General features: G+C 44.5%; 56 protein-coding genes (2 of these 56 running past the window's edge). 15 read left to right on the plus strand and 41 right to left on the minus strand.

The genetic code is table 11. The features are described from left to right. Positions 1-408 carry the 5' end (the start) of a 2-isopropylmalate synthase gene (leuA, locus tag MAMP_RS13780; RefSeq protein ID WP_007146699.1) on the minus strand. It extends 1,290 nt beyond the left edge of the window, so 408 of the gene's 1,698 nt are visible here — the first part of the coding sequence; its start codon is at positions 406-408; its stop codon lies off the left edge, out of view. Between the two features lie 311 nt (positions 409-719). Here leuA and MAMP_RS13785 point away from each other — a divergent pair, with 311 nt between their 5' ends. Then, on the plus strand, positions 720-1,190 hold the full coding sequence (locus MAMP_RS13785; RefSeq protein ID WP_007146701.1) for an Lrp/AsnC family transcriptional regulator: 471 nt from the start codon (positions 720-722) through the stop codon (positions 1,188-1,190). A 28-nt stretch (positions 1,191-1,218) separates the two neighbouring features. Here the strand turns inward: MAMP_RS13785 and rarD are convergent, their stop codons facing one another. Further along, entirely contained in the window at positions 1,219-2,100 is an 882-nt protein-coding gene (rarD, locus tag MAMP_RS13790; RefSeq protein WP_007146702.1) for an EamA family transporter RarD, read from the minus strand. Between the two features lie 97 nt (positions 2,101-2,197). Next, entirely contained in the window at positions 2,198-2,440 is a 243-nt protein-coding gene (locus MAMP_RS13795) for an MGMT family protein (RefSeq protein ID WP_237701234.1), read from the minus strand. A gap of 209 nt (positions 2,441-2,649) precedes the next feature. Between MAMP_RS13795 and MAMP_RS15790 the strand changes: the two genes are divergently transcribed. Further along, positions 2,650-3,363, plus strand: a complete 714-nt coding sequence (locus MAMP_RS15790) for a M10 family metallopeptidase domain-containing protein (RefSeq protein WP_007146704.1) — start codon at positions 2,650-2,652, stop codon at positions 3,361-3,363. Between the two features lie 79 nt (positions 3,364-3,442). Here MAMP_RS15790 and MAMP_RS15795 read toward each other — a convergent pair whose 3' ends face one another. The 4 genes from MAMP_RS15795 to MAMP_RS13820 all read right to left on the minus strand — a co-directional run bounded on the left by MAMP_RS15795 (position 3,443) and on the right by MAMP_RS13820 (position 8,032). Then, positions 3,443-5,794: a bifunctional diguanylate cyclase/phosphodiesterase gene (locus tag MAMP_RS15795; protein WP_007146705.1), complete on the minus strand. Its 2,352-nt coding sequence runs from the start codon at positions 5,792-5,794 to the stop codon at positions 3,443-3,445. Positions 5,795-6,044: 250 nt separating this feature from the next. Further along, positions 6,045-6,551, minus strand: coding sequence for a hypothetical protein (locus MAMP_RS13810; protein ID WP_007146706.1), 507 nt, complete (start codon positions 6,549-6,551; stop codon positions 6,045-6,047). Positions 6,552-6,652: 101 nt separating this feature from the next. Then, on the minus strand, positions 6,653-7,204 hold the full coding sequence (locus MAMP_RS13815; RefSeq protein WP_007146707.1) for a hypothetical protein: 552 nt from the start codon (positions 7,202-7,204) through the stop codon (positions 6,653-6,655). 396 nt (positions 7,205-7,600) lie between these two features. Next, complete coding sequence (locus MAMP_RS13820; RefSeq protein WP_007146708.1) at positions 7,601-8,032, minus strand: hypothetical protein; 432 nt, start codon at positions 8,030-8,032, stop codon at positions 7,601-7,603. 580 nt (positions 8,033-8,612) lie between these two features. On the opposite strand from MAMP_RS13820, the gene MAMP_RS13825 reads away from it, so the two are divergent. Together MAMP_RS13825 and MAMP_RS13830 are read left to right on the plus strand one after the other, a co-directional pair. After that, positions 8,613-10,022 carry a PhoH family protein gene (locus tag MAMP_RS13825; RefSeq protein ID WP_007146710.1) on the plus strand — a complete coding sequence of 470 codons (1,410 nt, stop codon included), beginning with the start codon at positions 8,613-8,615 and terminating at the stop codon, positions 10,020-10,022. 91 nt (positions 10,023-10,113) lie between these two features. After that, positions 10,114-10,728, plus strand: a complete 615-nt coding sequence (locus MAMP_RS13830; protein WP_040576617.1) for a PilZ domain-containing protein — start codon at positions 10,114-10,116, stop codon at positions 10,726-10,728. Here MAMP_RS13830 and MAMP_RS13835 read toward each other — a convergent pair. Both MAMP_RS13835 and MAMP_RS13840 read right to left on the minus strand, forming a co-directional pair. Next, positions 10,715-13,906 carry an efflux RND transporter permease subunit gene (locus MAMP_RS13835; RefSeq protein WP_007146712.1) on the minus strand — a complete coding sequence of 1,064 codons (3,192 nt, stop codon included), beginning with the start codon at positions 13,904-13,906 and terminating at the stop codon, positions 10,715-10,717. The two genes, MAMP_RS13830 and MAMP_RS13835, sit on opposite strands and share 14 nt — an antisense overlap. Further along, on the minus strand, positions 13,899-14,972 hold the full coding sequence (locus MAMP_RS13840) for an efflux RND transporter periplasmic adaptor subunit (RefSeq protein ID WP_007146713.1): 1,074 nt from the start codon (positions 14,970-14,972) through the stop codon (positions 13,899-13,901). The genes MAMP_RS13835 and MAMP_RS13840 overlap by 8 nt, the downstream gene beginning before the upstream one ends. A gap of 96 nt (positions 14,973-15,068) precedes the next feature. On the opposite strand from MAMP_RS13840, the gene MAMP_RS13845 reads away from it, so the two are divergent. From MAMP_RS13845 to MAMP_RS13860, 4 genes are all read left to right on the plus strand, one after another. Further along, positions 15,069-15,716, plus strand: a complete 648-nt coding sequence (locus MAMP_RS13845; protein ID WP_007146714.1) for a glutathione S-transferase — start codon at positions 15,069-15,071, stop codon at positions 15,714-15,716. 325 nt (positions 15,717-16,041) lie between these two features. Continuing rightward, positions 16,042-16,572, plus strand: coding sequence for a hypothetical protein (locus tag MAMP_RS13850; protein ID WP_007146716.1), 531 nt, complete (start codon positions 16,042-16,044; stop codon positions 16,570-16,572). A 30-nt stretch (positions 16,573-16,602) separates the two neighbouring features. After that, the gene (locus MAMP_RS13855; RefSeq protein ID WP_007146717.1) at positions 16,603-17,397 is read left to right on the plus strand and encodes a hypothetical protein; all 795 of its coding nucleotides are present in this window, start codon (positions 16,603-16,605) and stop codon (positions 17,395-17,397) included. 14 nt (positions 17,398-17,411) lie between these two features. Beyond that, positions 17,412-17,858, plus strand: a complete 447-nt coding sequence (locus tag MAMP_RS13860; protein ID WP_007146718.1) for a hypothetical protein — start codon at positions 17,412-17,414, stop codon at positions 17,856-17,858. An 81-nt stretch (positions 17,859-17,939) separates the two neighbouring features. Here the strand turns inward: MAMP_RS13860 and MAMP_RS13865 are convergent, their stop codons facing one another. Further along, positions 17,940-19,304 (minus strand): ammonium transporter, encoded by a 1,365-nt coding sequence (locus tag MAMP_RS13865; protein ID WP_007146719.1) that lies wholly within the window; start codon positions 19,302-19,304, stop codon positions 17,940-17,942. Between the two features lie 442 nt (positions 19,305-19,746). Between MAMP_RS13865 and MAMP_RS13870 the strand changes: the two genes are divergently transcribed. Further along, complete coding sequence (locus MAMP_RS13870; protein ID WP_007146720.1) at positions 19,747-20,088, plus strand: cupin domain-containing protein; 342 nt, start codon at positions 19,747-19,749, stop codon at positions 20,086-20,088. Positions 20,089-20,143: 55 nt separating this feature from the next. On the opposite strand, the gene narL is transcribed toward MAMP_RS13870, so the two are convergent. Next, positions 20,144-20,782, minus strand: coding sequence for a two-component system response regulator NarL (gene narL / locus MAMP_RS13875; RefSeq protein WP_007146721.1), 639 nt, complete (start codon positions 20,780-20,782; stop codon positions 20,144-20,146). 25 nt (positions 20,783-20,807) lie between these two features. Continuing rightward, positions 20,808-22,631, minus strand: coding sequence for a histidine kinase (locus MAMP_RS13880; RefSeq protein WP_007146722.1), 1,824 nt, complete (start codon positions 22,629-22,631; stop codon positions 20,808-20,810). A 48-nt stretch (positions 22,632-22,679) separates the two neighbouring features. Here MAMP_RS13880 and MAMP_RS13885 point away from each other — a divergent pair, with 48 nt between their 5' ends. After that, complete coding sequence (locus MAMP_RS13885) at positions 22,680-24,062, plus strand: PAS domain-containing protein (protein WP_007146723.1); 1,383 nt, start codon at positions 22,680-22,682, stop codon at positions 24,060-24,062. 42 nt (positions 24,063-24,104) lie between these two features. Here the strand turns inward: MAMP_RS13885 and MAMP_RS13890 are convergent, their stop codons facing one another. The 11 genes from MAMP_RS13890 to MAMP_RS13940 all read right to left on the minus strand — a co-directional run bounded on the left by MAMP_RS13890 (position 24,105) and on the right by MAMP_RS13940 (position 36,984). Next, entirely contained in the window at positions 24,105-24,887 is a 783-nt protein-coding gene (locus MAMP_RS13890) for a TorF family putative porin (protein WP_007146724.1), read from the minus strand. Between the two features lie 40 nt (positions 24,888-24,927). Beyond that, a complete protein-coding gene (locus tag MAMP_RS13895) occupies positions 24,928-25,968 on the minus strand; it encodes a heme-dependent oxidative N-demethylase family protein (protein WP_007146725.1) in 1,041 nt (346 codons plus the stop codon). Positions 25,969-25,978: 10 nt separating this feature from the next. Then, positions 25,979-26,932: a PDR/VanB family oxidoreductase gene (locus MAMP_RS13900; protein WP_007146726.1), complete on the minus strand. Its 954-nt coding sequence runs from the start codon at positions 26,930-26,932 to the stop codon at positions 25,979-25,981. Continuing rightward, positions 26,929-27,534: a dimethylamine monooxygenase subunit DmmA family protein gene (locus MAMP_RS13905; protein WP_007146727.1), complete on the minus strand. Its 606-nt coding sequence runs from the start codon at positions 27,532-27,534 to the stop codon at positions 26,929-26,931. The genes MAMP_RS13900 and MAMP_RS13905 overlap by 4 nt, the downstream gene beginning before the upstream one ends. Positions 27,535-27,549: 15 nt before the next feature. Next, positions 27,550-28,683: an aminomethyltransferase family protein gene (locus MAMP_RS13910; protein WP_007146728.1), complete on the minus strand. Its 1,134-nt coding sequence runs from the start codon at positions 28,681-28,683 to the stop codon at positions 27,550-27,552. 168 nt (positions 28,684-28,851) lie between these two features. Beyond that, positions 28,852-29,325: a 6,7-dimethyl-8-ribityllumazine synthase gene (ribH, locus tag MAMP_RS13915; RefSeq protein WP_007146729.1), complete on the minus strand. Its 474-nt coding sequence runs from the start codon at positions 29,323-29,325 to the stop codon at positions 28,852-28,854. A 70-nt stretch (positions 29,326-29,395) separates the two neighbouring features. Then, positions 29,396-30,355: an electron transfer flavoprotein subunit alpha/FixB family protein gene (locus tag MAMP_RS13920; RefSeq protein ID WP_007146730.1), complete on the minus strand. Its 960-nt coding sequence runs from the start codon at positions 30,353-30,355 to the stop codon at positions 29,396-29,398. Continuing rightward, positions 30,355-31,152 (minus strand): electron transfer flavoprotein subunit beta/FixA family protein, encoded by a 798-nt coding sequence (locus tag MAMP_RS13925; protein WP_007146731.1) that lies wholly within the window; start codon positions 31,150-31,152, stop codon positions 30,355-30,357. Before MAMP_RS13925 ends, MAMP_RS13920 begins: the two co-directional genes overlap by 1 nt. Before the next feature lie 47 nt (positions 31,153-31,199). Then, on the minus strand, positions 31,200-32,588 hold the full coding sequence (locus tag MAMP_RS13930; RefSeq protein ID WP_050797567.1) for a hypothetical protein: 1,389 nt from the start codon (positions 32,586-32,588) through the stop codon (positions 31,200-31,202). Further along, on the minus strand, positions 32,566-34,698 hold the full coding sequence (locus MAMP_RS13935) for a heterodisulfide reductase-related iron-sulfur binding cluster (RefSeq protein ID WP_007146733.1): 2,133 nt from the start codon (positions 34,696-34,698) through the stop codon (positions 32,566-32,568). The genes MAMP_RS13930 and MAMP_RS13935 overlap by 23 nt, the downstream gene beginning before the upstream one ends. 93 nt (positions 34,699-34,791) lie before the next feature. Further along, on the minus strand, positions 34,792-36,984 hold the full coding sequence (locus MAMP_RS13940; RefSeq protein WP_007146734.1) for an oxidoreductase: 2,193 nt from the start codon (positions 36,982-36,984) through the stop codon (positions 34,792-34,794). Between the two features lie 420 nt (positions 36,985-37,404). On the opposite strand from MAMP_RS13940, the gene MAMP_RS13945 reads away from it, so the two are divergent. From MAMP_RS13945 to MAMP_RS13970, 5 genes are all read left to right on the plus strand, one after another. Continuing rightward, positions 37,405-38,424: a hypothetical protein gene (locus tag MAMP_RS13945; protein ID WP_007146735.1), complete on the plus strand. Its 1,020-nt coding sequence runs from the start codon at positions 37,405-37,407 to the stop codon at positions 38,422-38,424. Between the two features lie 33 nt (positions 38,425-38,457). After that, complete coding sequence (locus tag MAMP_RS13950) at positions 38,458-39,099, plus strand: LysE family translocator (RefSeq protein ID WP_007146736.1); 642 nt, start codon at positions 38,458-38,460, stop codon at positions 39,097-39,099. Between the two features lie 170 nt (positions 39,100-39,269). Beyond that, positions 39,270-39,596, plus strand: a complete 327-nt coding sequence (locus MAMP_RS13955) for a hypothetical protein (protein WP_007146737.1) — start codon at positions 39,270-39,272, stop codon at positions 39,594-39,596. 182 nt (positions 39,597-39,778) lie between these two features. Continuing rightward, on the plus strand, positions 39,779-40,384 hold the full coding sequence (locus tag MAMP_RS13960; protein ID WP_040576620.1) for a hypothetical protein: 606 nt from the start codon (positions 39,779-39,781) through the stop codon (positions 40,382-40,384). A gap of 698 nt (positions 40,385-41,082) precedes the next feature. Beyond that, on the plus strand, positions 41,083-41,787 hold the full coding sequence (locus tag MAMP_RS13970) for an NYN domain-containing protein (protein ID WP_007146738.1): 705 nt from the start codon (positions 41,083-41,085) through the stop codon (positions 41,785-41,787). A gap of 59 nt (positions 41,788-41,846) precedes the next feature. Here the strand turns inward: MAMP_RS13970 and MAMP_RS13975 are convergent, their stop codons facing one another. The 18 genes from MAMP_RS13975 to MAMP_RS14060 all read right to left on the minus strand — a co-directional run. Beyond that, on the minus strand, positions 41,847-42,182 hold the full coding sequence (locus MAMP_RS13975) for a helix-turn-helix transcriptional regulator (RefSeq protein ID WP_007146739.1): 336 nt from the start codon (positions 42,180-42,182) through the stop codon (positions 41,847-41,849). Between the two features lie 218 nt (positions 42,183-42,400). Continuing rightward, positions 42,401-44,083, minus strand: a complete 1,683-nt coding sequence (locus MAMP_RS13980; RefSeq protein ID WP_007146740.1) for an APC family permease — start codon at positions 44,081-44,083, stop codon at positions 42,401-42,403. Positions 44,084-44,235: 152 nt separating this feature from the next. Beyond that, on the minus strand, positions 44,236-44,550 hold the full coding sequence (sugE, locus tag MAMP_RS13985; RefSeq protein WP_007146741.1) for a quaternary ammonium compound efflux SMR transporter SugE: 315 nt from the start codon (positions 44,548-44,550) through the stop codon (positions 44,236-44,238). 54 nt (positions 44,551-44,604) lie between these two features. Continuing rightward, entirely contained in the window at positions 44,605-45,756 is a 1,152-nt protein-coding gene (gene ribBA, locus MAMP_RS13990) for a bifunctional 3,4-dihydroxy-2-butanone-4-phosphate synthase/GTP cyclohydrolase II (RefSeq protein ID WP_007146742.1), read from the minus strand. 14 nt (positions 45,757-45,770) lie between these two features. Then, positions 45,771-46,559: a GTP cyclohydrolase FolE2 gene (gene folE2 / locus MAMP_RS13995; RefSeq protein ID WP_007146743.1), complete on the minus strand. Its 789-nt coding sequence runs from the start codon at positions 46,557-46,559 to the stop codon at positions 45,771-45,773. Positions 46,560-46,787: 228 nt separating this feature from the next. Beyond that, positions 46,788-47,075, minus strand: a complete 288-nt coding sequence (locus tag MAMP_RS14000; protein WP_007146744.1) for a hypothetical protein — start codon at positions 47,073-47,075, stop codon at positions 46,788-46,790. After that, positions 47,062-47,745 carry a hypothetical protein gene (locus tag MAMP_RS14005; protein ID WP_007146745.1) on the minus strand — a complete coding sequence of 228 codons (684 nt, stop codon included), beginning with the start codon at positions 47,743-47,745 and terminating at the stop codon, positions 47,062-47,064. The genes MAMP_RS14000 and MAMP_RS14005 overlap by 14 nt, the downstream gene beginning before the upstream one ends. A 65-nt stretch (positions 47,746-47,810) precedes the next feature. Next, positions 47,811-48,239 (minus strand): universal stress protein, encoded by a 429-nt coding sequence (locus tag MAMP_RS14010; protein ID WP_007146746.1) that lies wholly within the window; start codon positions 48,237-48,239, stop codon positions 47,811-47,813. 11 nt (positions 48,240-48,250) lie between these two features. Continuing rightward, on the minus strand, positions 48,251-49,645 hold the full coding sequence (locus MAMP_RS14015; RefSeq protein ID WP_007146747.1) for an APC family permease: 1,395 nt from the start codon (positions 49,643-49,645) through the stop codon (positions 48,251-48,253). Beyond that, positions 49,642-49,821, minus strand: a complete 180-nt coding sequence (locus tag MAMP_RS14020; protein WP_007146748.1) for a hypothetical protein — start codon at positions 49,819-49,821, stop codon at positions 49,642-49,644. The genes MAMP_RS14015 and MAMP_RS14020 overlap by 4 nt, the downstream gene beginning before the upstream one ends. Further along, on the minus strand, positions 49,818-50,228 hold the full coding sequence (locus MAMP_RS14025) for a hypothetical protein (protein WP_007146749.1): 411 nt from the start codon (positions 50,226-50,228) through the stop codon (positions 49,818-49,820). Before MAMP_RS14025 ends, MAMP_RS14020 begins: the two co-directional genes overlap by 4 nt. Before the next feature lie 29 nt (positions 50,229-50,257). Next, positions 50,258-50,548, minus strand: a complete 291-nt coding sequence (locus tag MAMP_RS14030; RefSeq protein ID WP_007146750.1) for a hypothetical protein — start codon at positions 50,546-50,548, stop codon at positions 50,258-50,260. 185 nt (positions 50,549-50,733) lie between these two features. After that, positions 50,734-52,065, minus strand: coding sequence for an FMN-binding glutamate synthase family protein (locus MAMP_RS14035; RefSeq protein WP_007146751.1), 1,332 nt, complete (start codon positions 52,063-52,065; stop codon positions 50,734-50,736). A 25-nt stretch (positions 52,066-52,090) separates the two neighbouring features. Then, positions 52,091-52,819, minus strand: coding sequence for a GltB/FmdC/FwdC-like GXGXG domain-containing protein (locus MAMP_RS14040; protein ID WP_007146752.1), 729 nt, complete (start codon positions 52,817-52,819; stop codon positions 52,091-52,093). Between the two features lie 25 nt (positions 52,820-52,844). Beyond that, positions 52,845-53,747, minus strand: a complete 903-nt coding sequence (locus MAMP_RS14045) for a class II glutamine amidotransferase (RefSeq protein ID WP_007146753.1) — start codon at positions 53,745-53,747, stop codon at positions 52,845-52,847. Positions 53,748-53,786: 39 nt separating this feature from the next. Then, a complete protein-coding gene (gene glnT, locus MAMP_RS14050) occupies positions 53,787-55,154 on the minus strand; it encodes a type III glutamate--ammonia ligase (protein WP_007146754.1) in 1,368 nt (455 codons plus the stop codon). Positions 55,155-55,192: 38 nt separating this feature from the next. Further along, a complete protein-coding gene (locus MAMP_RS14055) occupies positions 55,193-55,861 on the minus strand; it encodes an aminomethyltransferase family protein (protein WP_007146755.1) in 669 nt (222 codons plus the stop codon). Between the two features lie 2 nt (positions 55,862-55,863). Next, positions 55,864-57,671, minus strand: partial view of an FAD-dependent oxidoreductase gene (locus tag MAMP_RS14060; protein WP_007146756.1) — the 3' portion only. Its footprint extends 1,105 nt past the window's final position; the window shows 1,808 of its 2,913 coding nt (coding positions 1,106-2,913); the start codon falls outside the window, past its right edge; the stop codon is at positions 55,864-55,866.

Consider the following 57,671-nt stretch of genomic DNA (forward strand, 5'->3'; position numbering starts at 1 on the left):
ACGAAATGCCGGTGCAATCGGATTGTACATATGCAAAATAGCACGCTTTGCGCCTTTTAAGGATTCCACTGTTCGGGCAATTAAGTCTTCTCTGGCTTGAGTTAACACTTCAATGGTGACATCATCAGGAATACGATTTTCTTCAATCAGCCGGCGTACGAAATTAAAGTCCGTCTCCGAAGCTGATGGAAAGCCAACTTCAATTTCTTTGAAGCCCATATCCACCAAGGCCAGAAAAAACCGCATTTTAGTGTCGACAGACATCGGATCAATCAAAGCCTGATTACCATCACGTAAATCGGTGCTCATCCAGATGGGGGCTTTATCCAGTACCACATTAGGCCACTGCCGATCCGGCAATTGGATAGCATCAAAGCGGCGATACTTCTGAGCGGGCTGACTAATCATGTCTGACTCCTGACAATACACATTAATGACACAAAAGATGCTGAAACAAATTTGCCTGACTCACCATATCAATCGGGTTAATTGATACTTTTCCGATGTACCGTTCATGACTTTTGATCATGTCCGTACATCGTGCCAGCCGCGCTTTTGGCGCATGGCTATCAGTTCCAGCCATGTGAAATAGTATAAAGAAGTGTTAATAGAATTAAATTGCTAAGCTTGCACAAAACCAATAAATAAAAGAATAATATTGCTTATATTTATTAAATATTGAAATATATAACCACAATATAAATTACCAGGAATATTTCATGTCTGAGCAACTTGATAAATACGATGTCATGATCTTGCAAAAATTACAGACTGACGGACGTATCACCAACCAGGAATTAGCCGAAGCCATCAAACTTTCACCCTCGCCCTGTCTGCGCCGGGTTAAACAAATGGAAGAAAAAGGCTTAATTGATGGTTACGTTGCTTTGCTCAACGCCAAAAAATTAGGCCTGACCTTAATGGCGTTTATTGGTATCAGTATGGATAAACATACACCGGAACGATTCGAAGCACTTGAGTCAACCCTCGCCGGTTGCCCTGAAGTCCTTGAGTGTCATCTGATCACCGGCCAATCGGCAGATTATTTATTAAAAGTCATTGTGAAAGATATGGATGCCTATCAACAATTTCTGCTCAATAAATTAACTCGAATTGAGGGTGTCACCGGTGTTCACACTTCCTTTGTGATGAAGTCGCCAATTAAAACCACGGCTTTGCCTGTTAGCTGATGCCACTGATGCATCAGCTAAAGTTAAGTTATACAGCAGGTCGTTTCTGCTTTTGCAGCTGCCACATGCCTGCCATAAACAGCAGCATCGCTAACCAAACAATAATAAACGTCACTAATCTGGCTTGGGGAAAGTGCTCATCCAATACATACACACCAATCAAAAATTGTATGGTTGGATTGATATACATAATAAAACCGACAATCGATAAATTGATACGTCGGGTTGCCATAGCAAATAAAACCAAAGGTAATGCCGTCAAAAAGCCTGAGCTAATCAACAACACAGTTGTCGTTGTATCCTCGCCAAATTGTAATATTGACGGCTCAGCTTTGGCCTGCCAGCCAATCCACAGCATAACAAAAGGCATTAACCACAAAGCTTCTATGGTGAGTCCGTTAATACCATCAATCGGATGAACTTTACGGATAAGTCCGTAGAAGGCAAAAGCAAATGACAAAATTACGCCCACCCATGGCAAGCTGCCAAATGACCACAGTTCCCAAAGCACTGCCAGAAACGCAATCCCCCCTGCGATGGCTTGCAACGGATGCAAAGACTCTTTTAGTAAGAGTCGCCCCATCAGCAAGCTGACCAAAGGCATGATGAAATAGCCTAAACTGGCCTCAAGCACCCGATGTTGACCAACGGCCCAGATATACACCAACCAGTTAATGGCAATAAATACCGCTGATGCGCCCAGCCACAATAAGGTCGTTTTATTATGCAATGCTTCCCATAGGTGCTTACCGCGCTTTAGCAACAAGCCCACTGTTAAAGTCGCCACCAGTGACCAGATAATCCGATGCGCGGTCACTTCGATTGGTGACACGTGGCTCAGGTAACTGAAAAAGAGTGGAAAAGTACCCCAGATGGTATAAGCCAGAATGGCTAAGATTAGACCTTGCATGGTGTTCTCAGAAATTTAAATACATATGGTATCAGTGACACAAACGGCTATAAACTTTTATCAGCTAGCTTCCCTTATCAGAGAGTTACGGTGCATATTAATGGTGCTGGTAAACCGATAATTGTATTTTCCCGTTATGAATGACAATGCCTTCTGCGCGAAGGCACTGTATCTGCATAGCGTATTTATCGCTGCCTTCAGGAAAAGATGAACGCCCCTGGGCATTAATGACTCTATGCCAGGGCAATAACGTATTTGCCGGTAAATTTTTCAGTACCGTCCCGACATAACGAGCATATCCTGGATAGCCACAACGCTTAGCAATTTGTCCGTATGTCATCACTTTTCCGAAAGGTATATCGGCAACGGTTTGCCATATCATGGTATCAAGTTCGTTCATTGTGCTGAGTATAGACGTTGATTCATTTATTTTGTCGATAAACAAGGGACTTTTTTGTGTTATTCAGCCAAGCGATAAGGCTAAAAAATGTGATAAATTTCACATTAGCTAGAACGCTACTTTATCAACTCAAGACAAGGATGACTTTAGTGAAAACATTCACCGCCCTACTCTGTTTATTTTTATTATCAACAGCCAATGCTTACACCCTATCTTATGGCCCAATACAGAAATGGGGAGACCCCACACTCGGAACTGGTGCAACGATCAGTTACAGCTTTATGATGGGTGGAGAACAATGCGATACATCTACTTGCTCTGCGTTAGATAGCTTTATGCCATTGGGGTTTCAGCAAGAAATCAAAAAAGCATTTAATACCTGGAGCAGTGTCGCCAACCTCAATTTTATTGAAGTTGCAGACGATGGCGCTAACTTTAATACATTAACCACCTCAGGCGATATCCGCATCGGTGGTGAAACGATTGATGGCCCAAGTGGCGTATTAGCTCATGCTTTTTATCCCGATACCCATTGGTATTTTTCTGCTGGAGGTGACCTGCATTTTGATACATCAGAAACATGGAGTATTGATAATCTGGTTGATGGCATCAGCATCTTCTGGGTAGCTTTACACGAAATTGGCCACTCCCTGGGCTTGGGTCATTCAAACGAATCTAACGCTATCATGGGGCCTTATTACAACCCTGTTCTGACAGGTCTTCAAGCTGATGATATCGCTGGTATTCAATATCTCTATGGTGCCAATATTTCAGCCGTCCCAGTTCCGTCAGCATTCTGGTTATTAAGTTCAGCCTTGGTAGGCTTGTGTGGATTAAGAAGAAAAACATCTTCTAAAAATTAATATGAATCAGCCTCTCACTCTATGTGGGTGAGAGGCTCAACATCTTTATTTGCCAATACCACAGTATCTCGAACGGCCATCAAGCTAAGCTCTGCTTTGAATTATTCAAGTATTTCTCAAACTCATCTGCTGGCATCGGTTTATTAAAATAAAATCCCTGAAGTTGCGGGCATTGATATTTTCTTAAAAACTCAAGTTGCTCAATGGTTTCAACGCCTTCTGCAATCACATTAAGCCCTAATCTATCAGCCATGTTAATGATCGCCTCCGTGATGGCACTATTGCTCTGATTTTCCGGCAGTCCATGGATAAATGATCGATCAATCTTGACGCTATCGACAGGGAAAATTTCTAAGCTACTGAATGATGAATAGCCCACACCTAGATCATCAATAGCCAATCCGACTCCAAGCTCTTTCAAGGCCCTGAGAACTTTGTTAGCGTTAACCGCATCCTCGACCACGACACGCTCGGTAATTTCAACCACTAAATACTCTGCTGGCATCTGAGTTTCGGACAGTATCTTGAGAATATCATCCAAAAGTCTTTCGTCATTAAATTGTTTCGGCGATAAATTAACCGCAATGGGTAATAATCTATTGCCATTTTTTAGCCATTGCATATTTTGACGACAAGCCGTTTCTATAACCCATTTACCGATGGGAATAATCAACCCGGTATCTTCTGCAATACTGATAAAGTCAACGGGTTCAACCAAGCCTAAATTAGGATGATGCCAGCGGATAAGTGCCTCCATACCTATAATTTCAACGCTTTGTGAATCCAGCTTGGCCTGGTAAAACATCTCGAACTCATGGTTATGTAGGGCGTTCTTTAAGTCGGCTTCCAATGCTCTGCGCTCAAAAGATTGTTTGTGAAGCTCTGCTGAATAACGCTGAATTCCATTTTTACCTGACTCTTTTGCAGCATACATAGCGGCATCCGCATGTTTAGTCAGCTCATCTTCATTATCACCATGCTCCGGATAACAGCTGATACCAATACTTGCGGTAATGTGAATGACTTGGTCTTTGAGCATAAATGGGGCAGCAATAGCATTCAGAATTCGGCCAGCAACCACATCTACATGTTTATGTTCTTCCTCACCAGATACTTCGGGTAGTAGAACAATAAATTCATCACCACCAATACGACTGGCTACGTCACTGTCACGAATACTCAAGTTTAATCTTTCAGCCACTTGTCTGAGTAATTCATCGCCAGCATCATGACCCAAATTATCATTCACCGCCTTGAAGCCATCTAAATCCATGAATAACAGCGAGAACTGACGATCATAGCGCTTAGCTTCATTAATCTGATGTTGTACCATTTTGCAGAACATCGCACGATTGGGAAGTTGAGTAAGCTCGTCATGCAAAGCCATAAACTCAATCTGGCGCGTGCGTTCGTCCAGCGCCTCTTCCATAGCTTTAAAAGCACGTTTAATGGCGATGCTAAACAATATGATAGTGAGCAAAATAATAAGCAGTGCCCCGACGACATTGATCCACAGCTCGTTTATGGCACTTTTATAAAGGCGAGTGATGTTCTCAACCGACACTAATACACCGGATATCTGCCCAGTAATATCTTCAAACGGGCTTACACCGATACCATATTTCTCCTCTTTATCATTAATGAAATTATTTGCTGTAGAGATAAATCCAGCATCTAGGTCGACTTTAGGCAAAAGAGTCTCCATCAGCGATGAATCGGTTGAATAAATCAGCTGGTAATGACTAAACGCCTGACCTTGGATATCAGCCTCACTGAAAGTAATAAAGTCATCCACTAATAAAATGGCAAGATCATTACCCGTGGCCTCTTTTAATTCGTGAAAGATATGGTCGATTTCTTCGGCTAACTCAATATAACCTATGAATTCCTGTGACTCTCCTAGATAAACCGGCTGAACACAACGGAGAGAATAAAAATTCATGCCCATTTCAATGCCACAGGCAAGTTTCTGTGTTCTGGCAGATTTAAGATAGGTAGTGCGAGATAAACGGTCACCAAACTGGTCGGGCTTGTGAGCTCTCAAAATAACATCGCCATTGGGACCGATAAAATAGGCGTGGGTGATTTTTGTTTGATTTTTTAAGCGCTCAAAATCATCTTCAAATTCAGTATAGATCGCATCGCGCTGCCCTGATTGCATTTTTTCGAGCAATGTTTGATTACCGGAAAGTGCAGTAATTGCTCTGGCCAGACCTACCGCATCTGCTTCAAGAAATTGCCTAAACAGTTTAACTGTCGTTTCGTGCGTATCGGATACTTCAGTATTGACGTGTTCTATATGGTGTTTAAAAAAAATCAGACTGCTAGCAATACCAACAGAGATCATCAGAGTAAACAAAAATAATTCCAAACGTGTTCTTGTGGTTAATGCTTTGACCCGTCTGCTTAATTTAAATGGCCTTACAAACATCGTTGTTTACTCCATCAACAAACAAATTAGTGTCCTTGAACTGATTTGTATAATCACATGTTTATATTAGCGCTTTGCTTCATTTGAGTAGTAAATTAATTGTGCAGTGATATGAGTGTGAAAATAGTACTGTCGTTATAAAAAGCTTTGTCATTATTCGCTTGGAATCGACTATCAGGAGCAAATTAGACATAAAAAAAGGGGCGAATCCTCGCCCCTTTTTGCTGATTGAAAATGACGACCACAATGTCTAGTTCAATTTCTTCATCTCACTACGCATTGAGTCAGGCACATCTTCCAACAAAACAATAGATATACCGTCAGCTGAGCTATTGTTATGCGTCATTTTTTCACCAGATGCTTGTTTAACCTGTTCAGGCGACAAGGTATACATAGCCCCCGTCATTGGGTCGACAATAAACCAGCCAATTAAACCACCAAATAGGATATTACCGCCGATATACCAACCATTTGCATTAGCTTTAACAGGGATAGTTTGCGTTGCAAACCCAGGCTTGCTGATTTCAACTGTAAAACTTTTTTTACCCCAGTAACTACCATCACTTTTCTGTAAAGTGACATTGGTCGGTGTAGTTCCTTTAAAGACTTCAATACCTCTTTCATCAGTAATCTTGATAGTGGCGTCTGATGGTGAACTGCTAACAGGCATCACCTGAGTCTTATCACCCATAATCGTGGCACAGCCACCCAGTAACATGACCGATGATAATAAAACCGCACTCAATATTTTTTTCATTATTACTCCATAAATTCCATTCTTAAAGATGCTGAGAAATGAGCCGAACGGAAAACTCACAACTTAAAATAAACAATCGCTAGGTATCACTTATCAATGATTTATTCAGCGAGAGAAATCGCCTGTGTATCAATATTTAGTGTGTTTAACTTTTCTAATAAGATTTCAATGTTATGTTTAGCAGAACCTTCATTAGCTAAACGCAAACGCTCGACGCCCACAAACGCATCACCCACGCCAGCCGTGAATGGGGCACTAATTTTTTCGTCCATTACGATGGATTGATCTTGTTTGTTTCTGAGGATATAGCGAATTTCTGTGGTGACAGTAAAGTTCATACCAAAGATAGGTTGATCTACATTGACTAACTGAACTTCCATTTCATATTGAGCGTCTTCAGCTAACAATCCCTGAGCATTAAGACTTTGTTTCAACGCCTCTTTAAAATCATCATTGCTGATTTCAGATGACCATAGTGGGTTCGTCTCCTGTCCACCGATAACATTCTCAACACCAATATTTTGTTGAATCTGCTCTGGATAAGACGTTGATGCTTTTTTCATAACAGCCATATTTTCAACTTTGGCGCCTGAGGCACAACCAAATAAACCTGAAAAAATCGCCGCAATAACCGCGAGTTTTATAATCCTCATTTATCACTCCTAATCAAATAATTTAGATATTCAGGCAGCACAAAACATCAGCGAAGGAAACGCCGACGATGAATCATTGAAATAAGGAGACAAACAGGGAATTAATGCAGAGTATTTACTCGCTATCCATAGCTAAAATCTATTTCTATTCTATATGACACTGCTTCTGAAGTGTGAAATATTTCACATTTTTTCAGAGTGCGCAATCAAATTTTGCTTTTTTTCGATTACTGTTTTCAATTAGTCAAAGATAAAAAATGGCATACAGATAAGGTCTAAACGCAAAAAATAAACCTAGAGCAATATTATAGTGCTGAGTAAATATAGAATTAGGTGGTCAGAGACGTTTGGCTGCTTAAAAAAAAGGCCAGCCTTAATCAGGCTGACCTTCCTCGATTATTGACAACTGACTTGATAGCCATCTTTGACTCGCTTAAAGCTGTAAGTGTTGTCATTACCTTTCTGTTCATAGTTCAACTCGTCATTAACTAATTCCAGATTCTCATAATGAATTTGCTTACCAATCTGATCAGAAGAATTTCCATTCATATCCTGAAAAGCCGCAATGACCGTATGTAACTCTTTGCCCTCCATCTTCCACTGACCTCGCTCTTTTTGCACCCAGGAAAGATTTTCACCGTCACAGACCAGAAACAATGCGGCGTAACTCTGATCCGCTTCACGTTTGACCAACCATTTCATAGTTTCACCGTCATGATCGGTTTCGGCATACCAGGTGCCAATTAAATCATCGAATGCTACTTCCGCAAGAGCCATGCTTGATATAGATAGACCAGCCAGTACAGCCAACATTGTTTTTAATTTCATGGGGAATCACCCTCCTTAGATGTCTGCATTGATATAGGAGGATTCATTACTTCATCGATATTCATAACACCCACCTAACTCGTCCGACAACACTAATCTTGCTGGTAAGACAGAACAAGATGTCCTAGTGATAATTGTGACTGACTCCTAATGCGGTGATGTAGTGATATCGCAAAAGCCTCCGTTTTTGATATCAGCTTGCTGGGAAAACAGAAAAATTTTGCCGTTATTTCGGGAGGAGAAAACCGTCTTTAAGTCAGAGAAAAGCGGTCAATCATTATGGGCTCAGCAATTCAGTCATATCGGATAAAAACAATATCGATTGCTTATTAATCAACGAGATAATGGGATCAAGCCAAAAGGAATACCGACCTAGAAAAGCAGAATAATGGCGAAACGTTCGAAGATAAATCATTCGGGGAAGGCTTTTCATATTAACACTAATTAAGCAGTTGTGGAGTGGCTTGCGGTTGATATGAATAGCATTGGGAAAATAATCGTTGCTCACTCTTTGCAGTAATGATTTCTTGCACCATAATCAACCTCAGGTCTCCAACTAACCAAAGAGGATCTCGAACCAATGATCAAACGTCCCGCCGAAGGTAAACGTCTGTTTATTCTGGACACCAACGTGTTAATGCATGACCCAACGGCTTTATTCCGTTTTGATGAGCATGATATCTATTTACCGATGGTGGTATTAGAAGAACTTGACCGCGGTAAAAAAGGCTTATCTGAAGTGTCCCGCAATGTCCGTCAAGTTAGCCGGTTCCTCGATGATTTATTGTTACAGGCTGAAGATAATGAAGCCATTAGCAAAGGCATACCTCTGCCCAGCGTGAATAGCGGCGATATGCCTAATGCCAGTGGTCGCCTGTTTTTCCAGACCACACAAATGGAGCAGGAGTTACCCAAAGAGCTGCCGAGTCATCAAGGTGACAACGCCATTTTAAGTGTGGCAATTGCATTACAGGCAGCGATTAAAGATCACACGATTATTCTCGTTTCAAAAGACATTAACTTACGCATCAAAGCCACCGTTTTAGGTATCTGTGCCGAAGACTACTACAACGATAAAGTCCTGGATGATGTGGATCTGCTCTATCGCGGTGCAAGCGAACTGAATGCGGACTTTTGGGATGACTTAAATCGTCTGGAATCGTGGACGGCTGATGGTCAGACCTTTTATGAAGTTGAAGGCGATGTGGTTAAAGACTGGTATCCCAATCAGCTCATTTACTCGCCCGGTGAAGATCACAATATTGAAGCGGTAGTGCGCTCGGTCACTGAAACCAGTGCTGATATTCAGCTTATCAACGATTACCGTAAAGATAATCATGCCATCTGGGGAATTACAGCACGCAATCGCGAACAAAATTTCGCACTGAATTTATTAATGGATCCTGACGTTGATTTCGTCAGCTTACTGGGTCAGGCTGGTACCGGTAAAACATTACTGACATTGGCAGCAGCATTAACACAAACTGTCGAACACAAACGTTACAGTGAAATCATCATGACACGAGTTACCGTGCCTGTCGGTGAAGACATTGGTTTCTTACCGGGTACCGAAGAAGAGAAAATGACGCCTTGGATGGGCGCATTAATGGATAACCTTGAGGTATTAAATAAAACAGAAGGGGGTGAATGGGGTCGTCAGGCTACCAACGATCTATTACAGCGCTGGATCAAAATCCGTTCATTAAACTTTATGCGCGGCCGCACATTCCTGAACCGCTTTTTAATTATTGATGAAGCGCAAAACTTAACCTCAAAACAGATGAAGACCTTAATTACCCGTGCAGGCCCAGGCACTAAAATTGTCTGCCTAGGTAACATCGCTCAAATTGACACGCCGTACTTGAGTGAGACGACTTCAGGTCTGACTTATGTGGTTGATCACTTTAAATATTGGCAGCACAGTGGTCACATTACGTTACTCAGAGGTGAACGTTCAAGACTGGCTGATTATGCCTCCGAAAACCTTTAATGCTGGCAACTTAATCGGAACATGATATAAAGAATCCTATATTCAAGCCGATTAAGTGGCATTAGGTTTTCAAGGATAACGGTAGAGAGTGATGCAACATTCAGGTTCAGACAGACGTGAATTTTTTCGAATCAATGACTCGGTGGTGATTGAGTTCAAACCAGTAGAAAAAACACACGTTGGTGAAGTCGCAAAACGTATTTCACAATCATCAGATAATGATGGTGATTCTGAACGGGCACAATTACGCACAATGCAAAACGTGTTTTCACATTTACTGGACCAAATCAGCCAGCATGATCGTGAAATGGCACGTGCCCTACGATTATTGGATGACAAAGTAAATCTGATAGCGCAGCGAATCGAGCGTCATAACAATCCGATCAATCCTGACAAACTGACAGACGTTAACTTAAGTGGGGGTGGCGTCGCCTTATTAGTGGCCACCCCTATTCCACCAAGAGATTATGTTGAACTGTTTATGCAGTTAGTGCCATCAGCCAGCACCATTCATACTCTGGCGACGGTGATTGGCTGTGACAAAATCGAACAAGCACCGGCTGAAACACCTTATTTATTACGTATGGCCTTCACTCATATGGATGAAATGGATCGCAATGTCCTTATTCGCCACACCTTAAAACGCCAGGCCGAACGTTTACGCGAAGGTGAGCTCACAGGCGCTATGACCCTTATCGAGTCTTGATATAGCTGTAATACAGCAACGGAATGACCAATAAGGTTAATAAGGTCGACACCAGAATTCCGAATAACAAGGCAATAGCCAAGCCATTAAATATGGGGTCATCGAGAATAAAGACCGCCCCTACCATCGCAGCCAGCGCAGTCAGAATAATGGGCTTGGCACGGGTTGCAGCAGCGGCAATCACTGCCTTCTCAGCCGTCATGCCTTCAGCCATCGCATGACGAATAAAGTCGACTAACAAAATAGAGTTACGCACGATAATCCCCGCCATTGCAATCATGCCAATCATCGATGTTGCTGTAAAAGGTGCGCCTAATAAAGCATGCCCAGGCATGACGCCAATCACGGTCAGCGGAATCGGCACCATAATAATCAACGGTAATAAATAAGATCGAAACTGCGCCACAATCAGCAGATAAATCAGAATAATGCCCACGGCATAAGCTAACCCCATATCACGAAACGTTTCATAGGTAATTTGCCATTCCCCATCCCATTTCAGTGAATCTTGTAGCGCCAGACTTGGCACTGAAACCAAATATTGCTGAATCGGCATATTCTCTAATTGCTGATACACCGAAAACATTCCATATAATGGACTATCGACCTTGCCAGCCATATCCGCTGTGACGTAAGTCACGGCTTGTAAGTCCTTGTGGTAAAGCGTTTGCTGATGTTCACCATCCACCACATTGACGACATCAGATAAACGAATCAGCTCACCTTGTTGATTGATGAGCTTCATATTCAATACGGCATCAAGATTCGCTTTATCCTCGATTGACCATTGCAACCGCAATGGTATTGCATATTTCACATTATCATCGTGCAGATACCCTACGTCCTCACCAGTCAGCGCTAACTGAATAGCTTCAACAATCTGTTGCTGACTCAGGCCAAATAAGCTCGCTTTATTTCTATCTACATTAATGATCTGTCTGTCGGCTTTCGCCTCAATGCTGCTATCAATATCGACAATGCCATCGGTTTGCTCGAACACCTTAACAAGTTGTGATGCCTGATTTTGTCGCTGTTGTTCATTCAAGCCATACAACTCCGCCACAATGGGTGATAACACAGGTGGCCCCGCCGGCACTTCAACGACCTTGATACGCGCATCCCATTTCTTAGCAATCGCTGTCAGTGGTTCTCTTAGCTTTAGTGCTAAGGCATGGCTATGTTCATCACGCTGATGTTTATCTCTGAGGTTGATTTGAATATCTGCCTGATGCCAGGCCTCACGCAAATAATACTGACGCACCAGACCATTAAAATTAATCGGCGAAGCTGTGCCGACATAGGCCTGATAATCGGTCACATCGGCAACGGTCGACAGATAATCTGTCAACGCACGGGTGACTGCTGCTGTTTTTTCTAATGGCGAGCCTTCAGGCATATCAATCACAATCTGTACTTCAGACTTATTATCAAACGGCAGCATTTTCAGAATAACCAGTTTCACTGCTGCCAGACCAACAGACACAACGACCAGCATAATAAGTCCACCCCACAGTAATTTTCGGCGGCGGGCAGCATTTTCATGTAATAGAAAGGGGCTCAAAATACGCTGAAAAACGGCGTTATATTGGGACTCAGCGACTTTCTCATGGTTGGCCGAACGAGAATGTGAAAGCATCTTCAACACCATCCATGGTGTCACGATATAGGCCACCATTAATGACAGCAGCATGCCCATACTGGCATTAATCGGAATCGGGCTCATATACGGGCCCATCAAACCGCTGACAAAGGCCATGGGTAATAAGGCGGCAATCACGGCTAAAGTCGCCAATATGGTTGGCTGGCCTACCTCATCGACAGCGATGGGAATCGCTTGTTTTAAGGTTAATTTTCCTTGTTGAATATGACGATGAATATTCTCCACCACCACAATCGCATCATCCACCAAAATGCCAATAGAAAAAATTAAGGCGAATAACGACACCCGATTTAAAGTAAAACCCCATGCCCACGAAGCAAATAACATCAGTAATAAGGTAATCACCACCGCTACGCCAACGATAATGGCCTCTCGCCAGCCCAGTGCAAATAACACCAATAAAACCACAGCCACCGTGACAAAAATAAGTTTATGGATCAGCGTATCGGCTTTTTGATCCGCCGTTTCACCATAATTACGCGTGACGGTCACCTGCACATCATCGGCAATCATCACACCTTTTAATGCTGTTACCTGCTGCAGAACGGCATCGGCAATATCGGCGGCATTGGTTCCAGGCTGTTTGGCAATGGCGATGGTGACGGCATCATATTCACCCTGAGCTCTAATCTGTTTGTCTGAAGCAGCAGGTCCGGTTCCAAACCACACATACTGACGGGGTTGCTCTGGACCAAGAGCAATATCAGCCACATCAGTTAAATACACCGGTTGGTCATTAAATACACCGACAATTAATGACTTCAGCGTGTCAGCGGAAACAATAAACTGACCCGCTTGAACACTAGTCATTTGATTATTCTGTACTGTCGTCCCAGCTTCAGCAGATTGGTTAGCGGCTGACAATGCCTGACTTAAACGATGACTATCAATGTGATAAGCCGCCATTGCCTCTGGATCTAAGGTGATATTCACTACGGTATCAGCGCCGCCAACAGTATAAATATCCCGTGTTCCATCAACCCGCTTCAGTTCCACTTCCAAGGACTGTGCCAACTGTTTCAACTGATTTGAATCCTGCTGGCCCTGACGCCATAAGGTCAGCGTCAGAATAGGCACATCATCAATGCCTTTGGGTTTAATAATAGGTTGTGACACACCTAAGTTTTTAGGCAGCCAATCCAGATTGGAATATATTTTATTGTACAAACGTACAATCGCATCGGTACGATTCTCACCGACTTCAAACTGGGCAGTGATGATAGCCAACTCTGGCTTCGATACTGAATACACATGTTTCAGACCAGAAATTTCACTCACCACCTGCTCCGCCGGTGTCGCTATCAAACTCTCCACTTCCTTGGCTGACGCACCAGGGTAAGCAATGAAAATATCTGCCATGGTGACATCAATCTGCGGTTCTTCTTCACGCGGCGTCACCATCAATGCAAACAACCCCAGCAATAAAGCCAGCAATGCCATTAACGGCGTCAGTGCATTGTCCTGAAATAACGCGGCAATACGGCCGGATATTCCCAATGTTGGCTTAATATCAGTCATGTTGTTGCTGCAAATACAATAAAGCCCTATCTGGCTGAGTAATCACTTGTTCTCCGGCATCGATACCGGATAAGACTTCAACCCAGCCATCATCGTATTCCGTCCCAACTCTGAGTTGTCGGAATACAACCCGTTGCTGCGCGAGCACATAAACCCCATCCACTTCAGCCCGTTTTAACAGCGCCTGTTTTGGAATCACCAACACCGGCTGCTCACTGCCATAAGCGGTGACTTTTGTCGTCATGCCAGGGAAAATCTCATTGAGATTTTGTGGTAAATCCAAACGGATATGAAAACTGTGAGTCTGCGTATCAGCAGCTGGAATTAAGGTTTTATCAAGGTGTGTTAAGTGTTCGCCTGTAGGTAAAAGCACATCCAGCTTGGCCGCCATCACTTCAGTTAACTGTTTCTGTGGCACGGTAAACACCACGCGTAAATCATCCAGTGATAAACCGGACATCAATGCCTGTCCAGGTGTTGCCATCTCGCCAACTTCAATCCAGCGCTTGGTCATCACACCCGCATAAGGTGCTCGCACTTCGGTATAGGAGAGCTCAACTTTAGCCTGCTCGACTTCCGCTTGCCGCGCTTTTATTTGGGCATTTAATACATTGACCCGAGCTGCCGTCGCCGCTTTATCGGCTTCCGCTTTATCTAAAGCGGAACGGGTCACTTGTTTACGTTGGTACAAATCATTAATGCGTTTGGCTTCAGCAGCGGCTTCAGTATATCTGGCCTGAACTTCTTTTAACTGCGCCTGTTCGGCCAGCAGATTCGCTTCTGCCTGCCATAGACGGGTTTTAATTTCTTCATCATTAAACCGTAAAATCAGCGCACCTTTTTCCACCCGGTCATTTACGTCATAAAAGATCTCAGCCACTTGCGCTGAAACGCGAGAAGAGACAGTCGCCTGATTAACGGCTTCAATACTGCCATCAAAAGTCCATTGCTGAGCGTAGTTTTTGAACACCGCCTCGGCGTGGGGTGGCGCTTCCGCCTGAACAGTAAAACTCACAGGAAAAAGCAGTATGAAAAAGACGATCCATCTAGTAAATGAATGTTCCATGGTAATCTCAACATCAATATTAGCATTTGCTAATTTACATTTATCACCGCTGATTGTCTATACTGAGTTTTTGTTCAAGCTGGAAATAATCTGTTCATGAAGTATCCCACTTTATATAGCTTTCGCCGTTGTCCTTACGCTATGAGGGCCCGGCTTGCACTAGCCGCCAGCGGAATAAAAACCGAACTTCGTGAAGTGGTATTAAAAGATAAACCCGCAGAATTAGTGGCTGTTTCCCCCAAAGCGACCGTACCTGTTTTACAAACTGAAACTGGCAGAGTGATTGATGAAAGTATTGATATCATGCGTTGGGCACTGGATAAACGCGATCCATTAAACTGGTATCAAACGCTCGATCGCCGTCAACAAATCCAATGCGATGAACTGATTGCCAATAATGATGGTGACTTTAAGTACTACCTTGATCGCTATAAATATGCTGACCGTTACCCAGAACATCCAGAAAGCTATTACCGTGAGCAAGGTGAAAAAACCTTACAAAATCTGGAATCGTTATTAGAAGAAAATGGTTGCCTGCTGAGTGAAAAATGGACGATGGCAGATATCGCGCTGCTGCCCTTCGTTCGTCAGTTTGCTTTAGTTGATAAAGACTGGTTTAACACAGCACCTTATCCTCTCGTCAGAGACTGGTTAAATCACTTCCTACAAAGTGAGTTGTTTGCCAGTGTGATGACAAAATACGAACAATGGCATGCCGATCAGCCACAAATATTGTTTCCATAATGTCGGAACATAGCTTATAGAGTCAGCTTCTGCCGTGGCTCTATATAGCGCTGATAAAGCATATTGAATCACAGAAACGTCGCATTCAAACCCTCGACATGACACCTCAGATAAACGCCATATTCAACAAAGTGTCTATCCATCTTAGAATCAACACCAACAACAAACAAAGTATTGATTAAACTAAAAAAATCCGTTAAATATTCATTCACACACAAACACTGACTAAGCTTGATTCAGTCTTTTTATCGCACAAAAAGGACGTTCTAACGCAACACCCAACTGACATTAATCATCTTTAGAGTTTTTTGAGGGGGAATCTCTAATGAATACAAGGAATTTGGTAGGTTTTGTCGTTCTCAGTTCATCTCTATTATTAAGCGCATGCGGCGATGGTCAGAAAAGCCAGATTGATGAAGCTTTAGCCACTAAGTTCGATACCAATCTGTGTTTTAAAGAACTCAAACAGTTCCCTTATGTAGCACGACCTAAGCCACGCGATTGGCTCCAACCAATGGTAGATGATGGCCTTCTGGATATGGAGGAACGGAAATCAAAAACGAATTCGGGCTCAGAATACATCTACACCATGACCGAAAAAGCATTGAAATACTCCACTAATGAAGGTCATTTCTGTTATGGCACGCAACGCTATGAAGATGTTGAAGGTTTGCCTGATACCGACGATGGCTTCAAACCAGGCATGCAAATTCCAGTAAAAGTGATTGTTAACCGTGAAATCACCGCGGATTGGGCCGAAGCCGATGTGCTTAAAAACAAAGTCCAAACGGGAGAATTCATTTTGCCTGCGGTGTTGATATTCAAACAAGACGGCTCTATCAGCGTTTTTAAATAATCCATCAGACTCGTTATAGGTAGCTAGCTCATGAGTGAATTTATCGATAAGTTGATGAGTAAAGATCGCCCCCTCTGGCAACGTCTTTTGCTATGGCTTGTGATCATTTTTCTTTTATTCAACACCGTTGGCGTCGCCCTCTTTTTTGTGTTTGAAATATTCGGCAGATATTTCGGCAAACTCTTTGTGTTAATACTGGCAGGTGCCACGCTCGCCATTCCAATCTGGCGCTGGCACTTAAAGAACGTTCTGCAAACCTGGGGCAATCCATCCGTATCCGTCTTTACCCGCCGAGAATATCCAGCAACTGGTGGCTATCTGTTTGATGTTCAGCCTGCCAGAGCGACACGTACGCCAGCCATTTTTCTATTTGCTGTGGGTGTGTTTTTCCTGTTCAGCTTTATTCTGATTTCATCCGTATGGTTTTATATTCTGTCGCTGATCTTTATCGGCGTCGGCTGTAGCTTTGTTTTACCCGGAGCACGTTACCGAAAACCAGCACGGGTATCCGTTTCCAAACAAGGTATCGAAGGTAATGACTTTAGCCTGCCACTAGCCTCTATCGCAGAAATTAAGGTCATTCATAACGGCTTGGTTGTAGCAGAAGATCCTATTATGCCTGGACCCAATGGCGTCCCCGTTTCTTCGATGTTAGGCCGACACTGGGGACATCGACAGGCAGAACGCGATTATTGTGTGGAAATAAGAGCCGAGGGTAACAGTGAGCCTTATATTCTTGCAGGCGGTCTGACTCTGGAATCTGCCACAGCCTTAGTGAGCGATATCATCAAAACCAAAGATGAGATGAGCACCCCCCTATCTTGAGAAGGGAGCTGGCCATGCTAAAACACAACCTTCTTTTTTATTTCATTACAGTATCGCTGATGTCAGTGGTATATGCTGAAGACGCTGCTAATGACAATATCCAATCTCGTTCCGACTCTGCCATTATCGCCTGGGCACATGAACAGCATGGTCATAATGTCTACGAACCCGTACAAGTATTTTATGGTGACTTTACTGGGGATGGTATGGATGACGCGCTCGCCTGGATTCTCTATCCCAGTGGCGGTAATAGTGATTTCCTTGATGTCGCCTTATTCCGTTATGAAAATGGTCAGCTCAGATATTATCGCAGTATTGATAATGTGTTTGGTGGTAATCCACGTAATGTCGTGATTACGCCAGGACAGATTACACTCACCACCACCATGCATAAACCGGATGAACCACGTTGCTGTCCGACAGGTGAACGGCAATGGGTGATTAATACAGAAAAAGAGTAGGCTTTATTCATAACAATAAAAAAGTGGCTTACCATAAGAATAAGCCACTAAACGCTCTAACGAGCTAGAGAAAGAAACCCCTTATTTTGCTTCTACCTCAGGTGACACATCTGAATCCAGGCCCCAATGGACTTTATCCAGACCAATCGCCTGTTCTTCATCGGTAATACGCATACCTATCGTTCTTTCCAGAATAAATGACAGGATAAACGCGGTCACAATACCGGTACCCAAACACACCACAATCCCGACGACTTGCATCAGCACACCGATTTCACCGTGTTGGAAAGCATAGGCACCTTCAGTGATGCCGACATAACCACCACGTGGCGTACCGATATGCAGTAAGCCAGTCATAATCAGACCGTAGGAACCGACACCAGCAAATAATGGCAATAATTTATGCTCATCGATCTCCCGTCTTTGCAGGAATTCATAGATAACATAAGCCACCAGCGGTGAACCAAAAGCCACCAGGAACATCTGCCAGGGAATATAGACATCAAAACCCGATGCGCCCGACACATAACCGGCAAATGGGCCTAACAGTAAATAACTGTATTTACGTTTTGAGTAAGCCAGGATAGCGCCCATTAATGTCCCGCCAGCCCAGGCTGCCGCGTAGTTGTTAAACGCTAAACCAACACTGGTATCAGCCATAGTGACACTGACCGCATGAGCGCCCGGATCAAAGAAAAACAGGCAAGACAGGATAACCATCGGCAAGCTGCCAAACACACTAAATACACCCACCGTCACTAAAGCGAGACTGGGAACACGATACTCTTCTACTTTTGAATGCGCAGAGAACATACCGGGTCTGGCACCTAGTTTATTCACAAATACCATGGCCATACCGGCAGGGAAAAGATACACAAAGCCCACACCAAAGAAGTCATGAAATCCCATATTGGTGAGTGGGCCGACAGAGCCCCATGTCCACCAGCTCAATACAGAAGACACTAAAGTCGCGACACATGACGTAATGTAATACGCCGATGACTTCATTCTTTCAGACACCGCGAAGTGTAATAAGACATTGATAATCCCGGCAAAACACGCCAGGAAGAAAATAAAGATCTGGAAGTTATTCAGGCCCGGAAAAACTGCCGGATCCACATTTTGAGCAAGCTCATTAGCTAAAATGCCACCTGCCCACCAATCCTTAATACTATCGGTTAATGTGTAATCGACCATCACATAGTACTGGGCAGCCCAGAATGCAAAGCCGATTACAAAATAGGTGGTAAAGCCGATAAAAAAACCGACTAATTTTTCTATAGTTGCATTAAATGCATTACGCCTCCTAACACCGCCTGCATCAATTAAGAGCAGTCCTATTACGACAAAAATTGCCCCAACGGTGCCAGAGGCGTAAACAAGGTTTTGCACAAGAGATGCCAGCGACACCTGCTCTGCAAACTGTGTAGTTATATCAAACGACATGGTTTTCAGTCCTCATAGTAAATGTGCCTGTTAATTCAGTCACATACAGAGGAATCTATTCCCTGCCTTTTTATCCGTCTATTCTTCCTAGAAATTAACACTTAAGTGGTACATGCCTATAAATACGTGGTTTTTAGGTGTTTTCACCGTTAGATGACAACATTAATCAGCCCGCCCAGATTCTCACTGATCTCATCTAGTCTATGTAATGGCTTAGACTTAAGGCCGTTACTCCGTAGCCATACACGCTAAATAATATTGCGTTGAAAAAACCTGTATTTCTTCAAATGCTTGTTGCTTTACTATCTTAAAGCCAGTGTTTATCGCTTATTCACAGGACCTGTACTTCTTTTTGATTAAGCCTTCTTAATAATTGTTGCCGTGCAGTCATGTCGATTTAATAGCTTGTGTGTTTTTACACAAAACTATTTGGAGACAAGATATGAAATATATTCAACAAGCTGTAAAAGACCCACAACCATCAATGGGTGTTGACGGTGTAAACGCCACATTTGGCGATACAGTGATTTCAGACAGCAAAGATAAAACTATTTGTGCTGGCTTCTTTCATTTAAATAAAAGTGATAAACCGCTGGTTTATACCTACGATTATGAAGAAATGAAGTATGTGGCTGAAGGTGAATTTATTATCAGCGACGAATCAGGCAAACAAGTCCACGCCAAAGTGGGTGACGTATTGTATTTTGGCAATGGCGAAACCATTACCTTCACCACACCGACCAGAGGTGTTGGTTTCTTTGTGGGTCAACGCAAACCACTCTAAACCAAAGCGTTTTAAAAGGCTCAAGAATCGGTAGGCTTATCGCCTACCGATTTTTTTATCTATTCTGATGACGCCAGACAGCCGCTTCAAGTCGACTCGTTAAATTGAGTTTGCGTAGGATGTTTTTAATATGCACTTTCACGGTGGTGTCGCTTATCCCCAGCTTTCTGGCAATATTTTTATTGTTCATCCCCTCAGCCAGACAATCCAGAATTTCTGTTTCTCTGTCAGTCAGACTCACATCTGATGCGGTCGTTCTGGTATCCGGCTCGATCAGCGCTTTTTTGAGTACTTCTGTCAGGCTATCCTGTAATACCGTCACACCTAAAGCTGCCTTCACCAGATTGGAACGTAAATCTTCCGGCTCCATGTCCTTGAGCAGATAACCATCCGCCCCTGATTTTAAGGCTTCCAGTAAATCTTCTTCAGCATCTGACACAGTGAGCACCACATAACGTGATTTCAAATCCATTTGTTTCAGCCTTCTCAGTGTTTCCAGGCCATCAATGCCCTTCATATTTAAGTCCAGCAACACTAAGTCCGGGTTTAACTGTTGAGCCAGTTCAATACCCTCCAGCCCGGATGCCGCTTCCCCCACCACCTCGAAGTTAGGTTCATCGGAAATAATCTGACCTACTCCCTTTCTGAATAAGGGGTGATCATCGATAATTAATATTCTTATTATAGTGTTCATTTCTCTCTCTTAATTTTATGACGAGTTATTCGGTCAGTTTGGGTACAAACTTCAGGCGTACCCGTGTCCCTCCGTAACGTCTGGCCATGACATCAATGTCTCCACCTAGAGTCTTAGCTCGTTCTTTCATGATTGCCTGCCCGTGATGATCATAGGTGGAAGATAGTTTGCTCATCCCCACCCCATCGTCATCGATGGTTAACTCTAATTCCCCCTTGTTATTCACTAACATCAAAATTGACACATGCTTGGCGCCAGAATGGCGGACGATATTCGATAAGGCTTCGCGCACAACATGCAGAATATGAAACTCTTCATTGACCGTTAGCCGGCAATTCACCAAGCGATTATCTAAAGTAATAGCGAGACTGGAGCGCTGTGAAAATTCATCAATAGTGGCCTGAATGGCATACCCCAGTCCGCGTAAGTCCATGTGAACCCGGAACGTGGTTAACAACTCTCTTAGCTCACGATAGGCATTATCTAAGCCTTCCCTGAGTTCGGTGGTCACTTCTCGCTGCTTATCATCAATCACATTGGATTGCAGTCTGGCCATCTGTATTTTCATAAATGACAATGACTGAGCCAGTGAATCATGCAACTCACGGGCAATCGCCGCACGCTCTTCGAGGATCGCCAGACGTCGCCCTTCTTCATCATGACTCTGAAACTTAGTGACCATACTGAGTAATTTCGCCGTGATTTCCAGCACTTTAATTTCAGCATCTTCAAGAAAGCGACCTTTTTGCATTTCTACCACCAGCACACCGACCTCATTGCGACTCCCCGAAAAACTGAGTCCCAAACACTCCACTTCTTCTGATTCGGCATTAAGCGACAGAAATGAGGCCGTGCCCGACATGATCAGTTCATCAAATACTTTGTCTGATATCGGGTTAGGCTCGTGATGTGAATAAATCACTTGTTCGGTAGAAATGACTGCGGCATCGTCAGTATAAATAAGAGCGGTGTTGGTAAAGCCCATGGTTCGCTCCAGTGAATACAGCATCTTAAGTAATGTTTTTTCACTCAATACATCTTCAGATACGGTTTCAATAAAGCGTAATAAAAAACTTTGGGCACGGGTTAATACACGAATGTGCTCACTGGTTCGGTGTGCCCAGGCGACTTCCGTCTCAAAGCTTTCCATTTTGGCGGATAACTCTGAAACCCGATGCTCCAGCAAAGCAAACTCATCATCCACATCCAGTTCACTGTTTTCACTATTTTTGGCGTAGATAAAGGCCAGAAGTCTATCCAGCCTTTCAACCAGGACCTTTCTGGTACTTAGCACCAACAGCAAAATACAGCTCAGCACAAACACCAGACTGACCGATTCCAGCAACGTTAATACGGCTCGTTTGATTTCGATATCTTTATGCAGGGCCTGTTCAAGGTTTTTATAGGCCGAGGCTAAACGGTCTGCTCCGCGTAACTGCACCGCTGCGCGAAGATTTAGTGTGGCCAATTGAGAAAAGTTGGCTTGTTCTGACTCTATCAGCCTGACCGCTTCGGCGATGTCATCATTCTTCTGACGTAACATCCATAGCACCGCAGGATCTTGTGTATCGAGAAAATGGGACTGCATATTGTGGAACAGTCGTTGTGACTGCTGACTGTCCTTCAAATCAATATGAACTAATTGATTTTCCCAATAATATTTCTGCTCGTTGACCTTGGCTAGAGCTATTTGCACAGAAGGCATATAATCCAAAAGGAAGAAAATCCCAGCCTGCATCAATGAGATAGTCGCAGCAATACATATCAGCAAAACCACCCACTTTGTATAGAGTGTGCGTCGAGAAAAAATGCAGAAAATTTCGCTAAGACGCTGTTTTAATCTCATCATGCTGCAAACTTTTCATCAAAAGCTGGGCAATAAAATAAGGATATAAACATGAATATCATCTTGTTCAGTCTGGTCATGTTAAGCAGTATTTTTGTACTGGTACTGGGTTTCTGGTGGGATAGCACCGCCCCATTTAAAGTACATATATCCACGCTCGCTGCAGTGCTTGCTATGTTTTTATCCGCCACATTAGCCATGACGCTCTATCCTCGTTTAAAACGTCGTCCTCAACCTCAATCCCCCATCGCCTTTGATGATGTTATCTGGGGCCAGGATCTCTCCAGCAAGCTATCTACACCTGCTGCTGTTATTGATGGTTATAACATTAAATTCGCCAACAATGCCTTTCTAAAAGAGCTTGGAATGAACGGCATGCGCGATATGATTACCGACCTACCGCTCACCAATCTGATTCACCCCAGCTCACACCAACAAATGACAGACTTTATCAGCCGTCAGCATAATCAACGTTCCAGCGAGACCATGATGTTACGCATGCTGTATGTGGATGGCACAACCATCCCGGCTCAGATATCACTGTCTCCTCTCAACTCTTTGCAGCAACATGGTCAGTTCTTGTTGCAGTTCACCACCACGTCATCATCCGAACCGACCTCAACCAAACTGGATGTGGATCACACCTACCGTTATCTTATCGATCGACTTGATCAAATCGTGTTTCAAATGAATGTTGATCAAAAAATCATTTTTCTCAATCCTGCCTGGGAGCGCATGCTCGACTACACGCCGCAGGAGTGCATGCAAAAAACCTTATTCCAATTCATTCACCCGGAAGATCTGCCACTGGCAGAAGCTCGGATAAATGCCCTGACTGAAGGCAAACGCCACCATAGTCAGTTCGAATTACGACTCATTGCAAAAAATGGACGCTCGCAATGGTTTGAAATGCGTGCTTCCACCACATCCCGACTCAAGAGTGAACGCAGCAGCGTGATGGGCACACTCACAGATATCAGTCGTATCAAGCAAACATCTGCCGACCTTAAAGCCAGTGCCCGACTCGCTAACGATATGATCATGCCGAATGTGCCTTGCATGTTATATCGCTGTAAAAATGATCGTAACTGGACTTTTGACTATGTCAGCGACGGCTGCCTGGAAGTAACCGAATACCAGCCTTATGAAATTACCAACTCCCTCCATTTCAACTATATGCAGCTGATTTATCCTGATGATCAGCAGCGTGTTTGGGAATATGTCCAACAACAAGTTAATCAACAGCGCAGCTTTCAAATCATTTACCGCATCCAGACGCGTAGTAATAAAATCAAATGGGTCATGGAACGAGGTAAAGGCGTCTTTTCAGGAACAGATGAGTTATTAACTCTGGAAGGCATCATCATTGATATCAGTAGTGAGAATTATCAATCAATGATGGATGGACTGGAACAGATGACTTCAGAGCAATAACAGAGAGTCATCCTTGACCCTCTGCTGCCGCTTATGAAACGCTTAAAACGATCGTGATATATAGCCGATAAACTGATTATCGCCACGGTTATCACCATCTACACCTGTCCACCAGTCTTTATCCGCATCAGTATCGGTGTAGTTAATCCCCACCGTCCAACCTTCTGACTGACCGATAGTCAGGTCTTTACTCAAACCAATCATATAGTCGGTGTAATTGAAATCACTGTAGTTTTTCACATCCAGGTGACCTACATGCAAATTCAGATTCACTTCCCACGGTAATTGGTAGGCGAAGTTCAACTCGATATATTCAGTGCCTTTGGTATCACCATTAGCATAACCATCAATACCGGCTGATTTATTATTCACACCACCCCAGTCGGTTAATGTCCGGCTGTATTTTGCAGTAAACCATTTCCAGGTCGCAGCAAGATAGGCTTCGGTGGTATCAATATTTTCACCGTTATACTTTTTGTGATCAGGGTAATAAAACTGCAGCAACCCGACATCAATCCCAATATCATCTGTTAATTGGTGGTAATAACCACCATAAAAATCCACTTCCAGACTGTTACCGGAGTTGTCGTCCTCTTCTAGCGTCGAGCCCCATATTCCCGCATAGAGCCCATTATCATGAGCATAGTCAAAACCACCTTGTAACGCAGGTCTTTCATCACTATAAGTAATGCCACGAAATACATATTGGCTAAAAATTCCGACGTTGGAACTAAAACTATGTGGTGATGTTTCTTCTGCCAGGGTGTTAGTTGCTGAGAACGTTGATGCTGCCGCCATTGCCACCATCAAAACTGTTTTTTTCATCTTCCCTTCCTTTAACTAAATGATTACCCCTAATCTAGTGTTATTCCGGATGCGTTCCTTTTTCCAAAAAGGCGCCATCATCAAGTGGTTCGAGCCAATCCAGTACCGGTTGTTTAAAGCTATTCAAGCCTTTGTATTCCGCCAGATCCGGATGCAGGCTGCGTAATACGCGGTTTAAACGTTTTGCCCAACGTGGGTAGGTCGCCAAGTCTGCCAGACTCACCATATAAGTACGGATGCTGAAGGCAATCGCATTACTGCGTGGCAGTCTGAACAAGGCTTGCAGCTCTACCCGTAAAAAGACTTTGTCACCGGCATTTTCTTTGGTGGCCGACACGTTATCAGTGCCCCAGACATCATAGGTTTCTGATGACGTATCGAGTCGTGGGTTAACACACATACGCCAGTTAGTCCGACGAACCGGGCTACCGTATTGCAGATGTAAGAGGTATTTCAACGCACGATCAAAAATACCCATTTCAGGCGCATGAGGCACAGGTGCGTGCCATTCTTTAAATGACATGCCGGCATCAAATGCGACCGACCAATCTGCCTGTCCGGTTACCATGCCGAGATCGGCATAGAGATCATTATCACGTTGATCCATGATGACCCAGTCACCCTGAACCTGGCGCATCACGTATTCGAACGGCTCCATCGGTAAGGTGGATACGTCACCAAACACAAAGCGATCTTCAATACCCAGTGGTTTATTGACCCAGTGCCAGTTATCACCATCAATGGTTAACTGAAACTCAGACGGATAACTTTCAGAAAGCGATGTCATCACTAATTCCAGTGTGTCCCATTGAGCATCCATCATGTGTGGTAAAGCGACACAGCGTGTGTGATCTTCACTTAATACAATGGCGCGCTCTTTACATTCGGCCACATAGTGTTCGTCGACATCAATCGGGTGTTCAAACACAGAACCAGGCGCACCCGGGGTGTGCTGCTCAATGTTGACGCTATACATATACTCGTCTTCTTCAAACGGGTAAGGAAAACGGCGTACTGATTCCGGCGAGTTTCTAAACGTGAAATCACCACGAAATGTTTCTTCATTAAATGCCATATTCATCGTTTATTCCTCACAAATTGATGACCATGCGTGTACAGTTGGCACGCGAGACACAAGGTAAAATTTTCTTAGCAGCGACACGCTCAGCGTCGGACAGGTATTCATCGTGATGAACTAAGTCACCGTCACATTCGACGACTTCCACCTCACAACGACCACAGGCACCGCCACGGCACATATAAGGCGCATCGATACCCGCTTCCTCCAGCGCTTCCAGCATGCTGAGGTCACTAGGCACAACGACCTCGGTATTGGATTGCAATAAGCTGACAGTGAATGGCGCACCACTAGCTGGTGCTAAGAACTTCTCACTATGTACAGACGTTTCTGGCCAGCCCAGCTCGGAAGCGATCAGTTCCAAACCGTTTACCATTGGATCCGGACCGCACACATACACATGCGAACCCAGTGGCTGTTTGCTCAATAATTCAGTGATATTGAGTCGGCCGGTTTCATTTTCAGGATAGAAAAATGCTTTATCACCGCATAAAGCTTCAATTTCTTTGCGGAAAGCCGCATGTTCAGCACTGCGATAAGCATAATGTAATTCGTAGTCATGACCGAGACGATTTAAATCGGTAATCTGTGACAAGAAAGGCGTAATACCAATACCACCGGCCACCAGAATGTGTTTTTTCGCCAGACGGTGAATCGAGAATAAATTGGTAGGCATCGATATTTCTAATAAGGTGCCTGGTTCCACTTTCTCATGCATAAACACTGAACCACCACGTGATTTTTCCTGCTTACGCACCGCAATCTGATAGGCACTGTTATCGTTGGTTGGGCCCATTAAGGAATAGGCGTTACGATGGGTCCGGCCATCGATATCCATCGATACAACCACATGGCTGCCGCCAGAGAAATAAGGCAGTGGGCTGCCATCTTCGGCTACCATCGTAAAATGTTTGATTTGTTCAGCCACTTGCTCAACGGAAGTGACTTTGACTTTTAAAGCACTCATGGGTAAACCTCCTGTGCTGGTGGAATCTCGCCGGGTGTTTCACCATCGACCATAAAGCCCATATAGGCACCCCAATGACGGGAGAAATGATCACGAACGAATAAATTCAGGCCACAGTTCACACATTGATGAATGTTGTGGTGAACGTCCTCATTAATCGTTTCACAATGCACGCAGAACACACGTCTGGCTAAAGAACCTGTCTGTTCTTTAAAAATATTCCGGTCATCGACGCCATATTCAGTCAGCAACTTGGCGACTGGCCAAATCAGTTTTTCTTCACCAGCAACGTAGAACTGTGTGCCCATATAGCAATTGTCCAGCTCAGTGTTCAACGCCGCCGTTAAGGCTTCCTGTGAGTCGCAGACAGTAATTGACTCACCTGACATCTCTTCAACGATGCTCACATACTTGTTACTTGCTGCATCATCAGCCAGATAAAACACGGATACAGGTTGTTTTGGCACCATTTGCTGAAATAACTTCAGCAAGGCTTTACCACCACCTTCACCGCCAACGATCACCACATGATGTGTCGCTTTTTTTTGCCAGACCAAGGTGCCGTAAATAGGTTTGGTTGTAATTGAGTAACCTTTTTCCATCATCTATTCCTCAATTTACTCAGGGTGAGTGCGAACACGCATAGGATCATAAAAAGGCATCTTGACGATGGTCGCTTTGACCTCATCACCGTCGGTCACTGTTACTGTGGTGCCAAGTTGGCTGTATTCCGGTTTGATATGTGCCATCGCCAGTGACTTCATCAGATATTGGCTGTAGCTGGAGCTGGTCACCACACCGACTTCTTTGCCATCAATGAATAATTTAGAACCGACCTCTACCGCTTGCTTTGAGCGACATTCCAGACCGATTTGTTTAAAGCGTTCTCTGCCTTTTAACTTCAGCACTGCTTCTTTACCGATGTAATCACCGGGTTTATCTTCATCGACACACCAGTCCATATTGACTTCCCACGGTGTGGTATCGCCTTCAGGCATATCAAATGGGAAGAACAGTAAGGCGGCTTCAACGCGTGTCAGATCCAGTGAGTCCCATGATGCCGGGATGCAGCCATAGGGCTGACCTTTTTCCAGAATCATGTCCCACAGGTACACAGCATCAGCCGCGGAACAATAGACTTCGTAGCCGCGTTCACCGGAATAACCACCGCGAGCGAGGATCACTTCACGACCGAATAAGGTCGTCTTGATATGTTTGAAATAAGGTAATCCGGCGAGGTCGAAATCCAGTTCCGGATCCAGAATATCGATAGAACGAGGGCCCTGCAGCGACAGGATATGAACATCATAATCCTGTTCAACTGTGACATCCTCACCTTTAGCGAGTTCGGCTAAGGTTTGTTGTGTGGCGCCACTGCCATGAGATAAACGGTAATGTTCTTTATCATCACAAATGACCATGATGTCATCGACCAGCGCACCTTCTTCATTAACTTCACCGGCAAGTCGGGAAGTACCTGGTTCGAGCTTAGTGACATCAATCGTCACCAGCTTGTCGATAATTTTTAATGCGGCTGGCCCAGATACATTAACAATATTGAGACCAGACACATCATAAAGACCTGCCCGGGTACGGACCGCAACAACCTCATCATTCACATCCGAATGGTAGCTCCATGGAATGGGCATGCCATTCCATGTTTCGCCATCCAGTGTTGACCCAAGTTCTTTATGGCGAACATTGAGTACTGAGTTCCGTGTGGTAGTTTCTTTGGGCAGTGGATTATTCATGGTCTAACTCCGGTTACATAGAACGAATTCAATGTAAAAAACTTACCGAAATCAGCCGCATATAAAAATTCTCATGATGGAGTACTCCTTAATGGGTAAAAACCATCTGATTTTTTATGCTCTACCTTTTATAATCCATTGATAAGAAAGAAAATAATTAAGAAAAATTTACTCTGCGTGCAAAGACTTTAGTGTCTGAATCATCTCAATAATCACTAATGCCGCTTCACGGCCTTTGATAATCATGCGATCTTTTGCTTGTTGCTCATCTTCTGTGGTCAGAATCGCATTGGCCAGCGGAATTCCTGTGCCAATCTGAATATCAGTACAGGCACGTGCTGACTCATTGGCCACAATCTCAAAATGATAGGTTTCACCACGAATGATGCAGCCTAATGCGACCAGACCATCACAATTACCTTTTAATGCCAGTTCATGTAAAACCATCGGAATTTCCAATGCACCCGGCACAGACAATACCTGAATGTCCCGTTCCTGAACGTTGCTGGCTTTTAACTGGTCAACACAGGCATTTAACAGTGCCGTGCAAATCTCAGAGTTAAACCGCGAGACAACGATACCTACTCGAAAGCCATTGCCGTCAATATCGTCGCGAACACCTGCCCCATGTATATCTGCCAAATCTGTTTCCTCATATAAATAAATAGCATCGGGTAAGTCAGAGTCTTACCCGATGCCGAATAAAATAACGTTATTCAAAGTGTGTGCGCAATTCTTCTTCAATATCGAAGATATCCGCCACAATGCCGTACTTGGCAATATTAAATATCGATGCGCCCGGATCGGTGTTCACCGCCACGATACTAGGCACATGTTTCATCCCTGCCATATGTTGAATTGAGCCGGAAATTCCCATCGCCACATAAAGCTTGCAAGCACCGACTACCTTGCCAGATTGCCCTACCTGACGTGACTTTGGCAACCAGCCTGAGTCAGCAATCGGACGCGAGCAGCATAATGTTGCTCCCGCCAGCTCAGATAATTCACGGAAGGTATCCACATTATTTTCTTCTGCGATACCGCGGCCGATAGACATAATAAAGTCCACACCCGTAATATCAATATCATCTGCGCCTTCCGGTTCAACATAACGCAAATTTTGACTACGACTGGTCAGCGAAGTCATATCCAAAGATGAAATCGCCGGTGACCCTGCGTCTTCCGCTTGTTTAAACACACTTGGACGAATCGTCAGCAGCACACAATCTTTGCCGGGAAAATCCACTTCCACATTCACTTTTTGATTGTAGGCAGCACGGGTTGCAACTAGATCGTCACCATCATAAGCCAGCCCGAACACATCACTGGCAAAACCATAATTGCCTTTACGAGCCAGCGTTGGTGCGTAACCCAGGCTATCCACAGAATGCGGCATCAATACCACAGATGGCGCGTATTGTTCCATCAATTCAGAGACAACGGCTTCCTGAATATCGGCATCAAAATCTTCTGTTGCCGTTTTCACCGCCACGACTCCATCAACCCCTGCGAGCGATAATGCACTGGTGTAGTTGTCGGCGTTTTGCCCTGTCACCGCCACAATGACCTTGTCATCCGCCTGACGTAATTCCTGGGCAGCTGAGATCACTTCCAGAGAATTCGGGCGTAATTCATTCTGGCGGGTTTCCGCCATCACCAAAATCGTTTTCATTAGAGTTCTCCTCTGTATTCTTTAATTATCTCAGCCAGTTTTGCAGCCTGTTCTGCGGGTGTACCCTCAATCATGGTCGCCATACCTTTTTCAGGAATGTACATACGACGTACCCGTGCAAAACTCGCATCGGCACCGACATCCTCGGCACTTAATCCCAAATCACTCAGGCTGATTTCTTCGATGGGTTTGGCAGCTGCTTGTTTGATACCGCGTAAAGAGGCATAACGCGGTGTATTAATCCCCAGTTGAATAGTCAGCACCGCAGGGCAGCTGATCTCTACTTCCTGTGCCATCCCACCTTCCAGCTCACGACTGACCACGGCTTTATTGCTGCCGGGTGTATAGTCCAATCCAGCCACCACGGCGGCATGAGGCCAGTTCAGATAAGACGATAAAGAAATACCAGTCGAGGCATTTGCATCATCTGACGACTGCACTCCGGCAAAAATCATGTCCGGTTTTTCTTGTTCAGCGACCGCGGCCAGAATGCGGCCCACGGTAATCGAGTCCGACCCTTCCATCTCATCAGACCACACGCGTATTGCTCTGTCTGCGCCTTTAGCCAGACATTTACGCAGACTTTCCTCAACCCGATCGGGACCAACAGACACCACCACCACTTCCACTTCTGAATCCGAGGCTTCTTTAATGTTCATGGCCTCTTCCAGGGAAAAATCGTCCCATTCATTCAGGTCATAAAGCAGAAAGTCCTCATCGACGTCCAATTGGTCGTCACGAATTTCAAAGTCATCGTCAAGTGAAGCGACTTCTTTGACTGCAACTAAAATTTTCATGCTATTTCTCCTAAATTGCTGTCTACATCAGCTTTATTTGCAGTGAGTTACTGCTGGTATTGCCTGGAAAACCAGGTAAAAAGGCTGAACCGAACCGCCGGGTCCGGATCGTCATATAAGGTCCATTTGTCATCAGCACTAAGTGCTCTGCTTTGGATAAGCATCATGCGATTCAGGTAATACGGATCATCCAGCAGAGGCAGTAAGGTCTGACGAGTCGCCATATTGTTGAGAATGACCGCCCGCCTGACATCAGCACTGATTGAATAGCTCAAGCGCTGTAGTACTTTCTGCGGTGTTTTTGGGTTGGCAGCGACACCACCCAGCACGTCGATATCGTCCATCTCGGCAAGGATGATTAAGGTGCTGGCCGGCGTATTGGGCTGGTTTGCTACCGCAGCACGTACCCAGACTTCTTGATCATTAGCCAGTTGGCTCAGTAATGCCGAATTGGTTTTCGGATTTCTGGCCACAGCACGGCGAACCTCTTTATGCTCATCCTGAGCTAAGCTGTACAACTGTGATTCTGTGAGTTTTGGGTTGAGTGCCAACCATTGTCTGACCCAGTGATCCGTATCTGCCAGCAAACAATTCATCATCTCTGGCGTCAGGTCTTCTCTGGCGGCTACCACGCGTCTGACATATTCCGACTGATCTTCAACCAGCTCTTCTAAAACCCATACCGGCAGATTTTTATGACTCGCTGCGGCTCGCCTGACGGAATAATCCTTATCCAAAGCCAGACGGGCGCTGAGTCGTTTATCGATATGTGGATTGGTCGCTAAATGACGCAGGATCAGACTGCTTTCCAGTTTCGCGGCAATAGTAAAAATAGCGGTCGGACACGCTTTATGAGCAACAACAGCGGCCTGAACAAACTCATTACCACGCGCATATAACGTCATTAATAAATCACCCAATGTCGCTGGATGACTGGCAAGTTCAGCATCAAATTGATCAGCAAACTTTTCTGCAACCAAGGCTAAAGTCTTGCTATCCGCATTCGGATTTTTCACCACAGCTCTCACCAAATCTGTTGCCGTAGTGGTATGTAAAATCTGCCACAACACATCCGCACTGGTGTGAGCATGTTTGGCAATCAGTGTAATAAAGCTGATGTCCACTTCATCACGGTATAAATTGCTTAAGGTCTGGGTTTGAGTCGCCGGGTTTTTATCCAGGCGTAAACGCACGGCATCATCTTCAAGGCCAGCCAGCAAAGCCAGTACATCGGCAGGAGTATGCTGCCAGCGTGCCAGTTTAAGTACATCACGACGCTGTGCCGTTATCAGCTCTGCCAGCAATTTTTTGTCATGAAAATCTGCCAGACCATACACCGCAGCCGCGCTGTAAATATCGCCACTGTCGAGCGCGACTGAGATTAACTCAGCCGCAGAGCCCGGCATCGAATCATTAAGCTGCGTCTGCATCTTCATCAACAGACTCATCGTCAAATTCAACACACTCAGTGATCAGCTCAATCAGCTCTTTCACCTCAAACTTGCCTTCATAACCGGCAGTTTTACGTGCGTCTTCAAACATGGTGAGATCTTTTGGACACGACACGATAAACACGTCCAGATCCTCAATCTCACCAGCTTCATGTATCCGGTTTTCAGAAGGTTTTTGGATGCCGACCGGATCAGGAATCCAGATACGCCCACCACCGGCACCACAGCAGAATGAGTTATCACGATTACGTGCCATTTCCACCAGATCACAACCTAGCATTTTGATAATGTCACGAGGGGCGTCATAGCCTTTGTTATAACGGCCTAAGTGGCATGAATCATGGAAAGTCACCGTCAGATCCAGCTGTTTTTTCAGCTTCAATTTGCCTTGTTCTAACAACTGTTTAATCACCGTGGTGTAGTGGTTAATTTCAAACTCACCACCAAAATCCGGATATTCATTACGGATGGTGTTAAATGAATGTGGATCGGTGGTCACAATCGATTTGAAATCACATTGTTCTAAAGTGCTGATATTTGAGGTTGCCAAAAATTCATACAGCCCCTCCTCACCGACACGGCGGATATCATTACCGGCATTCATTTCGGCTTCGTATAACAAACCAAAATCCACACCAGCCTGACGCATTAATCTGGCAAACGATTTCGTCACTACCTGATTACGTGGGTCGAAAGAGGCGTAGTCGCCGACAAACCACATCACATCCACCGGCTCTTTACGGGCATCTTTAATCGCGAAAGGTAAATCCTTGGTCCATTTCGCCCGTTTACGTTTGGACTCGCCCATCGAGTTACCGTTTTTATGCACGGATTGCAGCGTTTTTTGCAGAATCGGCTCCATATTGCCTTCATCCACTAATTTGCGACGCATCTGCACAATAATCGGCACATGCTCAACCGCCACCGGGCAAATTTCTACACAGGCCAGACAGGTACGACATGACCACAGCGTTTCCATAAACACCTGACCGATATCTTTACCATGCACATCCAACTCGGCTTCGTCCGGTAACTCTTTTTTCTGTAAGGTGTTATTGGCAAACTCACGCAATGACAGAATCACATCACGTGGTGATAAAGGTGCGCCTACCGCATTGGCCGGACAGGCTTCATGGCAGCGACCACATTTGGTACAGGCATCCAGGTTCAGTAAGTTTTTCCAGGTCAGATCGGTAATGGTTTTAACCCCAATCTCTTCCTGCTCTTCTGGCACCATCGGTAAACGACGACCGACCATCGGGTCACGAAACATCAATGACGCAGATGCCGTAAAGATATGTTTCACTTTGGTAAAAGGAATCAGCGCCACAAAGGTCAAGGCAATAAAGCCATGGAACCACCAGAGTCCGGTACGGAAATGCCCTGCCGCTTCCGGCCCCATCCCCATTCCATGTAAGGCATTGGCAATCAGTGCGCCCATCGGTGACCACCAGCGGTAGTCCCAGACAGTAGGATCATTCATCAGCCAAATCAGACGCGAGGCTTCAAGCAAAAAGCCCGTGATCAGAATGATGATAAAGCCCCATAAAAATGCCCAGTCTTCACGACGATAAGCACTGCGGTCGTAGTCAGGATCGGTAGGTTCACGATCGGGACGTTTGTAATCCAGTTTAGGTAATTTCAGCCATTTTCGGCGATACATCATGTATAAAACGCCAGCGATAACGGCTGTTCCGGCAATGTCGAGTACCAATGAAAACCACAGGTAAAAGTCGCCATACCAGAATTTAAAGCCAAATAATGGCTCTAAAATATCGTATTCAAGTGTGATGGTGGCTGTGCCGAGAAACAGCAAAACAAAGCCAAAAAATATTCCTGCATGCGCTTTGCCAGCCGCCCTGTCACGACGTTTAATCGTACGGTGCGTCAGCATGGTTTTCAGCATCTCACCGAATCTCGCCAGAAACTCGCCCCAGGCTGCATCAGGTTTACCACGACGGTATTTTCTTACCTGCACGTAACAACCATAAAGAAATACAGCGATTGCGGAATAACCAAACGCATAAAAAAGGTAAATGGATGAGGTCTGAAAACCTTGAAATAAAATCCTAGTAATCTCTTGTGCTTCGTTCATGACACACCTGCAAGCTTTTTTGGAATAGGAATAAGTGATTGCTGAGGTTGGAAAAGCGTGCTGCCGTTATCGACAGCACACTCCTTTTCCGGTCTAGATCTTGTATTCGATCTCGTGGTTACCACCCGGCATGTGCGGTGTACCCCATGAAATCGTTTCGCGTTTGTACGGCAATGGATATTGAGGATTGTCTTCCTCGATTTCCCTTGCGATACGCTGACCAGTAAATGTGGCATCAGCAATCAGACGCGGTGCTTCAGCATCACCAATCAGGTAAATACCTTTGATACCGTTTTCATCCCATTCTGCTTGACGCTCTTTGAGTTCTTTGTACAAAGCATTATCAGAAGAACGCCCCGTAACCAGTACTAAAGAATCAAATTCCAACCAACGGTGAGTTTTGTTTTCTTCACGTGGGAAAACACCAGGACCACGATAGCTACGTTTGGAACCATCACCCCACAGGTTGTAGATTTCCAGACGATTCTTCTCGATACGTGTGCAGAAGTGATCACCAATCTCTTCAATACCCAGCTCATGCAGACGACGCATCATGTTGGGGTATTCCAAAGTGAAGTGCATGTAGTTACCCAGATGAACACCTGATACAACGGTAACCTCATGGCCTTCTGTAGCTAATTTTTCAGCCAGACTTGGTGCCATGAAGTAGCTGTCTGCATTCAAAATAACCACACGTTTGCCAATTTTCTTCTCACCCGATAACACTTGTTCTGGTGTGAGTTGCTCAGGTTGAGAGGCATCCGCACCCGGAATCGGTGCATGTGTCAGACAGTTAGTGCCGTCGGTATTCCAATGTGAACCGGTGGCGATAACCACTTTATCTGCACCGTATTCCAATACATCATCAGCGGTCAGTGGTTTCTGACCCAGTGCAATCACATTATGTTTATTTTTCTTGACCAGCTTATCCAGCTGCGTTTCACGATAATCACGGTGATAACTCCACTCACCCAGTCCAGGCAATGTGGCAACCTGATTGACATGACCACCCACTTTTTCAGCCTTATCGTATAAGTGAACGGTGTAACCACGTTCCATCAATACACGAGCCGCTTCTGAACCAGAAGGACCTGCACCCACCACCAGCACCGAGTCTTCAGAACCTGCTTTAGCAAATTTCTCAGGATGCCAGCCACGACGATACTCTTCACCAGCCGTCGCATTCTGAGTACAAATCATTGGAGGACCACCGATTTCCCAACGCGAAATACAGACGTTACAGCCGATACAGACACGAATATCGTCATAACGGCCTTCTTCCACTTTCTTCGGTAAGAATGGATCAGCAATAGAAGGACGAGCACAACCGATAATATCTACCACACCTTTGGTGACGATTTCCGTCATTTTTTCTGGATCGGTATAACGGCCTACACCCAGAACCGGTTTCTTCGAAACACGTTTAACATGCTCAACCCAAGGCACCGTATGACCTTGCTGATAGAAACGTGATGGGCCAGCGTCTTCACCCCATTCAGCAATATCACCTACCGTGATATCCCACAGGTCAACAAAGTCATCGGCCATTTCAATGAACTTAACGCCGTCTTCTTCAACCTCAATCTGATCAGGGCCATAAATCGTATCGATAGCAAACCGCGTTGCAATCGCACAATCATCACCCACGGCTTTACGCACTTTTTCCAGCGTTTCCACCCAGAAACGAGCACGGTTTTCTAATGAACCGCCGTAGCCGTCAGTGCGTTTGTTGTAATACGGATTAAGGAATTGCAGTGGCAAATAAGAGTGAGCACCATACACATAGACGATATCAAAGCCAGCATCGCGAGCACGATAAGCGGCATCCACGTAGTACTGCTGAACCATCTTGATATCATCAAGATCCATCTCTTTACAGTAGCTTAATGTTTCAAATTCTGAGGCAAACTGGCTGGGGCCACGTGGCGTTGCCCGGGTTTCCATATTCGGTGCATGAGCGGCGCCATACCACATTTCGATACCTGCTAAAGCGCCGTATTTATGAACTTCATCCGTCATCGCACGTAAATTACGTACGTCACCTTCGTCCCAGATACGTGCTGAGAGACGATGGGTATCATCTGATTCTGGATGGATTGAACAGTATTCGGTATTCATCGCTGCCCAACCACCTTCCGCTTTCATCGAACGATGTGCTGCCTGGAAGCCTGGTCGATCTGAACCGGCACCAATGCAATGGGGAACCTGATAAAACCGATTACGCAATGTTTTTGGACCAATCTGAATTGGCTCAAAAAGTATGTCGTGCTTAGGATCGCGTGCCATTATATTTCTCCCTATTTTATGAGTATTGGCAACGCTATTTTCAGTTCCACAGCCCCTCTCAACAATTACTAAGAGGACTTACTTCCTAGGTAGTACGAATCTCAGAGGGAGCTGCTTTTTAGGGAGTATAGCCAAGGATAAGTTAGGCTTTGATACTTTGGGAATGTGTTTGTGCTCGTCCATTAATCACACCAAAGCATATGAACTTTAGTTATTTAAACAATTGATTAAATTGAGGAAACTTGTAATTATGAAATACATAGGAAGGATGAAAAACAGTGACTGCTCCCTGTTTAGTTTTATTAGGTCACCGAGGGAATAGGCTAAAAATATGATCTTTACTGACATTTACAAACACAAAACTAAAATGTTTAACGAACGGAAAAAGCTGTTCATTATAATCGGCTCTAGAATTGGATCATGGAAGTAACAAAAATTCCCGTACTTCGGCTTCCTCAACGTCTTCCGCACGCTGAGGCTATAAAATCATTTAAAGATAATCAGCATAGTTATGAGGCTGAGTTCTGGGAATTTCAGTATCAAACCTACAGATATTTAGAACGCCTTCCAGACGAATCATTGCTCACTAGGTATGCGGATATATTGAAAAACATGCGAGCTCTAGTTAGTGAAGACAGACACATTATTCCAATACAAAGCTTTTTGAGTTCTTGGTATTGGTTTAGAAAAGAACATCAAACACGTTTTGAATTCTATCTTCGCGGTTTGCAATTGCCATCTTCAGTCCCCCTAGACATTACCTTTAATAATGTGCCGATTGACTCTATAGTTAGGCCAAAACATCCTAATTCTGGCGATGTACTTTTTCGTTACGACAAACGAGAGCACTTGGATAATATTGTTAATCAAGGAATTATCAGAATTAGACCTGCATCAGATTTTCAAGCTAGTGAGCATAACATTGCTCGACAAGATGAGGAGAGATCAAAAAAGCACTACCTTCCCGGAGGGTATACGCGCATTACGACCGAGAATGGAACTTCCATCCCAATTACAGGAGATGTAGAAAGGATGGTTACTATGCCCAACTACTATATTTTTTGCATGTCTTGTGACTGGGATCAGGGTCTCTTCCCCGCCTTTGATGGAGATGCATGCTTAATTATCAAAAACGTCGAAGAATTTTCGCGTCGGCTAGAATATGCCGCAACTTCTAGGTTGCCTGGATGGTACTTTCATCATAATCCTATTCAATACTTTGATCCTTATGAAAGAGCAAAAAACGAGTATTTTGACGCTACGATGTCAAAAAATTTTAGATTCGCATATCAAAGAGAATATCGATTCTTATGGATGCCACAGAATGGTGAAGAACCAAACGGTTTCAAATTCTTGAATCTAGGAGATTTGAGTAACCTTGCAGAAGTTCATAACGAATCAAGGAATCAAGGTGTCAGCCAACTTAATAAGGTTAATTGAATCGGAGAAGAAGAACATGAGGGAGAGGAAAAAATGTTAGATCCTTTTTCACTTTTCATGATTGGCCTTTCCTTTTTTGTAGTTGCTGTAACGCCCGGTCCTGCCAATATTTCAAATGCAATAATTGCTATGAGACGAGGAAGAAAAGTAAGCCTAATCTATGGTGCAGGCTTATCGTTTGGGCTGGTATTCTGGGGTGTGATAGCTGCAAGTGGCATGGGGGCCATCCTCCAAAGTTCTGTCTATCTATTGATGCTTCTTAAAGTCTTTGGTGGGCTTTATTTGCTGCGGTTAGCTTATCTATCAGGAAAGTCAGCTTTCAATCCTCAAGTAGAGGACATCAATGACCCTAGCAATATTCCAACTGCAAAAAAGTGGTTTATCCGTGGGTTCATCCTTAATATCTCTAATCCCAAGACTGTTATTGCTTGGTTAGCAGCACTTTCCGTTGGTCTGGATGCTGGTGACGACATACATGCCTTAATTGCAGGTGTTTTAGTATGCGTTTTTGTTGGGTTCTCAGTAAACGCTATGTATTCTTTAGTTTTTTCATTTACCGGTGTGATGAATATTTATCAGCGCATAAGCCGTTGGATAAACGGCATTGCCTCTGCGCTTTTTGCCGTTGCAGGTATAGGTTTGATTCGCTCAGCTTTTAACCGAAGTCCTGTATGAATAACAAATACAACAATCCAAGAATCAATGGGTCAGTAAAATCAAACACTTCGACCCTATTGATTTTCTAGTAGTACGTTTCGGAGTTTTTAGCTAATAAGTCGCAAGTAAAGGACGTCTCTGTCGAGACACTACTTTACTCAGAGTTATGAAATATTTGGAGATATCACATGGATAAAGTAGATCAGATATTAAGTGAGCTGGAAAAGTCATATAAAAGATTAGCAATACCCACTGTCATGCTAGCAGCTGTTTATTTTATGATTCACACCGCCGAGGTAAAAGGCAAAGACATAGATTCTATTATGCTGCATCTCGTAATAGTTTCATTATCGGCAGTTGCATTCACTTTGGCGTCTGGAATAGTCGCTTTGGCTAAATTTAGCTCTATGGATATCAATAAGTTGAGCTATGCGATAGTCTCAATTTCATATCTTATTTCAGCCATTTTTTTGATCATGGTAGGTTTAAACATGGCTGTAGGTGAATTTACATAATAATCAATAGGGTAGGAGCATTTGATTTTGAAAAACGCTCATATCGATTAACTTATATACAGTAACAAAGGATTGAGGTAACACCGTGTTTCAGACTGAAAAGGAATTCTGCATATCAACCTTAACTCTCAACAACACTTCAATATTATCATTGAGTGAGTGTTCATCCTGGCTCATAGACAATGAAGCATAGAGAACACTTTTGGAAAAAAGACACTCCTCGTGAGCAACGTATCCTAGGAGTTATTTTTCTCAGTTCGTTTTGTATTGCGTTCATACAATTTGTCTGTGTGGACAATTTTATACCCGATCCAACAGTCAGCTTATTTTCATTCTATATAGCCTTTGCAATTTCCCTGTTATTTTGTGCAGCAATCATTATTTTAAAAATAAAGGCAAAGCAAAGTGTCGGGACAGTTGTGAAGACTATGCCTTTAAGAAATAAGTTAGCTTCTATACTGATACTTCCCATCCTCTTAATTGCTACTTATTGGATGCTTCTTGCTTCAGTCATTCCTTATCAGTTAACCAAAATAACTGGACAAGATTTTGAAGAACAGACACAGGTTCACAAAGTTAAGACTCGTCACGGAAGAAGGAGCTTCTTTCGTGATTATCATTACGAGTTGCGACTTATCGATAGTCCTCCCATTCCTCTCTTTCGATTCAGTATTTCTGAGCATTCGTATAATAAATTTCCAGAAGGAAACCTAAAAGCAACGTTATTTGGATTGAAAGGAAACCTAGGATTTATTGTGGAAGAGATTCAAATAGATACTCAAGACTAAATCATGGCGTCAGCCAGCTTGACAACTACAAGGAAAAATCAATGAGGTCAATCAAATCAAAAACTCCGCCTCTATTGATTACTTCTTTCAGTAATTTATAAGGACGTTAAAAATATGAATCCATAATTCAAAAATGCTTTATTGATAATGTTAACTCATCTGATTACAGATTAAAGCAATAGAAAAAATATGATCAATCAAAGAAGCGTATCAGTACTAATTGGACTACTTTTACTAGCATGGGGGTTTTATAGTCTCTACGCAATGCTCATTAACGAATATACCTTGCCGTTAACTATACTCGTATTCGCAATGGCTGCATTGTCATCATTATCAGGCATTGGCATTCTCTGGAAAAAATATTGGGGATTTACTACATATATTATTTTTTCATTCATTTTCCTCTTATTGATGATATACACCAGCAGCCTCTTACTAGAATCTGCCAGTTCTGTTGATTTTGGGATTGTACTGTTGTCTGTATTTTGTATTTTTGGGCTTTGCGGTTTCATACTGAAAAAGGACTTACAGAAATCAAGGCAGAATCAAGGAGACTGACAGAATTGACGAGTCAGCCCAGCAGGGCTCAAGGAGATACCCAACTTGATAATTACAAAGTTTAGAGCATTCATTGGCCTAATTAGATAATCTGACCCTACTGAATTATATATAAACCAAAACTATCTTAAGGTACTCACATGGATGAATTAAAACAAAAAATAGCACTATTTATTGATGCTGATAATGCGCCTGCAAGTAAGTTTGAAGATGTCCTGAGCGAGGTTGCCAACTATGGTGTAGTTACTATCCGTAAGGCTTACGGTAATTGGAAGTCGCCTACGTTAAAGGCCTGGGAAGATCTGCTACATGAATATGCCATTCAACCCATACAGCAATATGATTTAACCAAAGGGAAAAATGCGTCGGATATTGCACTGGTGATTGATGCAATGGATGTGATGTATACCAAGCAAATTGATGTAATGTGTTTTGTATCATCGGATTGTGATTTTACGCCGATGGTGACCAGAGCATTAGCTGAAGGAAAGGTGGTTTTGGGGTTTGGTGAGAGAAAAACGCCAGCAGCATTCGTAAACGCCTGCTCTAAGTTTCTTTTCCTGGATGAAGAAAAAGAAAAAACCAAAACAACCGTTAAACCGAAGAATATTAAATCGGATACTAGGTTAATTAATTTACTAAGACAGGCCATTGAGGCAACAGAAGACGAAGAAGGCTGGGCGGCACTTGGACCAGTAGGCTCAAATATTTCTAACAAAACCTCATTTGATACCCGAAATTATGGCTTTAAGAATCTTAGCAGCTTGTTCAAAGCCATTGACTTATTCGAACTTAAACGTGGACCCAATAATTCTTTCTTGGTAAAAAACGTACGAAATAAATAATTCAGAATTAAAAGGGTCAGAGAATTTGATTTCGTTTACTTCATCATTGCTGTCTGTGCTCATTCATTTTCTCCCAGTAATCCCTGCCATGGATCATCGGCCAATGAGCTACTTTTTTCTTTGTCCGTCTGGTGTGGCTTGGTTGATACTCTTGTTGGTGACACGTTATCGTCAGCCAATACTGCCAGTACAGCATTTAATTTTTCCTGAGGTATCAGCAGTAATTCACTTTTAAGCCCCTTGGCAATAAGTTCAAGGGTATCAAGCCGTGGATTGCCTTTGGATTCCAATCGCTGATATTGCTGGCGAGATATACCAACACGCAGCATCATATCGTGTTGCTTGAGTTCTAATGCAATACGGCGCTTTTTGATCTGGTCGAGTAGTGAATTCATAATGAAATATATAAGTTGCTATTTACCAATAAGAAACATATTAGTTTCTTTTTTTTCATAATAGCAACATATAAGCCGCTTTTAAGTATAAAAAGCAATCTCGTTTAAGAAAGAAACATATATATTGCTTTCATAGAAGTATTTAGAAATCAGTGAGATCAAGGGAATCGGCAAAATGGATAAATAATTTTTATGCCTTATATCGTTCACCCCGATAGTTAACTAACTAAAAACTGAATCCCGCCCACCAGCAACACGCTGAACAGTAAAACCAGATAAGGCCATCGACCTGCTTTACGGGAAGTTTCTATGGTGTTGCCAGCCTGAATATCTTCTTGCATCGATGATGGCAGTTGGCCTTTATCAATCAGGTAATGCCGCCAGCAAAACAGTGGAATGCTCAGGCTCGCCAGAATCAAACCACTCATCAATGTGCCACCGCCCCAGATATTGGCTCCCAGTGCCATAAAGGTAATATTCAAAAAGGCCATGGCGATACCGGCGATAAATAAGACTTTTGGGGTTCGATATGAGCGTTTCCAGTTGGGTCTGTCGATGCGGTGAATCCAACCGGCATTAAGGGTCAGGAAGTTAAAAATGATGTAACTGACACAAGATGCAGCAAGTAAAAATACATAGTCAGATAGGCTCAGCAACATCAGGTTAACGATAAGATTAGTCCACATCGCACTAGTGGGGGCACCGTGCTGATTTACCTGTGACAGGTATTTAGGCAATAGACCATCAATTGAGCCCTGGTATAACGTACGAGACGATCCGGACATCGTGGTCATAATCGATAACATCAATGCCAGCACCAACATCACCACAAACATATCCACCATAATGCCGCTATTACCTACAATGCCATAAAGCGCATTGGCGATGCCCATGCCACTATAAATATCCGCGGCTAGCATGCCGTCATATTGAGCTGGTTGAATCACTTCACCGGCAGCATTAAAGTGCTGTGGCTCAATCATTTGCCCTAATCCCATGTGGCCCTGAAAAGTAAAAGGAATCAGCACAAAGGCAAATAAACATAATAAACCGGAATATAAAATAGCGCGGTAGGTATCACGGCTGGGATCTTTAAACTCACGGGTGTAACACACGGCCGTTTCAAAGCCATAGGTTGACCAGGCCGCAATAAACAAAGCGCCTGCCACTAAAGACCAGCCTTTAATATCCCAAACACCGGGTATTACATAACCATCACTGTCATAGGCAAGCGGCGCTAATGGGTAAAAGTTACTCATAACCATATCACCGGTAATCAATGGCACAATGGCAATCAGCATCAATGGGGCCAGCCCGGACAAGCCAATAATCATCATGGCTTTGGCGGAGCGTAAAATGCCGCCGTTTTGAATGGCAAATACCAACACCATCAATACCGCGCCAATAATAAACACAGCATTGATTCGCAGACAGAGTCCCGCTTTAAGGAAGCTCAGATCGAGTAAGGTTATCTGCCAGGTATTAATCACCGCATCCGGCGGATAGGTCACATTCAAAATATAGCCTGCTGCCAAAGCAGAGCCGATGGCTAATACCGGCCCCCATGCCACCCAGTTACACCAGATACATAAGGCCGCTATCCATTTACTGTAATTTGCCCAGGCAACCGAGCTATGCACCGAGATACCGCCGGTTTTATGAGGGAATAATCCGGCAATTTCGGCATAGGTAAAGGCTTGAACAAGCCCGATAGAAATAGACACAATCCAGATTAACCAGGCCGGTTTACCGACTGTGGCGGCAATCGCCCCCATCGAAAATAACACCAGTGCTGGCACACCACTGGCCAGCCAGAAAGCACCAGTCCAGTCGATACTGCGATGTAATGAAAAACGATTGTAGAGAGAAAGTGTTATCGGCTGCTGGGCTTTGTTTTCCAACGTCTCTAACCTCACCTAACTTATGCTGACACCATTGTCAGTCAAAACAAGCAGTAACATACCACGCCTCTTATTAACGGTATCGGTTAACAGTAACGGGTATAGAGAAACCACTCAGGTGAGCCCATAAACAAAAGCAGACTGCCGCCTGTTTAGTGAGATATTTTCAGCCCGATGATACCCGATAGAATTAATAGGATACTGAACAGACGTGCAATGGTCGCTGGCTCAGATAAAAACACAATACCGAAAATCACCGTGCCAATCGCACCGATGCCGACCCAGACACCGTAAGCAGTGCCTAATGGCAGGGTTTTCATTGCTACACCCAAAAGCCACAAACTCAAGGCAACGGTGACCAGTGCCAACAGACTGGGCCCTAACTTAGTCAGACCTTCTGAATATTTCAGTCCAGCCGCCCAGACGACTTCCAGTAATCCCGCTACTACTAATGCTACCCAAGCCATATTAATCCTTTGTTATTACTTATTAATTGATACCTAACCAGCTAACAACAGCGTTTATACAACGGCTGATGCAGCAAGTTTTTCTGCTAAGTCTTCTGGTAAGACATAGTTAGTGACACTCAAGCCAAAACCGCTCATTGATGGCAGTTTTCTCGGCCAGGTCATCAACTTCATTTCAGTGACACCGAGATCTCTTAATATCTGAGCTCCAATGCCATAGTGTTTCAGTACATACTCTTCAGCATAATTTCGATCTGACTGAACGAGTCTCTGCCACTCCTCTTCATCCCCATGCAGCAGGACAAGCACACCCGAGCCTTGCTGCTGAATATATTGCATGGCTTCGGCCACACTCCAGGTATGTCCGTTCCGGTCGTAATCCAGCAAGTCCATACTATTAAACGGTGCATGAACTCTGACCAGGGTTTCTTCACCAGCCGCTGACGTGCCGTAGACCAGTGCCAGATGTTTCATACCTGTCGTTTTATCTAAATAATCATGACGACGGAATGAACCCAGCATGGTTTGCATTTCACGTTCATTCAGGCGGATGACATTTTGCTCATGCTGGTGACGATAAGCGATAAGGTCGGCAATGGTGCCTACTTTTAAGTCATGCTGTTTAGCAAATTCAATAAGATCCGGTAGACGGGCCATGGTGCCGTCTTCATTCATGATTTCGCAGATAACAGCAGCAGGCTCCAGCCCTGCCAATGCCGCCAAGTCACAGCCAGCTTCTGTGTGTCCTGCACGGGTTAACACGCCCCCCGCTCTGGCCATAACCGGGAAAATATGACCAGGACTGACAATATCTTCCGGTGTGGCATTAGCCGCCACAGCAGCCTGAATCGTCAACGCACGATCCTGTGTAGAAATGCCGGTGGTGACGCCTTCAGCCGCTTCAATAGACAGCGTAAAGTTAGTTTCAAAACCGGCTTTATTTTGTTTTACCATTAATGGCAGGTTTAACTGCTGACAGCGTGCTTCAGTTAAAGTCAGGCAAATGAGACCGCGTGCATGCATCGCCATAAAATTCACTGCTTCGGCAGTAACATGACTGGCCGCCATAACCAGATCACCTTCATTTTCACGGTTTTCATCATCCATTAAGACAACCATTTTGCCCTGTCTAATATCCTCAATAATCGCTTCTGCACTAGCGATTTGTGCGGGTTGAGAATAAGACGTCAACTTAGATTGTGGCATGAGGATATAGCTCCTTATAACTGGTCAATAACGGCGTAGGCAGAATGATTATGAATAGATTCAAAGTTTTCACACTCAACACGGAACCCTGACACGGTGTCCTGTTGAGCTAATGCGACAGCAATATCTCTAACTAAATCCTCAACAAACTTGGGATTGTCGTAAGCAAATTCGGTCACATACTTTTCGTCCGGGCGTTTCAACAGCCCGTAAAGCTGACTGGAGGCTTGTTCTTCAATCAATTGAATCAAGGCATCCAGCGTCATCTCTTCGCTGATGCGTGCTTCAACACTGACCAAAGAACGTTGATTATGTGCACCATAATCTGAAATCTTCTTCGAGCAAGGACAAAGACTGGTCACAGGGATCTCAGCTTTCACGGTCAGTTCCAGTTTATCGGTGTAATCCGCTGTCAGCGTAATGTCGTAATCCATAAAGCTTTTCACACCTGAAACGGGTGCGGTTTTGCTGATGAAATACGGAAAACGTAAGCTGACGTGACCTTGTTTTGCGCCTAATAATTCCAGCATGTCGGTCATAAATGCGGGCATATTGCTCAGGCTGAATATCGCGTCAGGGCGTTCCAGTAATTCAATGAAACGTGACATATGGGTGCCTTTCACATCAGCCGCCAAATGCACATACATATTAAATTCGGCCACAACACGTATGGGTGTTTCGGTAGTTGATTGAAATAAAACCGGGTAACGCAGTGACTTTATACCGACTTTATCAATGATTAACTGGCGTTTGTCAGGCGTATTTTGAACATCTTCAAGTCGATGTGTTAAAGGCAGATTCATTATGTATCCTTGTTTTTTTGATTCACACATCGGTTGAATCAACTGAAAAAATGGTGTGAATGACTGAATCTCATCAGTCATTCACCCAAAGGTCTCAAATCGCAAAGAGTCCGAGGATAACCATGAAGAAACGGTTTCATCTAAAACCAACTTCAGGTTAAGTATTGCTTAGTTTCAGGGATAAAAAAATTCCAAAGAAGGATTACTACCTTGGGGTTATACCCTTACCTATTGAGAGAAATTGGCTTGCTCCCAACGAATTCTGGCCCACATATAGGCATCCATAATCGATAGTGCATAAATAAAAATCCCGCCAGCAAACTGGCCTATCACCGAAATACCTGGTGCGGCCATTTGATAGGTCACCACACCTAACACCAGCATAAAAAACAACATGGTCAAACCGCGCATGGGATTGTGATTCACGACCTGCCCCACCCCAGGCAACACAATGGCAATCAATAGCACCAGATAGGGATGAACGGGTCCCTGCAATAGGCGACTAGGCTGCTTCATCTTGCACCTCATCCAGGTGAGTCACTAAGTTATCTAACTTGTGTAATAAACCGGCTACCAAACTTGCCTCAATGGGTTTGTCATCAAAATTAATGGCCCGTAGTAATAAATAATGGCCGCGATCTGATTGCTTAGCTAAGCAAGTGAGCCGAATCGCCATCGGGGTAATCAGTAACTCTTTGCAGCGAGAATCAGCAAACAAGTCTTTAATATCTTGATCTATCCCTGCTAATGGCGGCGGCTGGGTTTTTGTCATATAACGGGCATGTTGCGGCCAGCCAGCTAAAGGCATCACCGGTTTTATCCACTGCCATGACGGACTGAAGCTCTCGGTATTTTGTGGTCTGACTAAAATATCGAGTGTCGCGCCACTGCTGTCTTTATGTGCTCGATACAAGGTTATATGCATCCACATCACTGGTAATTTTCTTGCCGTGAGGTTATCCACCTCGACTGAAAGCTTTACCCTGGCATTATTCCAATCGGCAAAAACAGAGGCATATCCTTGTCCATCAAGCGTTGATGACGTCATCTGAACAACCTCATGACAATCATCAAATACCTGCTGTCTTGATACCAACACATGGCGATGATGATGGCGATATAGAAGCAGCAAGCAAGTACTCCCTAACAACACAAAAATCATGGCGTATATAGCATCTACATTCATTCAATATTCCTCTTTTCCCTCAGAAAAAGAGTCCCGCAGCCATGACAATACTGCGGGACTAAGGCTTATCTGACGACGGTCACCGGACAGTGGGATCGCTGCACAATATGCTGCGCTATCGATCCTAATAACACTCTCGCAATACCACTACGCCCAACCGATCCAGTCACCACATGGTCATGCTCATGTTTCTCAGCATAATCAACAATGGCTTTGGCAATATCGTGGCCAGCTGCCGTTATACAAAACACATCATCTAGTCCTTGAGATGTGGCCTTAACCATCGCATCACGTAGCTCCTGTTTGATTTGAGCATCTGCTGCATCGAGAATGCTCGAATCCCAAAAGTAACTATGTGAAATGTCTTCACTGGTCGGTCTAACCACATGAATAAATGTCAGCCTGGCATTGACCGATTTCGCCAGCTCCACAGCAAAATCCACGGCTTTCATCGCACTATGCGATCCATCCGTTGCACATAAAATATGTTTCATGCTGCTTCCTCCTAATAACCTTTAGGCCGTGGCCAGGGCATGGTGAACTGATCACCCCGTTTCACGAACTGGTAACGTCGTTTCACAAACCAGACCGAGGCCACGATATAAAACGCCATAATCGACAATAATGACGCACCGTAACCCAGGAAGGTCGCGAAATAGACCAGAGAACATAAACCCAGCAAGGTATAAGCTGGAATAGGATGGAACGGATGGATATAGCCCCGCTTGATCACATCCAATGGCCACATTTTTCTGAACTTGACCATATTGATGGACATGAAGGTGTAACCCAGCAGACCTGACAGAATCGAAAAGGTAATGACCTGATCCAATAAACCTGTGAACGCAAATGACACAGCAATTGGAATCAGGAAAATAATCGATCTGAACGGCGTGCGGTAACGCGGATGAATCGCTCCAAACCATGTCGGCATATAGCGATCCCGTCCCATGGAAAACCAGGCACGCGCCGCATCATTAATACAGCCATTAGCCGAAGCAATGGCCGCAAACATGGTGCCGATAAATAACACGACCTGTAATACCGGATTACCAATAATCGAAGCAGCGTCATATAACGGCGTGGTCGCCTGACCTAAATATTGCCATGGCATCAGACCCGTCGAGATATACCAGGTCAGTGTCGCTGCCACTAATAAAGTTAAAATGCCACCAATCGTGCCCAGTGGAATCGCCCGACCTGCACTCCTCACCTCTTCCGCTGCCTGACAGGTGCCCTCAATGCCGAGGTAATACCACATGCCAAACTGCAATGCAGCGACAACCCCAATCCAGCCATACGGTAATTCTGTTAACAGATCACTGTGTTTCAGAATATGCCCGGGGTTAAGCGGATCGGCCCCAATAAATAAAGCCAGAATCGCCAGAAAGGCAAACAGGGTAATGACAAAATTTACCGTCAGCGTCATAAACACGCCGCGGTAATTCAGCCAGGCCAGAAACGAAATGGTCAGTACCACAAAGGGTTGAGGACTCAGATCATGGAAGCCAGTTGCTGATGCCACAGCCGCCATCAAGTCACCGACTATCAAAGCATCCGCCGCTTCCAGCATGGTATATGCCATCACCAGATACAAGCCCACATTAAAGGCCATTAACGGACCAATAATGTGTTTTGCCTGCGTGTACTGACCACCGGCCGCCGCCACGGTAGACGTGACTTCCGAATCGATCATCGCGACACAGCTATAGAGTAAGCCAATAACCCAACAGGCAATCAAGGCACCATAAGCACCACCTTTGGCAACAGAGAAGTTCCAGCCCATAAATTCACCGACCAGAACAATACCCACACCCAGCGCCCAGATATGAAAAGGGTTCAATACCTTCAGCATTGAAATGCGTTGTTCCCCGGATTGAGAAGAAGATTGCTGACTCATGACTGCTGCTCCTCTCGCTCGAGCTCTGCCATCAGTTCATCAGCGCCTTCACGCGAACTCATGAGTAGCGATTCATCAAACTGACGAGACACACTGAGTGCATCCACCAGAATCCACAGCAATAGCATGGCTGAGATAATCCAGGCGGCGTAACTTAAAATTTCCCAATAGCTCATCGGTGTGCCTCCTGTTCCGTAAGCGAAGACTTATCACCAAATTTTTCAGCAATCACTTCACGGTATTGAGACTCAGAGACACGCAGCATAAAGATGAAATAGCCAATAATGACTAAAGCCGTAATGCCAAGCATCAACGGATCAATGGTGTAATCAAATTTATCGTTAATGATTTCAGCCGCTGAGGTTTCATCAAAACCCAGCTTCTGCCATTGTTCCTGCTCAACAGGTGAGACGTTTAGGGATTCCCAGGAGATAACCTGAGATGAGGTGGTGTCACTTGCTGATTTAGAATCAGATTCAAGAAACAAAGGAATATACAAACTGACATAGACAAGTATCAGAATAAAGAGACTATCAAACAACTGCCCCTTTTTAGACTGTACCTTTGGTACATAAGTAGACATAAGATTTCCTCATTAAAATCACTCGGCAATTAGCGCTTCGCTGCTCTATTTTCATCGAGATGTTTGATGTCCAATCCGTAGATAAACTCTTTATCTTCTGCGTAGTGCTTAGTCATCGCACCGACAGAAGCGGTATTGAAAAAGACGAGCAAAGCACTGGAAATAATCATTACCCATCGGATAACCGGATCTTCCAGAATGCTTAAGATGCTAATGAGGACGAAACCCACAGCCAGCCAGATAAGTAGCACATCTGCCCAAGCCATGATGCAGTCTCGTAGATACATATTTTGAATACGATTTTTTATTTTATTATTCATGGTTATATTTCTCTCTTCTAATGGTTAAAAATGATTTACACACTGTCCTCCTGTTTTGCTAAGAAAAAGAAAAAAACCGATGTTACGCAGACAAGGCAACTTATATTGACGGGGTAAGGATCGCTATAAGACACATTGTCTTTGTAACACCGGTTTTTAACTATCAATGGCACAACAACATTTTTTTAGAATGTATGTGTGCCTGGAATCCAGCTTGTTCCGGCTAATGGCACACGTGCCATCGCTGCTGATTCCACTGTTAATGCCACTAAGTCTTCTGGTTCCAGATGACGCAGATCATTCTTACCGCAAGCACGCGCTAATGTTTGTGCTTCCAGCGTCAGAACACGTATGTAGTTAGCCAGACGACGACCACCTTCAACCGGGTCAAAGCGTTTCATCAGCTCCGGATCCTGGGTAGAAATACCGGCTGGGTCACGACCTTCGTGCCAGTCATCGTAGGAACCGGCTGTTGAACCCAGTTTTTGGTACTCTTCTTCCCATTTAGGATCGTTATCACCCAATGCCACCAATGCAGCGGTACCGATAGCCACCGCGTCAGCACCTAAAGCCATACATTTCGCGACGTCAGCACCATTACGGATACCACCAGACACAATCAGTTGAACCTTACGGTGCATACCCATTTCCTGTAACGCTTGAACCGCTTGAGGAATGGCCGCCATGGTTGGGATACCTACGTGTTCGATAAACACGTCTTGCGTTGCCGCTGTACCACCTTGCATACCGTCGACCACGATAACGTCAGCACCTGCTTTCACCGCCAGCTTCACATCATAGTAAGTACGTGTTGCACCGACTTTGATGTAGATAGGCACTTGCCAGTCTGTAATTTCACGCAGTTCTTTGATCTTGATTTCCAGATCGTCAGGCCCTGTCCAGTCTGGGTGACGACAGGCTGAACGTTGGTCAACACCCATCGGTAAGGTACGCATTTTGGCAACACGTTCAGTAATTTTCTGACCCAGTAACATACCGCCGCCGCCTGGTTTTGCACCTTGGCCCAATACCACTTCGATCGCATCCGCTTTTCGTAAGTCGTCTGGGTTCATGCCATAACGTGATGGCAGGTATTGGTAAACCAGTTTGCTTGACTGACCACGTTCTTCCGGTGTCATACCACCGTCACCTGTGGTGGTAGATGTACCCACTGCTGATGCACCCCGTCCTAACGCTTCTTTAGCATAGGCAGACAGCGCACCGAAGCTCATACCGGCAATCGTGACAGGCGTATCAATAGTGATAGGCTTTTTCGCAAAACGGGTACCTAAGGTCACCGAGGTATTACATTTTTCACGATAGCCTTCTAATGGGTAACGCGACATACTCGCCCCCAGGAACAACAGATCGTCGAAATGGGGCAGTTTACGTTTGGCACCGGCACCGCGGATATCATAAATACCCGTATCAGCAGCACGACGGATTTCAGCCATCGTCAATTTATCAAACGTCGCTGACTCGCGCGGTACGGTCATGTATTTTTTCTTTTCAGTCATTTCTATTTCCTCGCAATATCAGCAATTAATAAGCACTCGCGTTATCAACTTTGAAGTTGTACAACTGACGAGCTGAACCATAACGTTTGAAGGCTTTTGGATCTTCATCCACACCGGCTTTTTCTAATAAAGCCGACAGTTCATCCAGGTGCTCCTGACGCATTTCTTTTTCGATGCAGTCTGCGCCCAGTGATTTCACTGCGCCTTTTACATAGATATGCACTTCGTACAGCGAGTCACCCAACGCATCACCGGCATCACCACACACCACTAGTGAACCAGCCTGGCCCATAAAGCAGCTCATATGACCGACATTGCCTTTCACCACAATATCAATGCCTTTCATCGAGATACCGCAACGTGAACCGGCATCGCCTTCAATCACTAACAAACCGCCATGGGCTGTCGCGCCGGCTGCTGATGAAGCGTTACCTTTCACACGCACACTGCCTGACATCATGTTTTCAGCAATGCCTTGACCAGCATGACCGTGAACGGTGATGTCGGCTTCTTTGTTCATACCCGCACAGTAGTAACCGACCGGACCGTGGATATCGACTTTGAGCTTCTGATCAAGACCAACAGCCAGGTTATGCTCCCCTTTTGGGTTTAATACTTCCCATTCAGCAATGGTCAGTTCCTTGTTTTGATCATGCAGCGCCTGATTCAAATCACGAACTGTTTGTTGTGCCAAATCCACCGTTTGCTTGCCGCCGGATGTGGTCACTGATTCTGCTACAGATTTAGTACTCATTTATATTCTCCTCATACACCATTGCTTAGTGCGTGGTACGTTCCCAAACATAGACTTTTGAAGGCTCTGGTTCCCAAACTTTGGCGTTTTCAATGCCAGGTAATGTTGTTAAAGCCTGATACTCAGAGGCCATGGCCACATAATCATCTGTTTCTGCAATCACCGCAGGTTTGCAAGCAATCGGATCACGCACGACAGCAAAGCCATCTTTAGTACCGATAGTGAAGGTGAAGAAACCATCCAGATCGTCTAAGGCATGCTCTAACGCTTCTGTCAGGCTATCGCCTTGTTGTAAACGGTATGTCAGGTAACCTGCAGCCACTTCTGAATCGTTTTCAGTTTCAAAATGAATGCCTTCACGTTTCAGTTCCTGACGCAGACGGTTGTGGTTAGACAGAGAACCGTTATGTACCAGACACAGATCCATACCTGTTGAGAAAGGATGGCTACCCGCCATGGTTACAGCAGATTCCGTTGCCATACGTGTATGACCGATGATGTGGCTGCCTTTCATGTTTTCCAGGTGGAACAGATTGACGATACGTTCTGGTAAACCGACTTCTTTCAGGATTTCGATAGATTTACCTGAGCTCATGATCAGCACGTCCTGATGATTTTCCATCAGATAGTTTTCAACGGTTTCAGCATCGATATCGACTTTAAAGACCGCCACTTTGCTGTTTTGGAACCAGTCGACTTTTGTATTCAGTTTGGCTTCAATGTCTTTTGCCAATGCAGCCCAATCATAATTTTCATCTTCGTTGCGAAGCGTTAACTTCACACCTTGATCTACTTCATCACCATAGACAGCAAAGCCGGCACTGTCAGGGCCACGTTCTGTCATCGCAATTAACATTGGCGCAAACAGTTCACCCAGACGGTCTTGGTATTTATCGTTTTTCAAATACAGGCCAACGATTCCACACATAACTATTCTCCTAACATCATTCCCTGGGAAGGGACTCTTTTAATAAAATTCAACGTAACGATTGATTTCCCAATCAGATACATGACGCATGTATTCCACCCATTCCATGTGTTTAAGTTCTAAGAACTCTTTAACAAACTCATCGCCTAAAGCCCCTTTAATCACGTCATCTTTTTCTAACGCAGTCAGAGCTTCATGAAGATTTTGTGGCAGGATGCCAATACCTTTTTCTTCCAACTCTTCTGGGCTTAAGTCATATAAATTAATGTCATAACCTGGACCCGCTTCCAGTTGACGCTCCACACCATCCAGACCCGCTGCAATCGCTGCCGCCGCTGTCAGATAAGGGTTACAAGTACCATCTGGCAGGCGTAATTCGATACGGCCGTAAGGAATACGCACCATGGTCGAACGGTTGTTATTACCATATGAAATATAGGCTGGCGCCCAAGTCGCACCGGATAATGAACGACCGACCACTAAACGTTTGTATGAGTTAACGGTAGGCGCTGCAATCGCTGATAACGCAGGTGCGTGAGCCAGAATCCCCGCCATAAAGTGATAAGCCAGTTTTGATAAACCATGACCGGTTTCATCGCTGTCATCATGGAATAAGCTTTTCTCGCCATCACCAATCGACATATGCATGTGCATGCCGTTACCAGGGCGGTTGCTGAACGGTTTAGACATGAATGAACACACCATGCCCATTTCATTAGCAATTTCACTGGCTGCCATTTTGAACATGACATAGTCATCCGCACTCTTCAGTGCATCGGCATAGGTGTAATTGATTTCAAACTGACCATTCGCATCTTCATGATCGATTTGGTAAATATCCAAACCGACATCAATTAATGACTCAGTCAGTTTTTCCAGGAAAGCACTCTGACGTGTGATGCCTTTATAGTCATAACACGGTTTTTGCAGTGTATCGGTTGGATCAAATGGATGCAGATGACCGAACTCATCTTTTTTCAGTAAAGAGAATTCAGGCTCTAAACCGGTGTATAAAATCCAGCCTTTTTCAGTCAGACGGGAAATTTGTTTTTTCAGTACAACACGACTGTCATGGCTGTATGGTTTGCCGTTAACGTGACCATCACAGATCAGGCGTGCATAACCAGGTTGCCATGGCAATAAACTCAATGTGCTTAAGTCGCCCATTGCCATGTAATCTGGACCATTAGGTTTAATGCCCATTCCCCAAATAGCACCACCAGCAAAACCAGCACCGGTTTTAATGATGTCTTCCAGGTGATCTGCTGGCACAGATTTGACCTTAGCCACACCGTGGATATCAACAAACTGGGCCAACACATATTTCACATTGTTTTCAGCCAAAAACTTCTGCGCATAGGCTAATTGGTCTGCTGGCGAAGCCTTAGGGTCGAATTCATACTTCATAACATTTCCTCTGTTTGAATGATCAACACTTGGTCGTATCAATTGATCTCGTAATAAAAACTGAACCCTATAGCACCGCCACCATATTCTTCGGTGATGCCCAATAGTGTTTTCCACAGGTAGGGTCCAAACGTACCATCACACCAAATGCGATAAACAGATTGGCCATTCAGCATCTGTCTCAGCAACGTTACCGATACACCGGCGATGACAGTCATGACAAGACGATTCTCTTCAAGTGCATCTCCTGACAGGTCGATAGCACAGACTTCAGAAAATAACTTTGATGTCAGCTTGCCACTGACAATAAACGACGCATCATTGCGAATTACCTTGTGGACACCTGCTTTGTTCACAGGCAAGGCATTTAACTGAGCGACCAGATGAGAGTTCAGTGGCTCTTCAATCAGATACTCACTTCCCCCCAATCTTAAGACCAGCTCTCTTTTGCCTTGTAATGTCCAACTGTTTTTTGCTTCTGGCAGTGTCAGGTTGGCAGAGGCTAACCACTCCGCTGCATTAGGTCCTTTCACGCCAAAGCGATTTAATGCACTCACATCACAAATACTTAATAACTCGTAACGTGAAGATTCAATGGCCTTGTCCGCCATGGTTATTGCAGTCTCCATGCCATTCACGATGCCACTAATCGGCTTCAAAGGGGCTTGAGCAAAAGCGACCGGGCTTTTAAAAATGCCGTCTTGCATGCTTACTCTCCGTCTTTATCAAGTAGGTGAAAAAAAGGGGCTTCGACGACAGTCGCTTCAACCATTGCACCGCTATCGGTACGAATGGAAAACGTTGAGCCCACATTGCCCTGTTCTGGTGCAACAAAAGCAAAACCGATTACTCTGTCGAGATATCTGCTGTATGCAATACTGGTGACACGGCCTTTGATGTTGTTGCCGTTATCAATCACCAGATTGCATTCATTCGGCATTTCCCTGGCAAAGCCTTTCTCCAGTACAAAGTTCACTAACTTCTTGTTCAGCGTTTTCTTAGCGATGATTTTCAGGCTGCGTTGGCCGATAAAGAACGGCTTATCCATTTTGAGTAACGCTTCGGAATGCGCTTCAAATGGATTGGTCAGACCATCGGTATCGTGACTAATCAGGTGATGTCCCATTTCCAGACGTAGCAGACGCTGTGCATCTGTACCAAATGGACGAATACCATGATCTTGTCCGGCAGCCATGATTTGTTTCCAGACATGCAGTCCCGCTTTGTAAGGCACATGAATTTCAAAAGCCAGGTCAGCAACAAAACTCACTCGCATGACTTTGGCATTCACACCGGCAATCTCAGCTTCAATCATGTTTCCATCTGGTAACGCGGCTTCACTCAAATCGGCATTGGTCAGTGAACTTAAAATCTCACGTGACTTCGGTCCGGCCAGTGTCATCGCTGCAATGGCGCCGGTCAGATTCACCAAAGTGACTTGTAATCCCCATGCCTGAACATTACGTTGCATTTCACGGTAAACCGTCGCGGCATTGGATGAGTTCGTTGATACATAGAACTTTTCAGCTTCGACACGAACAGCCAGCCCGTCATCCAGCATGACACCCGCTTCATCCAGCAGCAGAGCAATGCGGCTTTCGCCGATTTTCTGTTTGCTGAACTTGCCTGTATAAAAGCGTTCCAGAAATTCAGTGGCATCGGCACCGTAGACTTCAATTTTCCCTAAGGTGCTGCCATCAATCATGCCAGCCTGTTTTCTGACCGCTAACGCTTCTTGCTGTACCGCTTCCATGGCCGTCATTGAACGACCCGAATATTGATAATAAGCAGGACGCATCCACATACCCGCATCCATCATCACACCACCATTCTCAACATGCCATTCATGCATCGCGGTATAACGATGAGGGTGGAATCCGCGTCCGCCCAGGTGACCAATCGGTGTTGGGTGGAAGAATGGACGCGCGGTGGTGCTACCAATTTTCTCAACCGGTAACTGACGAATACGAGCCAAAATACGAATCGCATTCATATTAGAATGTTTGCCCTGACTTGGCCCCATACCCACCGTGGTAAAGCGTTTCATCAACTCGATATTGTCAAAACCTTCTTTGGCGGCATTGATGAAATCTTTGACTTGAATATCTTCGTCAAAGTCGACAAAGTTTTTGCCTTTCGGATGCTCAACAATCGGATAAGGATGACTGGGTGATGTCATTTCAACTTTTGGCACAGTAACCACATCGACCGTTTTACCCAGGAAAGCGGCTGCTTCTGCTGCTGCACGCTGACCATCAAGTTGGCGAGCTTTAAAATCAAATACGCCATTGACCTTACCCGCTGCAAACACCCCTTCCGGTAACTCGTCAGGGACAAACTGCTCGACGCTATAGTCATAACGCATTTTTGTGCCTGCCTGATACAGCAAGGCAGCGGCTGGTGCCCAACCGGCACTCATCGCTACACCATCACATCCCAAACGCACAGTATGGCCACTATCGGCGCCTGCACTAATATCGTCATAAGGGCTAACAGCAACAGCTTTAACACCTAACT

The organism is Methylophaga thalassica MP, assembly GCF_000214595.1.
GTDB lineage: Bacteria > Pseudomonadota > Gammaproteobacteria > Nitrosococcales > Methylophagaceae > Methylophaga > Methylophaga thalassica.

Excerpts from the sequence above, each read along its gene's own strand:
- MAMP_RS14030 (WP_007146750.1), bottom strand. The coding sequence starts at position 50,548 with ATGAATAATAAAATAAAAAATCGTATTCAAAATATGTATCTACGAGAC.
- MAMP_RS13820 (WP_007146708.1), bottom strand. The coding sequence starts at position 8,032 with ATGAAATTAAAAACAATGTTGGCTGTACTGGCTGGTCTATCTATATCA.
- MAMP_RS13925 (WP_007146731.1), bottom strand. The coding sequence starts at position 31,152 with ATGAAAATTTTAGTTGCAGTCAAAGAAGTCGCTTCACTTGACGATGAC.
- MAMP_RS14005 (WP_007146745.1), bottom strand. The coding sequence starts at position 47,745 with ATGAATGTAGATGCTATATACGCCATGATTTTTGTGTTGTTAGGGAGT.
- ribBA (WP_007146742.1), bottom strand. The coding sequence starts at position 45,756 with ATGCCACAATCTAAGTTGACGTCTTATTCTCAACCCGCACAAATCGCT.
- MAMP_RS13910 (WP_007146728.1), bottom strand. The coding sequence starts at position 28,683 with ATGAATAATCCACTGCCCAAAGAAACTACCACACGGAACTCAGTACTC.
- MAMP_RS14025 (WP_007146749.1), bottom strand. The coding sequence starts at position 50,228 with ATGTCTACTTATGTACCAAAGGTACAGTCTAAAAAGGGGCAGTTGTTT.
- MAMP_RS13905 (WP_007146727.1), bottom strand. The coding sequence starts at position 27,534 with ATGGAAAAAGGTTACTCAATTACAACCAAACCTATTTACGGCACCTTG.
- MAMP_RS13840 (WP_007146713.1), bottom strand. The coding sequence starts at position 14,972 with ATGGAACATTCATTTACTAGATGGATCGTCTTTTTCATACTGCTTTTT.
- MAMP_RS14055 (WP_007146755.1), bottom strand. The coding sequence starts at position 55,861 with ATGCAAGACGGCATTTTTAAAAGCCCGGTCGCTTTTGCTCAAGCCCCT.
- MAMP_RS13850 (WP_007146716.1), top strand. The coding sequence starts at position 16,042 with ATGAATACAAGGAATTTGGTAGGTTTTGTCGTTCTCAGTTCATCTCTA.
- MAMP_RS13815 (WP_007146707.1), bottom strand. The coding sequence starts at position 7,204 with ATGAGGATTATAAAACTCGCGGTTATTGCGGCGATTTTTTCAGGTTTA.
- MAMP_RS13940 (WP_007146734.1), bottom strand. The coding sequence starts at position 36,984 with ATGGCACGCGATCCTAAGCACGACATACTTTTTGAGCCAATTCAGATT.
- MAMP_RS13935 (WP_007146733.1), bottom strand. The coding sequence starts at position 34,698 with ATGAACGAAGCACAAGAGATTACTAGGATTTTATTTCAAGGTTTTCAG.
- MAMP_RS13845 (WP_007146714.1), top strand. The coding sequence starts at position 15,069 with ATGAAGTATCCCACTTTATATAGCTTTCGCCGTTGTCCTTACGCTATG.
- glnT (WP_007146754.1), bottom strand. The coding sequence starts at position 55,154 with ATGAAGTATGAATTCGACCCTAAGGCTTCGCCAGCAGACCAATTAGCC.
- MAMP_RS14000 (WP_007146744.1), bottom strand. The coding sequence starts at position 47,075 with ATGAAGCAGCCTAGTCGCCTATTGCAGGGACCCGTTCATCCCTATCTG.
- MAMP_RS14040 (WP_007146752.1), bottom strand. The coding sequence starts at position 52,819 with ATGAGTACTAAATCTGTAGCAGAATCAGTGACCACATCCGGCGGCAAG.
- MAMP_RS13930 (WP_050797567.1), bottom strand. The coding sequence starts at position 32,588 with ATGAAGATGCAGACGCAGCTTAATGATTCGATGCCGGGCTCTGCGGCT.
- MAMP_RS13960 (WP_040576620.1), top strand. The coding sequence starts at position 39,779 with ATGAAGCATAGAGAACACTTTTGGAAAAAAGACACTCCTCGTGAGCAA.
- MAMP_RS13890 (WP_007146724.1), bottom strand. The coding sequence starts at position 24,887 with ATGAAAAAAACAGTTTTGATGGTGGCAATGGCGGCAGCATCAACGTTC.
- MAMP_RS13955 (WP_007146737.1), top strand. The coding sequence starts at position 39,270 with ATGGATAAAGTAGATCAGATATTAAGTGAGCTGGAAAAGTCATATAAA.
- sugE (WP_007146741.1), bottom strand. The coding sequence starts at position 44,550 with ATGGCTTGGGTAGCATTAGTAGTAGCGGGATTACTGGAAGTCGTCTGG.
- MAMP_RS14035 (WP_007146751.1), bottom strand. The coding sequence starts at position 52,065 with ATGACTGAAAAGAAAAAATACATGACCGTACCGCGCGAGTCAGCGACG.
- MAMP_RS13900 (WP_007146726.1), bottom strand. The coding sequence starts at position 26,932 with ATGAGTGCTTTAAAAGTCAAAGTCACTTCCGTTGAGCAAGTGGCTGAA.
- MAMP_RS14020 (WP_007146748.1), bottom strand. The coding sequence starts at position 49,821 with ATGAGCTATTGGGAAATTTTAAGTTACGCCGCCTGGATTATCTCAGCC.
- folE2 (WP_007146743.1), bottom strand. The coding sequence starts at position 46,559 with ATGAATCTGCCTTTAACACATCGACTTGAAGATGTTCAAAATACGCCT.
- MAMP_RS13920 (WP_007146730.1), bottom strand. The coding sequence starts at position 30,355 with ATGAAAACGATTTTGGTGATGGCGGAAACCCGCCAGAATGAATTACGC.
- MAMP_RS13835 (WP_007146712.1), bottom strand. The coding sequence starts at position 13,906 with ATGACTGATATTAAGCCAACATTGGGAATATCCGGCCGTATTGCCGCG.
- MAMP_RS13795 (WP_237701234.1), bottom strand. The coding sequence starts at position 2,440 with ATGACATACGGACAAATTGCTAAGCGTTGTGGCTATCCAGGATATGCT.
- MAMP_RS13975 (WP_007146739.1), bottom strand. The coding sequence starts at position 42,182 with ATGAATTCACTACTCGACCAGATCAAAAAGCGCCGTATTGCATTAGAA.
- MAMP_RS13950 (WP_007146736.1), top strand. The coding sequence starts at position 38,458 with ATGTTAGATCCTTTTTCACTTTTCATGATTGGCCTTTCCTTTTTTGTA.
- MAMP_RS13865 (WP_007146719.1), bottom strand. The coding sequence starts at position 19,304 with ATGTCGTTTGATATAACTACACAGTTTGCAGAGCAGGTGTCGCTGGCA.
- MAMP_RS13885 (WP_007146723.1), top strand. The coding sequence starts at position 22,680 with ATGAATATCATCTTGTTCAGTCTGGTCATGTTAAGCAGTATTTTTGTA.
- MAMP_RS13785 (WP_007146701.1), top strand. The coding sequence starts at position 720 with ATGTCTGAGCAACTTGATAAATACGATGTCATGATCTTGCAAAAATTA.
- MAMP_RS13855 (WP_007146717.1), top strand. The coding sequence starts at position 16,603 with ATGAGTGAATTTATCGATAAGTTGATGAGTAAAGATCGCCCCCTCTGG.
- MAMP_RS14015 (WP_007146747.1), bottom strand. The coding sequence starts at position 49,645 with ATGAGTCAGCAATCTTCTTCTCAATCCGGGGAACAACGCATTTCAATG.
- MAMP_RS13810 (WP_007146706.1), bottom strand. The coding sequence starts at position 6,551 with ATGAAAAAAATATTGAGTGCGGTTTTATTATCATCGGTCATGTTACTG.
- MAMP_RS13945 (WP_007146735.1), top strand. The coding sequence starts at position 37,405 with ATGGAAGTAACAAAAATTCCCGTACTTCGGCTTCCTCAACGTCTTCCG.
- MAMP_RS13870 (WP_007146720.1), top strand. The coding sequence starts at position 19,747 with ATGAAATATATTCAACAAGCTGTAAAAGACCCACAACCATCAATGGGT.
- MAMP_RS13880 (WP_007146722.1), bottom strand. The coding sequence starts at position 22,631 with ATGATGAGATTAAAACAGCGTCTTAGCGAAATTTTCTGCATTTTTTCT.
- MAMP_RS13895 (WP_007146725.1), bottom strand. The coding sequence starts at position 25,968 with ATGAATATGGCATTTAATGAAGAAACATTTCGTGGTGATTTCACGTTT.
- MAMP_RS15795 (WP_007146705.1), bottom strand. The coding sequence starts at position 5,794 with ATGTTTGTAAGGCCATTTAAATTAAGCAGACGGGTCAAAGCATTAACC.
- narL (WP_007146721.1), bottom strand. The coding sequence starts at position 20,782 with ATGAACACTATAATAAGAATATTAATTATCGATGATCACCCCTTATTC.
- MAMP_RS13825 (WP_007146710.1), top strand. The coding sequence starts at position 8,613 with ATGATCAAACGTCCCGCCGAAGGTAAACGTCTGTTTATTCTGGACACC.
- MAMP_RS14045 (WP_007146753.1), bottom strand. The coding sequence starts at position 53,747 with ATGTGTGGAATCGTTGGCCTGTATTTGAAAAACGATAAATACCAAGAC.
- MAMP_RS13970 (WP_007146738.1), top strand. The coding sequence starts at position 41,083 with ATGGATGAATTAAAACAAAAAATAGCACTATTTATTGATGCTGATAAT.
- MAMP_RS14010 (WP_007146746.1), bottom strand. The coding sequence starts at position 48,239 with ATGAAACATATTTTATGTGCAACGGATGGATCGCATAGTGCGATGAAA.
- MAMP_RS13860 (WP_007146718.1), top strand. The coding sequence starts at position 17,412 with ATGCTAAAACACAACCTTCTTTTTTATTTCATTACAGTATCGCTGATG.
- MAMP_RS13830 (WP_040576617.1), top strand. The coding sequence starts at position 10,114 with ATGCAACATTCAGGTTCAGACAGACGTGAATTTTTTCGAATCAATGAC.
- rarD (WP_007146702.1), bottom strand. The coding sequence starts at position 2,100 with ATGCAAGGTCTAATCTTAGCCATTCTGGCTTATACCATCTGGGGTACT.